General features: G+C 49.2%; 47 protein-coding genes (2 of these 47 cut by a window edge). 12 read left to right on the forward strand and 35 right to left on the reverse strand.

Translation table 11 applies throughout. From position 1 onward, the window contains the following. On the reverse strand, positions 1–157 hold the 5' end (the start) of the coding sequence (locus ADIS_RS07850) for a hypothetical protein (protein ID WP_010853881.1). The gene continues 626 nt to the left of window position 1, outside the view; only the first 157 of its 783 coding nucleotides appear in the window; its start codon is at positions 155–157; its stop codon lies off the left edge, out of view. 290 nt (positions 158–447) lie between these two features. Between ADIS_RS07850 and ADIS_RS07855 the strand changes: the two genes are divergently transcribed. Continuing rightward, positions 448–1,023 carry an outer membrane beta-barrel protein gene (locus tag ADIS_RS07855; RefSeq protein ID WP_010853883.1) on the forward strand — a complete coding sequence of 192 codons (576 nt, stop codon included), beginning with the start codon at positions 448–450 and terminating at the stop codon, positions 1,021–1,023. Between the two features lie 94 nt (positions 1,024–1,117). Here the strand turns inward: ADIS_RS07855 and ADIS_RS07860 are convergent, their stop codons facing one another. After that, positions 1,118–2,755 (reverse strand): carbon starvation CstA family protein, encoded by a 1,638-nt coding sequence (locus ADIS_RS07860; protein ID WP_010853884.1) that lies wholly within the window; start codon positions 2,753–2,755, stop codon positions 1,118–1,120. A gap of 172 nt (positions 2,756–2,927) precedes the next feature. On the opposite strand from ADIS_RS07860, the gene ADIS_RS07865 reads away from it, so the two are divergent. The 7 genes from ADIS_RS07865 (at position 2,928) to murQ (ending at position 9,534) form a co-directional block, all read left to right on the forward strand. Beyond that, positions 2,928–3,968, forward strand: coding sequence for a mechanosensitive ion channel family protein (locus tag ADIS_RS07865; protein WP_238325406.1), 1,041 nt, complete (start codon positions 2,928–2,930; stop codon positions 3,966–3,968). A gap of 94 nt (positions 3,969–4,062) precedes the next feature. Continuing rightward, on the forward strand, positions 4,063–4,905 hold the full coding sequence (gene accD, locus ADIS_RS07870) for an acetyl-CoA carboxylase, carboxyltransferase subunit beta (RefSeq protein ID WP_010853886.1): 843 nt from the start codon (positions 4,063–4,065) through the stop codon (positions 4,903–4,905). 128 nt (positions 4,906–5,033) lie between these two features. Next, a complete protein-coding gene (gene nqrF, locus ADIS_RS07875; protein ID WP_010853887.1) occupies positions 5,034–6,338 on the forward strand; it encodes an NADH:ubiquinone reductase (Na(+)-transporting) subunit F in 1,305 nt (434 codons plus the stop codon). 93 nt (positions 6,339–6,431) lie between these two features. Continuing rightward, positions 6,432–7,583, forward strand: a complete 1,152-nt coding sequence (locus ADIS_RS07880; RefSeq protein WP_010853888.1) for a formimidoylglutamase — start codon at positions 6,432–6,434, stop codon at positions 7,581–7,583. Between the two features lie 66 nt (positions 7,584–7,649). Beyond that, complete coding sequence (locus ADIS_RS07885) at positions 7,650–7,877, forward strand: cytochrome b5 domain-containing protein (RefSeq protein ID WP_010853889.1); 228 nt, start codon at positions 7,650–7,652, stop codon at positions 7,875–7,877. 2 nt (positions 7,878–7,879) lie between these two features. Continuing rightward, on the forward strand, positions 7,880–8,722 hold the full coding sequence (locus ADIS_RS07890) for a hypothetical protein (RefSeq protein ID WP_010853890.1): 843 nt from the start codon (positions 7,880–7,882) through the stop codon (positions 8,720–8,722). After that, on the forward strand, positions 8,719–9,534 hold the full coding sequence (gene murQ / locus ADIS_RS07895; protein ID WP_010853891.1) for an N-acetylmuramic acid 6-phosphate etherase: 816 nt from the start codon (positions 8,719–8,721) through the stop codon (positions 9,532–9,534). Before ADIS_RS07890 ends, murQ begins: the two co-directional genes overlap by 4 nt. Before the next feature lie 6 nt (positions 9,535–9,540). On the opposite strand, the gene ADIS_RS07900 is transcribed toward murQ, so the two are convergent. From ADIS_RS07900 to ADIS_RS07990, 19 genes are all read right to left on the reverse strand, one after another. Beyond that, entirely contained in the window at positions 9,541–10,161 is a 621-nt protein-coding gene (locus tag ADIS_RS07900) for a hypothetical protein (RefSeq protein ID WP_010853892.1), read from the reverse strand. Positions 10,162–10,261: 100 nt separating this feature from the next. Further along, complete coding sequence (locus ADIS_RS07905) at positions 10,262–10,864, reverse strand: DUF6992 family protein (RefSeq protein ID WP_010853893.1); 603 nt, start codon at positions 10,862–10,864, stop codon at positions 10,262–10,264. Between the two features lie 133 nt (positions 10,865–10,997). Next, positions 10,998–12,359, reverse strand: coding sequence for a hypothetical protein (locus tag ADIS_RS07910; protein ID WP_010853894.1), 1,362 nt, complete (start codon positions 12,357–12,359; stop codon positions 10,998–11,000). 80 nt (positions 12,360–12,439) lie between these two features. Then, the gene (locus ADIS_RS07915) at positions 12,440–13,525 is read right to left on the reverse strand and encodes a dipeptidase (RefSeq protein ID WP_010853895.1); all 1,086 of its coding nucleotides are present in this window, start codon (positions 13,523–13,525) and stop codon (positions 12,440–12,442) included. 5 nt (positions 13,526–13,530) lie between these two features. Continuing rightward, positions 13,531–13,917, reverse strand: a complete 387-nt coding sequence (locus tag ADIS_RS07920) for a RidA family protein (protein ID WP_010853896.1) — start codon at positions 13,915–13,917, stop codon at positions 13,531–13,533. Positions 13,918–13,942: 25 nt separating this feature from the next. After that, positions 13,943–14,755: an SDR family oxidoreductase gene (locus ADIS_RS07925; protein WP_010853897.1), complete on the reverse strand. Its 813-nt coding sequence runs from the start codon at positions 14,753–14,755 to the stop codon at positions 13,943–13,945. Then, a complete protein-coding gene (locus ADIS_RS07930; protein WP_010853898.1) occupies positions 14,748–15,524 on the reverse strand; it encodes an SDR family oxidoreductase in 777 nt (258 codons plus the stop codon). The genes ADIS_RS07925 and ADIS_RS07930 overlap by 8 nt, the downstream gene beginning before the upstream one ends. A 2-nt stretch (positions 15,525–15,526) precedes the next feature. Next, positions 15,527–16,450: a Gfo/Idh/MocA family protein gene (locus ADIS_RS07935; RefSeq protein WP_010853899.1), complete on the reverse strand. Its 924-nt coding sequence runs from the start codon at positions 16,448–16,450 to the stop codon at positions 15,527–15,529. Between the two features lie 15 nt (positions 16,451–16,465). Beyond that, a complete protein-coding gene (locus tag ADIS_RS07940; protein WP_238325407.1) occupies positions 16,466–17,392 on the reverse strand; it encodes an aldo/keto reductase in 927 nt (308 codons plus the stop codon). 29 nt (positions 17,393–17,421) lie between these two features. Further along, positions 17,422–18,237 carry an HpcH/HpaI aldolase family protein gene (locus ADIS_RS07945; RefSeq protein WP_010853901.1) on the reverse strand — a complete coding sequence of 272 codons (816 nt, stop codon included), beginning with the start codon at positions 18,235–18,237 and terminating at the stop codon, positions 17,422–17,424. 382 nt (positions 18,238–18,619) lie between these two features. Next, entirely contained in the window at positions 18,620–18,991 is a 372-nt protein-coding gene (locus ADIS_RS07950) for a GxxExxY protein (protein ID WP_010853902.1), read from the reverse strand. 211 nt (positions 18,992–19,202) lie between these two features. Then, entirely contained in the window at positions 19,203–20,504 is a 1,302-nt protein-coding gene (locus tag ADIS_RS07955) for a hypothetical protein (RefSeq protein ID WP_010853903.1), read from the reverse strand. A gap of 105 nt (positions 20,505–20,609) precedes the next feature. Next, positions 20,610–22,946, reverse strand: a complete 2,337-nt coding sequence (locus ADIS_RS22280) for an aminotransferase class III-fold pyridoxal phosphate-dependent enzyme (RefSeq protein WP_010853904.1) — start codon at positions 22,944–22,946, stop codon at positions 20,610–20,612. A gap of 6 nt (positions 22,947–22,952) precedes the next feature. Continuing rightward, a complete protein-coding gene (locus ADIS_RS07965) occupies positions 22,953–24,071 on the reverse strand; it encodes a sialidase family protein (RefSeq protein ID WP_010853905.1) in 1,119 nt (372 codons plus the stop codon). A gap of 10 nt (positions 24,072–24,081) precedes the next feature. Then, complete coding sequence (locus ADIS_RS07970; RefSeq protein WP_010853906.1) at positions 24,082–26,598, reverse strand: sodium:solute symporter; 2,517 nt, start codon at positions 26,596–26,598, stop codon at positions 24,082–24,084. Next, complete coding sequence (locus tag ADIS_RS07975) at positions 26,595–27,335, reverse strand: phytanoyl-CoA dioxygenase family protein (protein ID WP_010853907.1); 741 nt, start codon at positions 27,333–27,335, stop codon at positions 26,595–26,597. The genes ADIS_RS07970 and ADIS_RS07975 overlap by 4 nt, the downstream gene beginning before the upstream one ends. Before the next feature lie 45 nt (positions 27,336–27,380). Continuing rightward, positions 27,381–28,367 carry a 3-hydroxyacyl-CoA dehydrogenase family protein gene (locus tag ADIS_RS07980; protein WP_010853908.1) on the reverse strand — a complete coding sequence of 329 codons (987 nt, stop codon included), beginning with the start codon at positions 28,365–28,367 and terminating at the stop codon, positions 27,381–27,383. Further along, complete coding sequence (locus ADIS_RS07985) at positions 28,364–29,683, reverse strand: aspartate aminotransferase family protein (protein ID WP_010853909.1); 1,320 nt, start codon at positions 29,681–29,683, stop codon at positions 28,364–28,366. Before ADIS_RS07985 ends, ADIS_RS07980 begins: the two co-directional genes overlap by 4 nt. An 8-nt stretch (positions 29,684–29,691) precedes the next feature. Beyond that, entirely contained in the window at positions 29,692–30,660 is a 969-nt protein-coding gene (locus tag ADIS_RS07990; protein WP_010853910.1) for a 3-hydroxyacyl-CoA dehydrogenase family protein, read from the reverse strand. A 370-nt stretch (positions 30,661–31,030) separates the two neighbouring features. On the opposite strand from ADIS_RS07990, the gene ADIS_RS22930 reads away from it, so the two are divergent. Both ADIS_RS22930 and ADIS_RS07995 read left to right on the forward strand, forming a co-directional pair. Further along, entirely contained in the window at positions 31,031–31,186 is a 156-nt protein-coding gene (locus ADIS_RS22930; protein ID WP_155907253.1) for a hypothetical protein, read from the forward strand. Positions 31,187–31,211: 25 nt separating this feature from the next. Continuing rightward, positions 31,212–32,090: an AraC family transcriptional regulator gene (locus ADIS_RS07995; RefSeq protein WP_010853911.1), complete on the forward strand. Its 879-nt coding sequence runs from the start codon at positions 31,212–31,214 to the stop codon at positions 32,088–32,090. A gap of 55 nt (positions 32,091–32,145) precedes the next feature. On the opposite strand, the gene ADIS_RS08000 is transcribed toward ADIS_RS07995, so the two are convergent. The 11 genes from ADIS_RS08000 to ADIS_RS08050 form a co-directional block, all read right to left on the reverse strand. After that, positions 32,146–35,205, reverse strand: coding sequence for a PVC-type heme-binding CxxCH protein (locus tag ADIS_RS08000; protein ID WP_010853912.1), 3,060 nt, complete (start codon positions 35,203–35,205; stop codon positions 32,146–32,148). Continuing rightward, positions 35,205–37,478: a neutral/alkaline non-lysosomal ceramidase N-terminal domain-containing protein gene (locus tag ADIS_RS22680; RefSeq protein WP_010853913.1), complete on the reverse strand. Its 2,274-nt coding sequence runs from the start codon at positions 37,476–37,478 to the stop codon at positions 35,205–35,207. Before ADIS_RS22680 ends, ADIS_RS08000 begins: the two co-directional genes overlap by 1 nt. Before the next feature lie 79 nt (positions 37,479–37,557). Beyond that, the gene (locus ADIS_RS08010) at positions 37,558–39,006 is read right to left on the reverse strand and encodes a hypothetical protein (protein WP_010853914.1); all 1,449 of its coding nucleotides are present in this window, start codon (positions 39,004–39,006) and stop codon (positions 37,558–37,560) included. A gap of 105 nt (positions 39,007–39,111) precedes the next feature. Continuing rightward, positions 39,112–40,305, reverse strand: a complete 1,194-nt coding sequence (locus tag ADIS_RS08015) for a sialidase family protein (RefSeq protein ID WP_238325408.1) — start codon at positions 40,303–40,305, stop codon at positions 39,112–39,114. 5 nt (positions 40,306–40,310) lie between these two features. Beyond that, positions 40,311–41,324: a hypothetical protein gene (locus ADIS_RS08020; RefSeq protein ID WP_155907255.1), complete on the reverse strand. Its 1,014-nt coding sequence runs from the start codon at positions 41,322–41,324 to the stop codon at positions 40,311–40,313. A 10-nt stretch (positions 41,325–41,334) separates the two neighbouring features. After that, complete coding sequence (locus ADIS_RS08025; RefSeq protein WP_010853917.1) at positions 41,335–42,273, reverse strand: dihydrodipicolinate synthase family protein; 939 nt, start codon at positions 42,271–42,273, stop codon at positions 41,335–41,337. Beyond that, positions 42,270–43,451, reverse strand: a complete 1,182-nt coding sequence (locus ADIS_RS08030; RefSeq protein WP_010853918.1) for a sialidase family protein — start codon at positions 43,449–43,451, stop codon at positions 42,270–42,272. The genes ADIS_RS08025 and ADIS_RS08030 overlap by 4 nt, the downstream gene beginning before the upstream one ends. Positions 43,452–43,484: 33 nt before the next feature. Then, positions 43,485–44,954, reverse strand: coding sequence for a RagB/SusD family nutrient uptake outer membrane protein (locus tag ADIS_RS08035; RefSeq protein WP_010853919.1), 1,470 nt, complete (start codon positions 44,952–44,954; stop codon positions 43,485–43,487). A gap of 19 nt (positions 44,955–44,973) precedes the next feature. Beyond that, positions 44,974–48,192 (reverse strand): SusC/RagA family TonB-linked outer membrane protein, encoded by a 3,219-nt coding sequence (locus ADIS_RS08040; RefSeq protein WP_010853920.1) that lies wholly within the window; start codon positions 48,190–48,192, stop codon positions 44,974–44,976. Between the two features lie 217 nt (positions 48,193–48,409). Further along, on the reverse strand, positions 48,410–48,937 hold the full coding sequence (locus ADIS_RS08045) for an RNA polymerase sigma factor (RefSeq protein WP_010853922.1): 528 nt from the start codon (positions 48,935–48,937) through the stop codon (positions 48,410–48,412). A gap of 517 nt (positions 48,938–49,454) precedes the next feature. Further along, positions 49,455–52,076, reverse strand: coding sequence for a family 20 glycosylhydrolase (locus ADIS_RS08050; RefSeq protein WP_010853923.1), 2,622 nt, complete (start codon positions 52,074–52,076; stop codon positions 49,455–49,457). Between the two features lie 77 nt (positions 52,077–52,153). Here ADIS_RS08050 and ADIS_RS08055 point away from each other — a divergent pair, with 77 nt between their 5' ends. Together ADIS_RS08055 and ADIS_RS08060 are read left to right on the forward strand one after the other, a co-directional pair. Next, complete coding sequence (locus ADIS_RS08055; RefSeq protein WP_010853924.1) at positions 52,154–53,248, forward strand: acyltransferase family protein; 1,095 nt, start codon at positions 52,154–52,156, stop codon at positions 53,246–53,248. A gap of 11 nt (positions 53,249–53,259) precedes the next feature. Continuing rightward, complete coding sequence (locus ADIS_RS08060; RefSeq protein ID WP_010853925.1) at positions 53,260–55,128, forward strand: sialidase/neuraminidase family protein; 1,869 nt, start codon at positions 53,260–53,262, stop codon at positions 55,126–55,128. Positions 55,129–55,206: 78 nt separating this feature from the next. On the opposite strand, the gene ADIS_RS08065 is transcribed toward ADIS_RS08060, so the two are convergent. The 3 genes from ADIS_RS08065 to ADIS_RS08075 all read right to left on the reverse strand — a co-directional run. Next, positions 55,207–55,671, reverse strand: coding sequence for a hypothetical protein (locus ADIS_RS08065; protein WP_010853926.1), 465 nt, complete (start codon positions 55,669–55,671; stop codon positions 55,207–55,209). A gap of 66 nt (positions 55,672–55,737) precedes the next feature. Continuing rightward, positions 55,738–56,259, reverse strand: coding sequence for a hypothetical protein (locus tag ADIS_RS08070; protein WP_155907257.1), 522 nt, complete (start codon positions 56,257–56,259; stop codon positions 55,738–55,740). Then, positions 56,246–57,671, reverse strand: the 3' portion of a protein-coding gene (locus tag ADIS_RS08075; protein ID WP_010853928.1) for a hypothetical protein. The gene runs 50 nt beyond the window's last position; the window shows 1,426 of its 1,476 coding nt (coding positions 51–1,476); its start codon lies off the right edge, out of view; it ends in the stop codon at positions 56,246–56,248. The genes ADIS_RS08070 and ADIS_RS08075 overlap by 14 nt, the downstream gene beginning before the upstream one ends.

Raw genomic sequence — 57,671 nt, forward strand, 5'->3', positions numbered from 1 at the left:
GTAGCTGGTTGGCGAGTTGCCCGACCGCCCTCCTGGCCGCAGGCTCCCCCAAAAATGGATCCTCCGTAATCCGATCCCTGTCCACCATACAGGAGACAGCAAATAAAAGCACCGACCCCATCTGAACCCACCAAGCAAGTAATCGTATTCTCCCCATCTGCTACGTTTTGTTTATGATCCATAACGCATAAGTACTTAAAAAAATTAAACATCCCATAAACAAAATTTTGGCAATCGCCTTAAAATCCCCTGTCAGCAAAAAACTCCTCTCAATCAACCCTGCCCGATGGACAATAATAGCTAAAAAAAACGTTAATTTATCGTTTGAAAGGTCATCTTGCACCAAATGGTCAGGCCGTCAACCGAATTTCCAATCCATTTCAAATACAGACGGGACGACGGGGTCTTTCATGATCGTTACGTAACATCGATTAACCCACGAAAAATATGAAAAACTATTTCTTTGTATTGACCTTTTCGCTTCTTTCCCTAGCGTCTCAGGCGCAGGTATTTTCGGTTGGCCCCAAGTTTGGAGTTTCCCAGGGAGATGTACGGGTTTCGAATGGATTTCAGGGAGATGATTCAAAAATGGGCTATCACTTGGGTGCCTATGCGCGGATAAATCTACCTGTTATCTACCTGCAACCGGAAATACTATATACCAACACCGGAGGATCTTTTAGCGACAACACATTCAACTACGATGTAAGCTTCGACCGATTGGATATACCGTTGATGGTCGGCATAAGAATGGGTTCCGTATTCCGCATCCAGGCCGGCCCGGTGGCCTCCCACCTTCTGAACAGCAACGTGCAAAGCGATCCTGCCCAAGCAACCCTCGCTCCAAAAGCAGAGGATTTCACGTTCGGATTCCAGGCTGGGATCGGCTTCGATATAGGAAACTTCCTTATGGATTTAAAATACGAGGGAGGTGTAACCAGATCTGTCGCAAGCATATCGCAACTCCAAACTGACCAGCGTCAAAATCAACTAATTCTCTCACTCGGTTTCAGGCTGTTCTAGCCTTTTTAACGAGCACTGAGCATCTGATTTGAGAGAGCAGATCGCTACAGGAAGGTATGCTATGCCAATTGCCGGACATTGAAAGTGCCTGACGTCAACTCTTTGCCATTTCCGTGGGTTTTAGTTCCTTTGTCAAGCTTTTTTTGGCCAAAAATATCAGGGCAAAGGATAACACGAACAAAATTGCCGCTATCACCGACAGCGTATAGGATTCCTGTCTGAAGTTGTTCCAAGCAAATAGACCCAGTGAACTTAGCGTTACAGTGAACATAAAGAACATGGGAATCGTGACAAAAGTCGGATTCACTTTTTTCCGGATCAGCCATACCGAAATGGTCAGCAATGCGAGAGCCGCCAAAAGCTGATTGGCCGATCCGAAAATAGGCCACAGCGTAGAGAATCCTCCGCTTTGGAGAAGCACCACGGAAAGTACTACTACCACGAAGGTAGATAGATACCTATTTTGGGAAATTTTTTTCCCAACTGGGTGTGTCACGTCTTCGAAATACTCCTGCAATGTAAACCTCGCCAAACGGGTACACGTATCCAAGGTTGTGAGCGCAAAGGCTGAAACCGTAAGTGCCACAAAACCTACCGCAAAGGTTTGATTTACGCCCATGGCAGATATAATTGCACCCAGACCGTCGGCAAACAAGGGAACAGGCCCTTGATCGGCCAGCCTGGTCATATAATCCGAACGGGAGAGGACGATTACTGCACCCACCGAAATAATCGCCAAGAAAGACTCTATAAGCATCCCCCCATAGCCTACAAGCTTGACATCTTCCTCTCGATCTATCTGCTTTGACGTAGTACCGGAAGCAACGAGGGAATGGAATCCAGAAATCGCCCCACAAGCAATGGTGACAAACAAGACTGGAAATATAAAGCCCAAGGTTTCGCTGGACACGTGGATTTCCGTATCCATCACAATGGTAGGATTTGCGACAAACACTCCTATCACAGCAGCTAAGATCAACCCATATAACAAAAAGCTATTGAGGTAGTCCCTAGGCTGTAACAGCATGGACACCGGGGCAACAGAGGCAATGAATGCGTAGGCCAACAGCACATAGATCCAAGACTGATACTCCAAGGCAAAGGGAATCTGCATCCCAACATACACAAAAAAATACATCAGGATCACACCCATCACGGTGATGATTGCAAAGGCGGATTTTTTGTGTGCACTTCGCTTATTCACAAATCCGAACGCCACCGCCAAGAGGATAAACAAGATCGAAGCGGAAGCCACGCCCGGGTTGTTGATAAAGGTCTTGGCAATGATATCCGCAAAGACGGCAATGATCAAAATCAGCGTTGAAAAGCTAAATAGGATAAAAAGCCGCTTCCCGCTCTTTCCTATGTTGTTCTGAATGATTACACCGATTGATTTGCCATCATTCCTCAGCGACGCCACCATGCTGCCCAAATCATGCACGGCACCAAAAAATATACCCCCAAGCAGAATCCAAATTACCGCGGGAATCCATCCAAAGGTAATGGCGATAATGGGTCCTACAATCGGCCCGGCACCTGCTATCGAGGCGAAATGATGCCCCAAAACGACGATAGGCTTACTCGGAATATAATCTACCCCATCATTAAGACGATGTGACGGAGTGATATTGTCATTGGTTATTTTAAACTTTTTGAACACATACTTACCATAGGTAAAGTAGGCACCGGTCAGAATTACAGCCGATAATACAAAAAGATAGGTTAATTGCATGGTTTTTGGTAGAAGTTAGGTCGCCATAAGGCGATTTGAACACGGTCATGTAGAAAACACGACTAAAGATAGGCAGAAATACCGTTCGTAGGCCTGTCGAGAAAAAATTTCTTTCCATTCTTTTACCCCGTCCAACCAACCATTTGATATGACGCAGGAAAAACTAATCTTCATGCTAACCATCTTGGCCTCTTTACTGGCCAGCCACCTGTTACTGTATTTGTTCTTTAGACGGCTTGCCTCGTTTTTCTATAAGCCGACCACCGACAAAGGAAAAAGAGCCCTGAGAAAACTTGGGTTTTCGTTGAAATGGGGATTGTTCTTTGTGATCTTTCCCTTGGCAGAGCGTTATTTCTCCCCCGACGACATGGATTACCTTAGGCATCATCCGTTGTTTTCCGTGCTCTTTGTCGTAAACCTGACGTGGATTCTCGTGGAGCTGTCCAATGTAGTCAGGCATCGGATATTGGAAAGTTTTGATTTTGGCAAAAGCGACAACCTGAAAGAACGCCGAATGATCACCCAATTGGATTTTATCCGCAAGGTCTTTGTGATCGTGGTGGTGGTCATTGCCTCTGCGAGCATACTGATGCAATTTGAATCCGCACGGAACATCGGTGCCGGGTTGCTGACATCAGCGGGAATACTCGGTATCATCGTAGGTTTTGCAGCGCAAAAATCCATCGCAAATTTACTGGCAGGATTTCAGATTGCCTTTACCCAACCTATTCGCCTGGATGATGTGGTCGTGCTGGAGGGCGAGTGGGGCAAGATCGAAGAAATCAACCTCACCTACGTAGTGGTCAAGATTTGGGATCAGCGGAGATTGGTGCTCCCCATCACTTATTTTTTGGAAAAGCCATTTCAAAACTGGACAAGGACAACGGCAGATATATGGGGGACTGTCTTTTTATACGTAGACCATACCATTCCGATCGAGCCATTGAAACAACATCTAAAGGAACTGCTGGACTCAAGCCCCCTTTGGGATGGGAAGGTGCAGGTACTTCAAGTAACAGACATACGGGAGCGAACAGTCGAGCTCCGCTGCCTTATGAGTGCCCGCGATAGCCCTGGTGCCTTTGATCTGAGGTGCTTCGTGAGGGAAAAAATGCTTGATTTCATCCAGAGGAACTATCCAGAATCCCTTCCAAAAACAAGAATCTCATTGGAAAAGGAGCAAACCGTCTCCGGACAACTGGCACAACCCTAGAAAAATGGTTTCCTTTGTGAGAATTTTATTTAACCGATATTACGCATAAATTTGTGTTCGCTAAAAAGAGACTTCGTCCCTAAACACCCTACTAATGGCTTGGTTTAAAAGAAAAGACGCTGGCATCAAAACTTCCACTGAGGAAAAAAAAGATACCCCTGATGGGCTTTGGTATAAAACCCCAAAGGGTAACATCATCCACACCAGAGAGCTAAAAAACAACTCCTATGTGTGCCCCGATGACGAATACCATGTAAAAATCGGCTCAAAAGAATATTTTGAGATACTTTTTGATGAAAACAAGTACACAGAGCTCGATGCGGGGATGACCTCCGGAGATCCCCTTCGCTTTGTCGATACCAAGGCCTACACTACCCGAATAAAGGAAACAATCGCTAAAACAGACCTTAAAGATGCGGCACGTTCCGCTGTGGGAAAACTTAACGGCACTGAAATCGTAATCACCTGTATGGATTTCAATTTCATCGGTGGATCGATGGGTTCAGTGGTTGGGGAAAAGATCGCCAGGGCAATAGACTATGCATTAAAGCACAAGGTGCCTTTTTTGATGATCTCCAAGTCGGGTGGTGCACGGATGATGGAGGCGGGGTTTAGCCTTATGCAAATGGCAAAGACCTCTGCCAAGTTGGCTCAGCTCGATGACGCAGGCATACCCTATATTTCACTCCTCACTGACCCAACCACAGGAGGGGTAACAGCCTCCTATGCGATGTTGGGTGACTTCAACATTGCAGAACCGGGGGCTTTGATTGGCTTTGCAGGGCCCCGTGTGATCCGGGAGACGATAGGAAAAGACCTGCCCAAAGGTTTCCAAAGTTCCGAGTTTGTATTGGAACATGGTTTCCTTGACTTTATCATCGACCGACGACAGTTGAAAAACAGATTGAGCACTTTGCTAAACCTATTGAAAAATTAACAGTTTAAATCGGTAGGGATAAAGCGTCCTAAAATTTGGAATAAAGTAAAGGTGTTAAGCGATTATTGAATATATTTGCAATCGTTTAATCCGGATTTGTCGTACTGAAAAGAAAAAAACATCGTTAAATGAGTTCAGTAATCATTACCTCGATCGTAGCATTTACGTTGATTATTTTGCTACTTGTGTTCATCCTTCTTTTTGCCCAGTCCAAGCTAGTCGCCTCTGGAGATGTGAAAATCATCATCAACGGAGACGAAAAAAACCCAATCATAGCCTCGGCAGGATCCACGCTGCTGAATACCTTGGGAAACAAGAAAATATTTCTCCCTTCAGCCTGTGGCGGCGGCGGAACCTGCGCCATGTGTAAATGTACAATAGAAGATGGCGGAGGAGAGGTGCTTCCTACGGAGGTCGGTCATCTTAGTAGAGCCGAGCAGCAAAGTAAAGTTAGGCTTTCATGCCAAGTGAAAGTTAAGAACGACATGCGCATCCGTATTCCAGAAGAAATCTTTGGAATCAAAAAATGGGAGTGCGAAGTGGTATCCAACTACAACGTTTCCACTTTCATCAAAGAGTTTGTAGTAAAATTACCCGAGGGTGAAATTCTTGAGTTTGAACCGGGAGGATACATACAAATTGACGTACCGGCAATCACAGTTAATTACAAGGATATTGATATTACGCCTCACCCAGATCTTGGTCACCCACAGGAAGTGTACAAGAGCGATTGGGATAAATTCGGTCTTTGGGATTTGGTGATGAAAAATGATGAGCCGTTGTTCAGGGCTTACTCAATGGCCAATCACCCAGCTGAGGGAAATATCGTCATGCTGACCATCCGTATTGCAACGCCACCATGGGATAGGGCCAACAACAGATGGATGGATGTTAACCCAGGCGTTTGTTCTTCCTATGTGTTTGGCAGAAAACCAGGTGACAAAGTAACGATATCAGGCCCATATGGTGAATTCCACATAAATCCAACTCAACGGGAGATGGTATACATAGGTGGAGGTGCGGGCATGGCCCCATTAAGGTCTCATTTGTTCCACCTTTTCCACACTGAAAAATCCAACCGAAAAGTATCTTATTGGTACGGTGGTAGGTCAAAGAAAGAGCTCTTCTACGTAGAGCATTTCCGTGAGATTGAAAAGGACTTCCCGAACTTCAACTTCCATATTGGACTCTCAGAGCCTCTCCCCGAAGACAACTGGAAAGTAAAGGAATCCTTGGACGATAAAAATGGCGATGGTTACGTTGGATTTATCCATCAGGTATTGTATGACAACTACCTCAAATTCAAGGATGAGCCAGACGAAATCGAGTTTTATCTTTGCGGTCCTCCATTGATGAATGCCGCAGTGCTCAAGCTGTTGGATGATCTGGGTGTACCGAATGAAAATATTCGCTTCGACGACTTTGGAGGATAATACAAAAAGTCCCGCAGGTAGCGGGACTTTTTTCGTTATATCGGTTGATTTTCCCTATTTTTGATTAATAACACAGGCAACAACCCCAACAGAATGGATCTAAAGATATTTTTCGAACCACTTCCTGAAGCTTTGTACCTTCAACCTAGATCACATAATGCCTTTTTCGAGGGGATAAATTGCCACGGAGAACATTTCCCAAGTCTACAAGGAATCCAACTGGCGATAATCGGACTGGAGGAATACAGAGGCTCAGAAGGACTGCCTAACGGCCCCGAATCAGCCTACGCGGTACGAGAAAAACTGTATCGCCTGAAAAAAGGGCAAGGACTCTATAAAATAGCGGACCTGGGTACGCTCAGATCGGGAGAAACCCAAAAGGAAACCTGCCAACTTATCCGTTCCATCGGCGAGTTTCTCATCAACCAAGAGATATTGCCCATCTTTATAGGAGGCTCGCACGACCTGGATTTTGGCCAATACCTCGCCTATGAAAAAATGCGAAAGATGATAAGTGTACTAACCGTAGATGCCAAAATGGACATGGAGGACAACGGTACCGCAGCGCAAACCCATTCCCAACAAATCGTACTTCACCGTCCCAACTTTATCTTTAACTACTGCCATCTTGCCTACCAAAGCTTCCTTACCGACACCGATTTGGTAGCCACCCTCGAAAAACTGTATTTTGATCACGTTAGACTCGGCAAGCTTCGGGACAACTTCCAGGAAGTCGAGCCGTTGATTCGGAATGCAGACATGGTGAGTTTTGATTTATGTGCAGTAAAATCAACAGACGCTCCGGGAGCTATAGACGGCCAGCCCTTTGGCATGACTTCTGAAGAAGCCTGCCAAGTAAGCTGGTTTGCAGGCACCAATGAGAAACTAAGCTCGGTAGGCTTCTATGGGTATCATAGCAGCCTTGACGACGCACGCTACAGCACAGCATCCGTATTAGCTACGATGGTATGGTATTTCATCGAGGGATTTTATCAACGTAAGGACAGCCTTTCATTCAAAAGCAGCGACTATACCATGTACACTGTCTCCATGGATGCTTCGCCTTCCATGCTGCACTTCTACAAAAGCAACCGAAGCGGAAAATGGTGGATGGAAGTACCGGTGGCCGATATGGGAAAATTTGGAGATCATACGATCATACCCTGTAGCTACGAGGATTACCAGGTGGCATTGCGTGGCGAAATCCCCGAGCGATGGGTAAATGCCCAACTGAAGCTCCCTTGAGGGTGAAATTTCTGAAAACCTCCTAATCTTTTTGTAAATTATCTATCTTTGAGGGATCATCTGCCTATGAAAATCCTAACGAAAAGCCAACTATCTCTTTATAACGGACAGGATAAGCCTGAGATTTATGTTGCGTTCAATGGGCTGGTATACGATGTAAGCAAGTCCAGGCTTTGGAGAAACGGGAAACACTACGAACACTGGGCAGGTCAGGATTTGACCAATGAACTGACAGATGCCCCACACACAGCGCATGTGTTTGATAAATTTGAACCCATCGCATACCTCAAATAAATATGATTTTAATAGCTGACAGTGGTTCCAGCAAAACAGATTGGAGAGCAATCGGTAAAGGTGGTGAAATAACACAGTTTCGGACGGTTGGCTTTAATCCGTATTACCAAAACCCGGACGCCATGCTCCGTGATTTGCAGACAGAATCAATCCTTTCACTCAGGGGCGAAATCCAAGAGGTATATTTTTACGGGGCCGGATGCACCGGAGAAAAAAACAAAAAAACGGTTTCCCATCTTATTCGAACGGTATTGGGCGACGTACAGGTTTATGTTGACCATGACCTTACCGCTGCAGCGAAGGCTACCTGCGGCCACAAAGCGGGCATTGCGTGCATTTTGGGGACTGGATCAAATAGCGGTGATTATGATGGTGAATCCATAATTGCCAACCGCCCTTCTCCTGGATACCTGTTGGGAGATGAGGGAGGCGGCTCTTATATAGGGCGTCGTTTTCTTCAGGATTTTATCTACGACGACATGCCTACGGAAATCCGTGAAATGCTGTTGGAGGAGACCCCATTGACAAATTTGGAAATCCAGGAAAATGTGTACCAAAAACCTTTCCCCAACAGATACATGGCGGGCTTTTGCAAGTTTATACACGAGCACAAAAAACATCCGTACTGTTATCAGCTGTTTTACAATGGATTCCATGATTTTTTCAAACGGCATGTGATGCGCTACACCGATTTCCAACACAAACCGGTGAACTTCGTGGGCTCCATTGCATTTCACAACGGTGAAATATTACGAAAAGTCGGTACTGATCTCGGTATCCATATTGATGTTATTCTAGAGGCTCCAATTGCTGGTCTCACCCTCTATCACCAAAATAAAATATGAGCACAACAACCGAAAGCAGTTCATTCTATGACAATTTGGAGCAGATGTCCATTTCGGAGCTGCTTGCCAACATGAACAAAGAAGATCAAACGGTTCCGTTGGCTGTGGCCAAATCCCTTCCCCAAATCGAAAGGTTAGTCGCAGCCATCGTTCCGAAGATGGAGCAGGGTGGCCGGCTATTTTACATCGGAGCAGGAACCAGTGGACGGTTGGGCATATTGGATGCCTCCGAGTGTCCTCCTACCTACGGAGTGCCACACGATTTGGTAATCGGGATTATAGCCGGTGGTGATACCGCTATACGGAAGGCAGTAGAGAATGCCGAGGATGATCCGGCACAAGCCTGGGAAGATATCCAAAAATTCGGATTCAACGAAAACGATTCCGTGATTGGAATAGCAGCATCAGGCACTACACCCTACGTCATAGGGGGACTAAAGGCCGCCAACGAGGCCGGATTACTTTCCGGATGCATCACCTGCAACGCCGGCAGTCCGCTAGCTGCTGTCGCTCAGCTGCCGGTAGAGGTGGTGGTAGGCCCTGAGTTTGTTACCGGCAGCACGCGAATGAAATCCGGTACCGCACAAAAGCTGGTGCTTAATATGATTTCCACCAGTGTAATGATCAAACTGGGAAAGGTGAAGGGAAACAAGATGGTGGACATGCAGCTTTCCAACGAAAAACTGGTAAACAGGGGTACACGGATGATCATGGATGCCACCGGCTTGCCTGCGGAAAAAGCCAAAGAAATGCTCCTCGAGCACGGATCCGTAAGGGCTGCTGTGAATGCATTTGAAGCTGGCAAGAAGTAGAAAAAACTAGCGTTTCTCTACCGATGCGTGCCCTGAAATCAGGAAACGTCTGCCCGTACCTACCTCCTCACAGAGAACTCTGGTTCGTCGGCTTTCCAGTTTTTCGAACATGCGGTTTTTAAACATAAACTGCTGCCCCAGCATCAGGTCACTCAGCAAGATTTCCGATTCTCCCTTTGCCGCGGGATCGTATTTTCGAAGCTCTTTCATCAAAAACAGATCTGCTCCGGCGCTGGCTTTGGGATTAGACATATGCCTGCGCAGCGGAACGAGGACATCCATCGGAAAAACCTCCCTTACCAGCATGGGTTCCATTAGACGCTGAAACTCCCGTTTCCATTCCATGCCGTGCGGCATACGGGAACTTCCGTATTTAGCATATACCCGGTGATGTGCTACTTCGTGGATATAGGTAATCAGAAATTGATAGGAATTCAAATCGTGATTGACCGTAATTTTCTGTACCGACCGATTTTTCCGATACGTGAAATCCCCCAGCTTGGAAGATCGCGACTTGGTGACAACAAAATGAAAGGGATTTTCCTTCCAGAGCTCGTAGCAATAAGGAATGGCTTGGTCTGGCACACGGCCTGACAGAAATGCTGTCCACTCTTCCGGTTTAATCAAGGCCTCTAGGCAGTTGGTTAACGCAAATATAGCTAAAAAAGAAAGGTGTTAAAGGCCAGACTCTAATATTCAAGTTCCTCAAAACCCACCGTCCACCACGTTAAAGCATTACCTTAAAACCAATCCCGTTGGGACCTAGGGAGAGGTTTTCTACTATCTTGGGTAGGTCTTTGGCGTGGGCATTGTGATATAGAAACTTGATGACATCGAAGGACATCAAGAAGGCACCCTGTAGGATAACTGACTTGCCAAAACCCCGTATCCGGGCATTGTCTGTCCGCTTGCCCCGTTCCAGCATGTAGAGTCCGGTGGCCATGTAGGCCACATCTAAGCCCGCATTTACCAGAAGGATTTTTTCGATGCTTTGTTGCTGTTGGATGGTCTCCCAAAACTCCGAACTGGGAACTTCCGTCATCGCGGAGTAGTATCCAAAACCGGCAATCAACAGGTTGACGCCGTTCCAGTAGGCGTTCATTTGATGAAAACCCTGCAATTCTCCGCTGGTTCTTCCAGCCATCAAACCACCCCAAAGCATATTCCCCACGGCCCATGACCCCAATATCAGCATGCCATGCTTGTTGTATTGGATGCGTTCTAGGTTATATCGCTTTAGCGCGTTCGTTTCATCTTGGGCAAAAGACGGAATATGCCAAAGGAAGAGAAACAACAGAATGGGGAGCGTTTTTTGAAGGACAATAGGCATACGGCTAAGATTTTTTTGTATCGCTGGGCATTAGCTAGAATATAACCGTTTTTGAACACCAACTGTTTACGATGGTCTTAGTCCCAATACTCGGACGCAATTCACCGCCAAAAAGGTTCCACGATCCAATTAATCACACAGAATCCGCCAATCGGATCATCTCTTCACGTATCCGACGCTCCGCACCACTTTCCAGATTGCTAATGCGGCACCTCCAGGTTTCGTATCCCCCCTTTTCCAGTTCCCTGGCCGGGGGAATATAACCTAAGTTGCCATTGGCAAGGGTAATGGAAAAATAGGGACCCTTAATTGCCTCTTTCAACGCTATACCCGTGGAAGCGAAAATCTCCCCCGGAAGGGCACCAATACAAAGGGATCCCAAACGGAAACACTGAAGTGGAACCCTTGCCTCCGTAGGGTAATCCGCAAGTAGGTGCTGTTCCCGGGCATACAGCTTCCGCCAACCGGCGTAATCGGCCTGTAGGGTCTCGAAGCCCCCCTCCGCTATAAGGCGCTTAGCTGCATCCAGTTCCTCATCAGAAGGCATGCGACGCGCAACTGACAACACTTCGGTATTCGCCCGCAAATCAGGATCAGCATCCCATTGAATATCAACCATCGCCTTCGCAACCCTGGCTGCCAAATCGGCACCGATCAGTGTACTTTTCTCGAAGTCACCGGTGGGATAAAGGTTAGGGTTGTGAAAATCCCAAATGTTTACATCCCCGCTGGTGCCATTGCTCATTATACTCACAAAATCCTCACCGGCACCCAGCTCAACTTGTAACGCACGGGCAAAATATCCGAAATAGTCGGCCGATATGGTTCCGTTTTGCCAGTCACCCACATAATGTAGGCCGTAATTTGCCAAGACACTGATCCATCTCCCCGAAATTCCCTGCAACGCTACAAAATAAAGTTCGGGATCAGGCTTGCCTACGGGATGGATGATTTTATCCTCTACGCCAAAAGGATTGGTCTTGATCAAATCCACCGAGTCGGTTACCGGATTAAGTGGCTGATAGTCTTCCTCCATCTGATACCGTCTACAACGAAGGTGCTCAGGAGCCAAGACCTTACCATAGCCCATATGAGCTGGCTCCAAGCGTGCTATGGCCGTTTCAACAGCCTGAAGAATGCGGCCCGGAAGCCACTTTCGATAGGCCAAGTCTGCCTGCACGAAATGTACCTCCTCCACTGCTCCTGCTGCATGCGTATGTGTGCTGCTGATCAGTATGTTTGCTGCGCTTATGCCGGCTTTTTTCTGTATCAGGTATTTTACTTCATCCAGAAGCCCCTGCCCCATGACACAAATGTCCACCACCACAAATACCAAGCTAATACCCGCACGCCGAAGCACCAGGGCTTTCGCAAACAGTGGGTCATGGATGGAGGTAGCGTAATGTGGGACAAAGTCGCCGTTGATCACGGTTCCCAATCGGGGAGTAGTCTCCACCTGAGCCGCAGCGGCATGCAATCCTGTATTACTGTTCATCTGTTCACCGTTATTTGTTAGTAGCAAGCTATCATTCTAACCGCTTTCTGAAAGCTCCACATAGCTATCATCAGAACCTTTTAGACCGGTAAGCTTGCTCGCAGGCAGCGCAGCCAATTGCCATGAAATATCCGATCTATATCCTCTGAACTGTACCCCCTTTTATCCAACGAATCTTCGAATTTCTGGAGATCTGCTACGGAATTTAGATCCCAAGGAGATTGCTCGGTACCAAAGATCCCATCCAAATCACTGCCTATGGCTATGTGGTAGGTGTTTCCGGCCAGCTGACAGATGTGGTCCCAGTGATCGATCAGCTGCTCAAGTCGAATATCCAGTTGCCAAGGGTCTGACACGGTGTCGATGAACCGAATATCCATCGCCCAACAGTCCAGCATGCCCCCTATTACGGCACCTCGTTCCACGAGGCGTTTGATCTGAGGATCTGTCAGTTGTCGCTGATGGGGTACCAGCTTTCGCACATTGTGGTGGCTTGCCCATACGGGGCCATTGTACCTATCCAAGGCTTGGTCAAATCCCTGATCGGTAAGATGGGTGACGTCCAATATCATATTCAACCGACCCATCTCCTCCAACAGCTGCTTTCCCAAGGGGGTAATCGGGCCTTCCATTTTTGTACCGGGAGCATACCTCCCCGGCCCGAAATGCGACAACCCCAATGCCCGAACGCCATACGCATAGGCCTTATCCAGATATGAAATTTCCACCAAGGAATCTGCACCTTCCAAACTGAGAATATAGCCTATGGGCTTATCCGCATCTGGAACTGTTTGGTCTTCCCAAAGGGCTACCATTTCGTCCAAATCCCCACGGGTAAGAATCTGTCTCATTTCCCCTGCCGATTCCATTTCCCGGTACCAAGCCAGTTGGGCTTGGGTCATAGCCCAGGCCTGTTGGGGGGAATTCCAGCCTGGAAGTGCCGAATCAGGGGGGGAATACCGTGCCAATTGCGTCGCCACGACAATTCCTACCTTGCCTTTCCGAAGCTCTGGAAGCGTAACCGTCCCTTTGCCCCTGTCCGGCTTGTCCTTCATGTGCATTTCCATCTGCCGTACCTGGCTAAGCTCAAGACGCAGGTCCCTGTTCCACTCAATGGCATTCATAGCCAAATCCAAATGCCCATCGATGATCAGCCTTCTTCCCATTTCAATCAGGCGCTAGGAATTCGCACAATACAATCGATTTCCACCTTTAAACCCTCTGCCAGCACAGACTGCACCGTCGTGCGGGCGGGTTTTACGCCCGTAAAATAGGAGGCATATACCTCGTTGTACCGATCAAACTCCCGGATGTCGGCCAAATGTACGGTACATTTGACGACGTCATTCATAGTCGCCCCGGCGGCTTCCACGATCGCTTTTATGTTTTCCAGTGTTCTGACGGTTTCCTCCTCGATCGTGCCCAAGACAAAACTGGAAGTCTCGAAATCAACGGCCGCCTGTCCGGAAACAAACAGAAATCCGTCTATCAAAACTGCGTCGGAGTAGGCTCCGGTTACGAAATTTTCCTTTCTTTTTGGATGGATTATTTTTTTCATATCGATCGTGTTTATATAAATACTATTAACAAGTGGTCCACCCGCCGTCAACTACCATATTATGCCCTGTCATGAAAGATGATGCCGATGACAGCAAAAAACAAACGGCTCCTGCCACTTCATGGGCTTTCCCGACGCGTTTCAAAAGGGTTTTATCCGCCAGCCTTTGTACAAATTCCGGGTAGGAATCCTGTACTTCGGGGTTCGGAAAAGGCCCCGGAGATAAGCAATTGCATCGCACATGCTGCCTTCCATACTGCATGGCAAAATATTTGGTCAACTGAACAATACCCGCCTTCCCTACCCCATACTCTATTGGATTGGGGTTCATCGGTGCTTCGTACACAGCGGGGTCTGGAGAAACCATCCCATACATGCTGCCAAAGGTCACGTAACTACCTCCACCGGCCTGGGCCATAAGATCGCAGACCTTTCTGCCAAAAACAAAGCCAGCGGTGAGCCCTACTTGATTTACTCGGTCGAAGTCCGCCCCTGTAAGGTCGGCAAACGCCTTCCCGGAAGCCGCATAGGTCAAGTTTACCACCCCATCGGGTACTCCAAACTCCGACGAAAGCAGGGAGGCAAAAGCCTCCACCTGTTCCTCTTCGGCAATATCCAAGGACACGGGGATCACTTTTGGAAATAACCCTGCCTGACCCACAAAATCTTTGCTCTTGCTTCCCAAATCGGCACAGATCACCCGTGCCCCGGCAGAGGCCAACATCTTTACTACTGATTGCCCCAAATAGCCGGCACCACCTACCACCCAGATTAGCTTTCCATGGAGTCCAAAGGTGCTCTCGAAATCCTCCTCCCTATTCCCTACCAAATCACGCATTTAGCCCCCCGTCCATTAGGATGTTTTCACCATTTATATAGGCTCCTGCATCCGAAGCCAACAATACCGCCAACCCTTTGATGTCATCGGTATTGGCCATACGACGCATGGGCACTTTACGGCAATAGTTATCCAAAAAAGCCTGGGGTTGGTGGTTAAAAAGCCCTCCCGGACTTATGCAGTTAAACCGAATGTTTTTTCCCGCATGCATCTTGGCCATAAATCGGGTAATGTTGATCAGCCCGGCGTTGTGAAAAAAGTAGTCGGGGGGCAGGTCTCCCATCGTAGTTCCTTCGTAATTGGATAAATCCGGCCCTTTCATCCCCATCATGGAGGCGATGTTGATCACCGAACCTCCTCCGGAGTCAATGATCAGGTATGTTAGCTGCCGAAGCAGATCCATCATCCCCGTGGCGTTTACCTCCATGGATTCGGCAAATTGACTCAGGGCCCCGCGGTACCCTTTCATGGGCCGGGAGACGGCGTTGTTTACAAATACATGCAAGTGGCCAAATTCAGCCACGATCCGTTCCCGAAAAGCAACCACGGACTCTGGAATCCCTTGGTCCAACGCCATGGGAAACACCTGCAAACCCTGTGATTGAAATGCAGCAGCGGTCCTTTCGGCCGACGCCAGATCCCTGGAAGTGGTAATGACTGTTCCGCCCGCCTCGGCCAGGCCTTCTACCAGGCATTTCCCGTATTGTCCCGAGCCCCCGGTGACTACGATAACTTTTCCTTTTAGGCTCAATAATTCGTTTACATGCATAGTTATTTCTTCAATGGAACCACTATTCCTCCGTTTTCCAAACTAGTTTGAGCGCCTATCACAGTTTGAATGATGCGATAGGTCTTACCAAAATCTAGACGGCTTGCCCCCTCTTCCACTGATCGGACAAACTCGATCATATTATCGCGGAACATACTATAGGAGTTGCGGATGTCGGCCATTCGCCAGCCATCACTTCCGAAAAAAGAAAGCTGAAAGGTTCCGCAAATATCCGAAAACAGGTGAATGCTCGCTTTGATGCCTCCTTCAAACTCCATCACCACCGTATCTTTATTGGTCTCCCCGACGTGCTGCACCCAAAGCGGAACAGGATCGTCCAAGGTGCTGAAAAGTGCCTCGAGCAAATGTACGCCATATTTTTTCCAATCCTTTTTACCCACCGCGGTCACCAAGTGAATCTTTCCCAAGGCTCCCAATTCGGTTTTCACCGTACGGCACTCCTGGGAGTAGCGCATGGACGAACAGGACATGAGAAATTTCCCCGCTGCCACTTCACCGGCAAAATAATCCAAATCATCCTGATTAAATGCCAGTGGCTTATCTATAAATACCGGAATTCGGGCATCCAAGAATGGCTTGGCCATAGCCACGTGATATTCCGGATCATCCCTGGCCAAAATCACGGCATCGACTTCGCCCACCATGTCTTCCAGTTTCTCGGCCAAATGGGGTATTTTAGAAGATTTGGCAATACTTTCGCTGATCGCCAAGTCCTGCGTCCAAACGTGGGTCACCTTTGCACCGGGAATCCCCAACGTGTCGCGGTTTGCCCGAAGGTAGGCTGACACGGCCGGATAGCCGATCTCTGCGATCTCCTTTCCATCAAAAGATCCATTGATAATCGCAGACCAAGAATAAGGATGTGCATTTCCGGGACTCATGCCCACTATTCCAATACATATCATATCTTCCACATTCGATTAGGTTAACCACCCCATCTTATCCCAGTGGGGGAGGTTTATAAATGCCGGATCGGGGTAAACCAGACGCTTGGCGGTATTGAAAACCTCCTCTTCCAATTGGGATTTTCGTGCCGCTTCTGCCGCATGAAGCAAATAGCTGTCCTGATCGATCCCCACCAACACTGAGGACACCGCATCAAAAGATAGCGCAAACCGAATGGCCAAGGTGGGCAGATCCAGGCCAAGGCTGCCTGCCAGGTCTGCCAACTTTTCAATGTGGCGCTCGATCTGTTCCAAGGGTTCTGGCAGACATTTACCACGCTCACTCAGTAAACCCTTCAGCAACACCGAGCGGATGACCAACCCCACCCCACGCTCGACAGCCCCGTCAAAAACCGCAGCCTGTCGTTGATCCAACAGGTTGAAGGGCAACTGGACTACTTCCCAAACACCACTTTCAACCGCTTCGGTAGACTCGGCCAGGGTGTAGGTAGAGGCCCCTATGCTGCGAACCTTGCCCGCAAACTTCAGTGCCAAAAAAGCATCGACTACTTCTTCATGCTTTAGAATCTCCAGGTCCGCCTGATGCAACATATACAGATCTAGGTAATCTGTCCGCAAAGCCCGCAGACTTTCCTCCACCGACTGATTAATTATTTGGGCTACCTGCCCACACGCCGGCAGATTTCCCTGCTGATCACGGAAATGTCGGCATTTGGAGCTGATTAGGACCTGCTCCCTTTTTGAGGCAAAGGCGATCCCCATCAGGCGCTCCGAGTCACCATACATCCTTGCGGTGTCAAAGAAATTGATCCCCTCATCCAATGAGCGATTCAAAAGATGGACGGCCTCTTTCTCCTGCAACATATCCGCTTCAGAGCGAATACCTATCCCATAGGGCATGCCGATCTCCACCCCGCCAAATGCGATTTCCGATACACGCAAACCTGTTTTTCCTAAATCAACGTACCTCATCACGTATCCTTGGGATGGTAATACGAGTTTCCTTCGGGGCTAGAGGGGGCAGAAGGGAGATCGCTGAGGAGTTTCTGGCAGTATTGGGACAGGCCCACCACATCCGCACCGATGCTGACAAACTGGTACCCCATGGCATATAAGTCATGTAACTGGGCAACACCACCCGTGGTACCGGCAAACTTCCCATACTTAGCCGCAACCTGGGCCACACGCTTTCTGGCTTCCTGAATCTTGGGATGGCCCCACTCGCCAGGAGCACCTATGCCCTGACTGAAATCTCCGGGCCCAAAAAACAACATATCAAAGCCATCCAGCGCCGCAATTTCCTCAATTACCTCCAAGGCCTCGGGGTCTTCGATCTGAAAAATCACAAATCGCTCGGAATTGGCTTCACGGAGGTACTGCTTAAAGTCCAAGGCAGTATAGGCACCGTCGGCATTTCCCCCATCGATGGCTCGTAAGCCCACCGGGTGAAAACGAACTTGGCGAACCACCGCAGCACCCTCGCTTACATCCATTACATGGGGCACCATGATACCTGCCGCATCCAATTCCAACGGCTTCACGTAGTCGCTGTAGCTCCCTCTTGGAACCCTTACGACGACGTCTTTGCCATGGGCCTTTGCCGCCCATATCTGGGAAGCCAATATGGACCAATCCTGTCCAATATGCTCCTGATCTACCCAGAGGCAATCAAAACCGGCGATAGCGGCGATCTCAACCGATCGGGCATCGGCCAGGTTAATCTTAAAGCAGGTGACCCTTTCACCGGCCCGTAATTTTTTCAGCACAAGGCTCTTTCTCATTTCCATGGTATGCAGGTCTTTAAATCACCCGATTACCAAAGATACCGGAACCGGTATGTTATGGCTATTACTTTCTGATAGAATCCTAATACTTTTTTACGGCGGCTAAGCCAAGGGTTTTTTGGAACAAACCAGTCCCATCCGTGATCTCTGTGGTGATAACTTTCTTTGTTTACCACAGAGTACTCAGAGTTTCACAGAGTTATTCCTTCCTTTCTCTGTGTACCTCTGTGATCTCTGTGGTGATAATTTTCTTTGTTTTACCACAGAGCACGCGGACTAACACCGAGTTATTCTTACTTTTCTTTTTTTACCACAGAGTACTCAGAGTACCACAGAGTTATTCCTTATTTTCTTTGTGCGCCTCCGTGCTCTCTGTGGTGAATTCCTACATAATTATTCTTTTAATCCCTGTCTTCATTTGAAGTACATTGAAATTAATCAATAGCCCTAATTTTAGCCCTGTTAATTTCAAATACGTCATTAGTTGTGCTTTGTGAATGGGAGCGATTTCGTCCACAGACTTTAATTCCAAAATAATCTGACTATTGACCAAAAGGTCTATTCTATAGCCTGCTTCAAGTCTGATGTTATCGTAAGTTACCGGAAGTGGCTTTTGCCGTTCTACAGCCAATCCCGCTTTCAGTAATTCATACTCCAAACAAACCTCATAGGTAGACTCCAATAGACCCGGCCCCAATTCGGTATGCACCTTATATACGCATCCGATTATTTTGTATGACAATTCATTCAATTCCATACCCTGTGCCCTCTGCGGTGAATCTATTCAGAATACTTTTTAGATTTAAAATTCCTCCTCATACACAAATCCGATTCAAACGAATTTACCATTTTTCGAGAAAATCACGCTAGGCAGGTGGGTACTTATTGCCCCAAATTCCAAAATAACCCAAAACTCGAAGCGATCCTAACCTCATAAACCCAACCCAATATTTCGCCGCAGGCATATATCACACCAATTTCCCGCAGCATATATCATTTTTATTAGGGAGATTCCAACGAATGCGGGCCACAAATACGCTGCCGTCGCTGCCATATTGCTCCACGCCCTCGGGCTGCATCCACTCGGACACCGTCACCCAGGTTTCTTCGGGACTCACGGCAGTCACCCCAAAGTTACCCAACCGGGCACCACGCTCCGGAACCAGTATCCGCTCCGTTTCCCGAATGACAACCATGCGATCCGGATCTACTTGCGCGATGAAAAGGGGTGCCCGATGGCGAAACACATGATCGTTGTCCGCACCCCGACGGGTATAGACAAGAAAGAGACCTTCGCTGTGGGTCACCCAATGCTGCTGGGTGTTGTAATTTCCCAACTCCTGCCCATCGTTAAAACGCCAGGGCTGTATGGGTTCAAAATCCAACCCGTTTGCACTCCTGCTCACATACCCCTGTACATCGTTTCGGATGGTAAGGTAGTACATCCCCCCAAAGTACGTTAATGAGGGTTCGTGTAGACCGCGGCTTTGATCCGGCACGGACAGCTCGTTGCCATGTGTCAAGTAAGTAAGTTCGGAACCGTCAAAACGGCACTTGGCTACCGTCACCCGGGAATTTTCACCGGGCGGGGAAAAATAGATCGGCAATAGGATAGATCCATCGGGCAGGTCATAGCGCTGAACGCAGCCTGCCCCTGCATTCGAAAAGGACGGCGTATCCGGCATCACGAGCTTATCCCAAACCGTCCAGCTATCAGTCAAGGGGTCATATACCGAATAGGCCGTATGCCTGGGCCGAGGGGAACTCACCTTCCAGTCAGTTGTATAGACAATGGTGTGCCCGGTACCCAACAGCTTGCCTGATTTTGCATGCCAGGTAGGCCAAAAGTCACTGGCTGCGACAGGCCTCTGCTCTCCGGCGATGTGCTCCATGCGGGGTGCCAAATGTTCGGAGAGCTTCGGCTCGGACCAAGTCTCCCCCAAATCATCGCTGTACATACCATACATCCCTTTGAAGACATCGCTGCCACTGAGCTCCAGGGTGTTTAATGTCATGACAATTCGCGGCTGGCCTCCCTTTCCCGCTCTGGGCACCAGTCCTGCGCGCGGGTGAACCCAACACCGTTCTCCATCGAAAAGACGGGTGGGTACCTCCCGTTGGATCGTATAATCAAGTTCTCTCCTTTTTCCAAAAAGTCCCCCTTTACTGCACGATGTAAGTGCAACAGGAGAAAGGGCCAGCAAACCAACACTTCCTATCAGGGAATTTTTCAAAAATGAGCGGCGGTGGGAATCGGAGAACTTGTTCATAGGGGCTTATGGTAACATGCTTTTAATGTATAAAATAATCGGCTAAGCAAAAAGCAAAACGACATCTAAGCTCCGGAAGGCAAAGGCATTACTCATCAACCGCTTTCAAATAAGCCTGGCAAATCCGCTCTTGGCAATCTCTCCCTGTAACAATTGCCGGACATTTCCGGCCTCTATTGCCATGGCCATTTTCCCGAACACCTCACCCAAGGCTACCGTATAGCTATTTACTACACGGTCTGTATGTGCCAAGGTGGGGTAAAATGCCGCACCAGCCAAAAACCCCCGCTGCAGCATTTGCTGGGTGAAAATGGTCCGAAGCATCTCCCCTTCCGGGTAGTCGAAGCTCAGGGTGGCCAAACTCGGGAAGCCGCCCACCTTAACTCGCAAGCCCAATTGCTCGGCATGGCTTTGCCAAGCCTGCTGCACCTGCATCCCGACCCGGCGTACATGGCCTGGGATATCGGTTTCCCGCATGGCCTGCAATACCGCCAACGCAGCTACCGGCCCCAGACTCTCGGTCCAATAGGTGCTGCTGATAAAGGATCCGTGGGCTCCATCGATCGTCGCTCGGCTTCCAATGATGGCTCCTATGGGATATCCATTGCCCAAGGCTTTGGCAAACACCGCCATATCCGGCTCCACAGCATACCGCAGGTGAGCACCACCAAAACCCAGGCGCCAGCCTACTGTAATCTCATCGAACACCAACAGACAGCCTCTACGGCGAGTCTCCCGACGGATCTCCTCCAAAAATCCTGGACTTGGCTCCACTCCCCTACAGGGTTCCATGACTATCGCGGCCAACTCGTCCCCATGCTGATTCATCACTTTTCGAAAGCCTTCCAAATCATTGTACCGGAAAGTAAAGGCGGTGTCTCGGAGTTCATCTGGCACGCCCGCAGGTTCCAAGCCGGGAAGAAGGTGGCCCTTCAAAGCATCTTGACCGCCTAGATTCGCCGCAAGATACCAATCCTGCCATCCATGATACCCACACACCGCCACTTTGGAGCGGCCGGTAGTGGCGCGGGCAATGCGCACGGCCACGGCACAGGCCTCTCCACCTCCTCTGACAAAGCGCACCTGCTCTGCCCAAGGATGAATATCGCATAATTCCTCCGCCAAAGCGACTTCCTCGGGTGGGTTTAGGGAACACATATTGCCCCATTGCACCCTGCGCATGACCGCCTGATTGATAGCCTCGTGGGCATAGCCCAACAGGCAGGATCCTACGGCGTTTGTGGAAAAATCCTCGTACCTATTCCCGTCCAGATCCCAAACGGTACAGCCCTTGGCGCGACTAAAGTAGGGAGGCCAATGGCCCGGGGCCATGTTTTCGGGACGCTTCGAAAGAAGCTGTACGCCTCCGGGGATACGCTGCTTGGCCTTTACGTACAGGTCTTGCCCCGCATTTGTCCCCTTGGGCGCAAGCGTTAACATCCGCAGCACATTACCATAAAAAATATCCGAAATATCGGCGGCATTCAACGACATACGGCGGCATGCCTGCCGAAGTGCCCTCAACGATTCAATTCCCACCAACACGGGGCTGCCATGGGATCGGATCCAATCACAGGAATGGACATCCATCCAGAAAAACCCATCGCCTATGGTTACCGCCCTTCCCCGCAGGGAAGATACCGGAAAATCGCTTCCCCAAAAGAGCCTTTGGGAACTAAAATGTTCTATCACGGCCTCCATTGATGCTGGCTCGCACACGCCGGACATATCAAACCAGACGTTTTCCAGATCACGGATCGCCTTCATCCCAGCAGCATGCGGGGCGTGGAAGGAACGGCCGGTGTGGGCCAACACCAGCCTCATACCGGGATATTCGGTACACCTACGGCGGATCTCATCGACGTTTCCCTGATCCATTAGGGCATCGTCCTTTACGATATGCATCATGACCACCCCTTGGTGTTCGTGCGCCCAACTCCACCAATGCTCCGGAAAAAACCCGGAAATGGAACTCTGAAGGGTCGGCTTCTCCCTGCTGTAAACATGGTAAGGCTTTAAGCCAACCACCTGCGGATGGGCAAGCACGTCTTCCAAGTCTTCCGGAGTGAGGTCAGGCGTGACCAGTGCGAGTCCACGGGAAGCGGGGTGTTGATCCAACTCCCGCATCAAATACCGATTGGAAGACAAAATTTCGGCACGAGGCAGGGGAGCGGGAAAAAACAGTCCTCCTTCCAGCGTTGCGTTTGGAAACAAAGGAGAAACCTGCTCGTGCCAAGAAAGAATCGACGCCTCTTGGCCACCTCCTGTCCATAAATTGGCATCGGCGTCCGACAAGCCCAAATCCGCTACGCGGTAAATATGCGCATGAGCGTCAAACACCCTAGGAGGAAGAAAATCCAACAGACCGGCAATCGTCCGTTTATCAAGATCCGAATATTCCCATTGGTAGGGGTTGTTGCTTTTATGCATTTCTCCGTTCATCACTCGTCATTTCAACGAAACATGTACATAGTCGATTTCGGTGTGGTCGGTTTTGGTACCGGCATAGAAATAAGCCAGTACTTCCAAACCTCCCAAATGCAGTAACTGGGGATGCCCTATAGAGAACCTGGCCATTTCGGCCCAAGCTTCATTCATGGTGACGTACCGGGAATCCTGTCTGGCCAAATCAGCCTGAAAAACATCCCCCACTTTTGTAAAAGGGCTCGCTAGGTGATCCTTTATCCAGAGGCTGATCACGGGCACTACCGACCGGTCTATGCAAATAAGTACGATGCGCCCGTCATCCAGCTGAACGGGCCTCCCCGGCTGCCCATAGATGCCTGTATCCGTTGGGAAGTTCCAACTCGCCCCACTATCGCTGCTGACGGCCTCGTGCAGGTTCAGGTATTCATTTCTCTTTCCATCCAGGGTCCAAAAATAATTGATCAGCGTGCGGCCATCCTGCAACACGTTGGGTCGTTGATCCCAAAAGTACCAGTCTGGATAATTCGTTACGATTCGTACTTCCGGCCAAGTAGATCCTTCATCTACCGAACGCAGCAGGGCGGAGCGGTGAACCCATTTCCTTGGATCCCCCTTGTACTTATTGATCTCCAACTGGCAAAGCAGGCTGCCATCGCCCAATCGAATGGGTGGCCCAGTCAACGGTACGGGACCGCCCATTGTATCTGTATTTATCAATTTGGGCTCGGACCAATGCGCTCCTGAATCCTGGCTCATGCTGCAAAAAATCCGTGTATCCTTCAGGCTTTCATCTGCTGGGTCATAAAACGGGGCCTCAGGGTCGGATTCATCGACCCAATTGATTACCAATAGCACCCGGGAACCTCCAAGTGCCAAGAAGTAAAGCGAAATTGCCTGTCCTACCCTGCCGGACACCTCGGGCAACTCCACGGGTACAAACGCCGGTACCCAAGAAGCCCCCTGATCATCCGACCAGGTCATCCATACCGACTTATGGCGGGCATCGGCCTTTTTCTCCGAGGCTTTGAAACCAGCCAGCCAACGCCCTGAGGGTAAGATTTCAAAGGCTGGAAAGGTTTTGCTGTTCAAGACATCCCCTAGTGGAATACCGCCTACGGTTCCTTTGCTGATGATCTTCATGGCGGCTTGTTTAGGTGACCTTTTCCTTTAAAATGGCGGCAGCGCGCACCCTTTTTTTCATCGTTTCCGGATTGCCCAGTACACGGTGATCCACCCAGCTGAGCAGGGTGCCTACCAGGATGCCCACGAAAAGCGAAACCGGCATGATATACAAAACTTCAATGCCAAATACCTTGTAGAAAGCAACGGCTATGGCGATTGCAACACTGGCTATCCCACCCCAAAACGTACCTTTAGCAGTGGCAAAGGGAACAAATAGGGCCATAAAAAACAATACAAACAGGGGTGACACAAAGAGGTTGACCACCTTGACAATCACATCATACAGGTTGCCCTCCACCCGGCTGATACCCAAACTCAACCCCAAAGCCAACACACCTACAAAGAGGGAGAGCTTTTGTATGGACTTGAGTTGATTTTTGGGCGCCGTGTACCTCTTGGAAAAACGCTTCAATAGATCCTCCGATATGACCGAGGAGGTGGAATTGAGCCCCGAAGACAAGCTGGACATGGCCGCGGCGAGTATCCCGGCAGCAACCAGTCCGGAAATACCTACCGGTAAGCCTACCAGAATAAACTTGGGAAACAGCTGATCTGCATGGGAGGTCAGTGTCTCTCCAGGAGCCAGGTACCTGGGAAAAGCCGTGAAATAGGCCATAACCGCCAACCCAACCAAACCCAGCAGCATCTGAACCACGAACGTGGTCACCAATGACACCCCGAAGGTACGCCTAGCGGTATGAATATTTGCCGTGGCCAAAAACCGCTGTATGGACATCTGATCAGAGCCCGAGGAAGCGAGGTACCAAACGAAGGTCGTCAACAGGGCATTTCCAATGGTGAGCCGCTCCCGGGCATCAAAGCCCCATTTGAACTCACCCCAATAGGGAAGCCATTCCGTTGGAATCCAAGCGCTAATGGAACCAAAATGCCAGCTTACCACTGCCAGCGTAAGCAAGGCTCCTCCGACCAATACGCCTGACTGAATAACATCTGTAAATACCACCGCCTTTAGGCCGCCCATCGTCGTATATCCGACCGTTACACCCATCAACAACACACTGATTACCAGAGTATAAGATGGATCAAACCCAAAAATCGACAAAATTGCCGTATTGACGGTGATAAAGATGATCGTCCCCATCCACAAAAACCTGAGGGACAAAAAAAAGAAAGTCGCCAAAAGCCGTATGCTCACGCCTAGATTTATTTCCAAAATCTCGTACGCACTGGTAACACGCAGCCTCATAAACTTAGGGATCAGAAACCAGCCCACCACATAATACACCAAAGGGAAAACCAGCACACCGGAAAAAATGACGGGGCCGTATTTGATCATCTCTCCGGGATAGGACAGATAACTAAGTGAACTGAGCAGGGTGGCAAACAACGAAAGGCCGACGGCTATCGGGTTCATCTTCCCACCGCCCAAGTAATAGTCTTTGGCGTTTTTGTTTCGGCGGGAAAAAAAATAACCTATACCAAGCATACCCGATAGGTAAAAGACGATCACCATCCAATCGCCAACTGCAAGGGCGTAGGACTGCCTCCTATCTAGCTGAAGGATGGCATAAGCTGCCGTGGCACGTACATCCATGTTATCCGAAGAATTCACCGACGCCTCCTTGGTTTCGCCTGGTATCAAAATTGGGTTTTCTCCATCAAACAGACGCTTCATGAGGGGAAGATCCTCCTCACTGCCGGCCATGGACAACGCCATCAATAATTCCATCCGCTCCCCTTTTCGAGGTGAATGCTCAAGCTCCAATAGGGATTTTTTGATTTGGGAGAAAAGCGGGGCTTCCCGGTACGAATCGGGTGCATTGACATAGGCCGCTGAAAGGAGGTACACCCGGGAAAGCTCCCCATTCCGCGCTTCCACTGCCGAGGAAGCCAATGACTCCCATTGGTCTGGGGGGATATTTCGCTCATTTCTCAGTGCAAAGGCAGCCTGCATCCTCGGCAAGTCTTCTACGGTCCTATCCAGTACAAGATCCAATAAAGACGGCTTGTCGACGGGTTGCCCGGATCCTTGGAAGGTACTCCACAAGGTATATACGTAGAGGGAATTGATGGATCCTGCCAACACTTGTTCTGTTTCCACCGGAGCGAGGTCACCTAAGGAAAGGCCTAACTTGGCGGCTGTTTCCGCTGCGTGAATGCGATCGTCCCCAGAAGGATCCCGAAAGGCCTCTACGATCTTTTGGGAGTAAAAATCCCGTTGCTCGGGAATAGCCTGAGCCAATACACGCCAGATGCCCACCCGGTATTGGGACAATTCCTCGTAGCGATCCTTTTCAGCCAAATAGGTCTCCCGAACACCTTCCCTGTAGCCTGACCATATCTTGTACTCGGCTGCATGTACCTTTACCCATGATTCCTGTTCCTGCATCACGTTGTCCAGCAGTTGAACGGCCTCCTGCCGCAAGGCCTCAGATACGATAGGGTCGTGGTGAGAGCCACATGCCCCCAGCAAAACGATCAACACCAAACCAAGCCATGTGCCGGATGCAGGGAAATAGCTCATGGTCCGGTCTGGTTCAACGCCTTCACATAAGCCTCCTTTGCAGCCACGTCTTCGGCAGCAGAGGCTCCAAAATAGATGAGACCGAGGGCCTTTCGGGTTCGCTCTTCACTGGTGTTTGGACTCGCACGGTGTATGGTCAGCGCATGATGTACCAACAAGTCCCCTGGCTTAGTCTTGAAAAACACTTCCTTCTCCGTATCGGCAGGAATGCCAAAATCCGGAATTCCTTGGGAAAACCCCAGGGTGTTGGTAAAGGCGTGATGCCGCATTCCCAGCTTGTGCGAGCCTTTTACGTAACTTACCCAGCCATTCTCCGCATCTACGTCCTCCAAGGCCATCCACATGGTGACGGCACTCATTGGCTTCAGCATAAAATAGTAGCCATCTTGGTGGGGAGGGGTGGCTTTGCCCACCTTGGGGGGCTTGTTGAAATACTCCACCGTCTTGCCTATGACCTCCTCCTCCAAGAGATCCTCCGCTAATTTGGAAAAGGTACTGTTGAACAGCACATCGGCAAAAAACGGATCGTATACGTGAAGATCCTGTAGCATCTTGAGGGTAGTGCCGTCCCCCTTCACTTCAAATTTGATGTGTTCGGGAGGAAGGGATGCAGACCTCTCAGCGATAAACCGTTTCAATCGCTCGCTGACTTCAGTAACCTGGGCTGCACTCAGGAAGCCCGGCAGGTAGACAAATCCATCCCGATCAAATGTGGATTTTAAGGCTTTTGTATCCATGTCGTTAAATAAGCTATTCGAATCTAAATTTCGGGACTAGCCAGATCAGAGGCTTCTATTTTTATGCGTGAATGGCATACTATCTTTCACGGTCGGTGTCTCCTCGGACTGCTTGCCTCTCGGAAAGGGAAACCTATCCATCAATGCCCTTATTTTGTGTGCAAATACCAGCAGATTCTTTTCCTCTATCTCCCCAGATCCCTCCTGATAGCTGTAAAAGCCTTTACCGGATTCCATGCCAGGATTAGGGTTCCCATGGAAAATCTCCTGAAAGAAGGGAGGAAGTGATTTTCCAGTGGCCAATTCCTTGTTGAGATCCTCCATGACAAGCCCGTATACGTTCGTAGCCATGAGATCCATATAGCGCAGGTTTCCTGCGAAGGGCATGTAATACCCAGCATCGTTTCGGCAGGCGCGGTCGATATCTTCCGCACCTACATAGCCCTGCTCGACTAAGAAAAACGCCTCCCTAATCATCGCTGCCAATAACCTGGATCGAATGCTCCTCCCACCATAAACCACATAGGGATCCTTTTGCCAATGGTTTTCCAACAAATACATCAATGGCCCCAATAGATAGGCCGGTGTGTCCGAAGTAGCGATTATTTCCGCAAACAGGGTTACATGGGCCGGCCTTACCCAATTCAATCCAATAATCCGGGCAGGGCCGGTGCAGTCAGCCCGCAGCTCTTCCAGTGCAAAACTCTCAGTGTTCACCGCCAAAACAGCATCTTCCGCCACTATTTGGCTGATTGTCTGTAAAGACTCCCGTTTGGCTTGCAAGTCTTCCGGGGTGACCAAAATAACAAGATCTACCGGAGCGAGTTCTCCTAGGTCTTCGGATACTACCAGATGACCGAGAAGCTCATCTACTGCCTCCACAGCATCTGTAGGGCCTAGTAATTCAGCCAGATCGATCTTGGAGGATCCCAAAACTCGTACCTGATGCCCGGCCTGTAGGAGGCAACATACGATTTCATGAACCAAGCGGCCAGTTCCGATGACAGCCACGGAGTGATAGGGCAGCTTCATAAATTTCCTTGCGTTAACCGAAGCAAAACTTCCCTAGATTTAGCAAGTGCTTCATCAATGTGTTCAGGTTCATGTGCACTGCTTATGTACCAAAGCCCCCTCCCTATCACCCGTATTCCCGCATCGTGCAGGCCGGAAACAAACAGCTTTAATTTAGCCCCATCATACTGTAGTACCTCCCGGAATTCCGACACATTATCCCGGTCAATAAAGCCGGTATGGATCACTGGTCCGAGGCCCTGGACCAGCAGATTGATCCCCATTTCCTCAGCCAGTTGCCTGAGCCCTGCCCGCAACTTTTCCCCTAACGCAAACATTTTTGGATAAGGATTGTCTCTTTCCAAAATGCGAACCGTTGCCAGCGCGGCAGCAACCGTAGGGTTGCAGGAATTCATGGTACCGGCATGGATTACCCGGCCGGATGCGATCTCCTCCATCCAGACCTGTTTACCTACAATCGCGCTGATAGGGTAGCCACTACCGAGTGCTTTGGCAAAAATCGCCATATCCGGCGTCACCTGAAATAGTCCTTGGGCTCCAGACAAGCCCAAACGAAAGCCGGTAATGACCTCGTCAAAAATCAATGCAATGCCATATTGATCGCAAAGGGATCTTAACCCTTGCAGAAATCCAGGCTTGGGCGGAATACAACCGCTATTGCACATCATGGGCTCGGTGATAATGGCCGCCACCTCCTGATGGCGATCCTTTAAGGTGGCTTTCACCAGTTCTAGGTCATTCCAAGGAAGCGTCAAAAACTCGTCTTGGGCATGCGGAGGCAACCCCTTACTCCAAGGATAGACCGCAGGATGGCCCCTTTCGCCCAACGCATCAGGCGAAGGTGCCGATATGCCCCAGGCAACGTTATCTAGCCAACCATGATAGTGACCTTCAAATCGGATAAACTTGACCTTACCGGTTTTGGCACGTGCTACCCGGATCGCTGTTTGCACCGCTTCAGATCCATCCAGACAAAACCGCATCAACTCGGCGGAAGGGATGACCCGATGCATCCACTCGGCAAGCTCGATCTCCTGCTGATGCTGACCGGCAAATAGCTGTCCGCGGGCGGAATAGTCATTCACGGCATCCAATACCTCCTGATTGGAATGGCCTAAAATAAGGGGCCCTTGGCTAAGGGTAAAATCCAAGTATTCGTTGTCGTCCACATCCCAGAGGTAAACGCCTTTCCCATGCGTGTAGAACAAGGCGTGGGGATGGTTGTATTTTCGAAATTCCGATGAAACTCCGGAGGCTAGGACCTTCTTGGCCCGATCCAGCCAACTTCCGGATTCCTTGTACCGATTATTTATCATAAACCTAACTATTTGGTGCCCGCAGAAAGATGCTCTGCAGCCAGTTTATATATTTCCTTATTGAAAGCAGCGAAAGCTTTTTCCCATTCTTCCGCCTCTTGCTTTGTATACGTGTACAAGCCGCGGGCATTTTGAATACCGCGGGCCTCTCGCTCCACCATTTGCCGCATGAGTTCCGGAACTTCGGCAGAATTGCTGAGTGCTGGAAATAGGCGGTTTAGCGCTACCCGGAAATCCGCCAATCCCAATAAATCCATGCGTTTCATCAGTCCCATAGCTGTGATCCAAGACCCGGCATCGTAGCGGAAGGATTTATCCACGTCCTCTACCGTTGCCTCCTTTGTCTCGATCAGGTGAAACGCCTCCCGATACACCGCATACATAAGCCGGTTTGTCACAAACCCCCTGATGTCCTTTTGCAGGAAAGTGGGCTCCTTGTCCCAGAAATGGGCCAATTCAAACACCCACTGCGCGGGCTCCTCCGCCGTCTTCGCTCCTTTGGTAATTTCCAAAAAGCGGGTCAGGTAGGCTGGCTCGGCCCAGTGTATGCCCAGGAATCGTGCCGGATCGGGCGCACGTTCCTGAAGCACGCTGATCGGAATGGCCGAAGTATTACTGGAAATAATCGCCTTGCCCTCCGAGGCTTCCGCAATTTTCCGGTACATAAGCCCTTTTATTTCCGCCCGTTCGACTACACACTCCTGAACCAGCTTACAGTCCCTCAATATACCAAAGTCCTCGGACAGCATCAAACGAGAAACATAATGGGCAATAGGTTGATTTAACAAGCCGCTTTCCTCGGCGTGCTTCAATTGCTTAATGATCCGGAGTTCCGCATCGACCATGTCCGAAGAAATAGGTGCCACGCCGCGCACGGGATGCCCTGCAATCAATAACGCCACCACAATACTACTCCCCATCAATCCAAGGCCAACTACTCCCAGTTCAATTTCTGCAAGCTCATTCGGTTTTACCATTCCCAGTTCTATAAAAATCGGCTGTCGACACAGTATGGAGCCAACGGATAAGTTTTACCAATACCAAAAGTATCTGCTAACCCTCAGAGATACTATTCATATTCTTTACAATAGTGATACTATTTTTCATGTGTCTATAATTGTTTTTCAAAGGTCACATGGAATCTCGCATGGCGGATAGTCATCCCAGTGTGTGTCGCTTGCGTCATGCTCGATTTCAGCAAAAAATACCGCTCATCAGAGAAGCTGTTTTCTCCCGTCCTCTTCTGTTATTATTATTTACATTTATGATACTATTTTTCAGGTAATCCCAAAAAGCTTTTACATTACAGAGATTTAACCTATATTAAGCTAACAAAACCAATACATTATGAAATTTAGCCTACCAAAGAGGGATAGGTATGGCGTAGTGGTCAAACACACCGGCATGATCATCATCTACGAGGCCTGTCTGCGGCAAGCACGGAGCCTCGCTCCTGCTGGAGTCAACGGGGCGTGTCTCCCGACAAACCGGGAAATGTTCTGACCATTGAAAAAACTTAGTATAAAAAATGAAATCGATAGAAGTCAGACTACCGCAGGATTTTGATAAGTCCTTTATCGTGTTCAAAGAGGAGGGGCTCTACTTCCCTTGCCCCTGGCACTATCATCCCGAATATGAATTGGTTTTGGTGCTGAAAAGTACCGGACGCCGCATGGTGGGCGACCATATCGGCTACTTCCAGCAAGGGGATCTCGTATGCATGGGGCCCTATTTGCCACACGTATGGGTCAATGACTCGGCCTATATGAACGGTCAGGCAGAAGGCCCGGCAGAAGCCATCGTAATCCACTTTCAGGAACACTTTCTCGGCGAGGATTTCCTAAATATACCTGAGATGGAGCCCCTAAAGAATTTCCTGAAACTGACCAAAAGGGGCCTGGCACTAAGCGGCAATACCAAGGAGCAGGTGAGGGCACTGATGACAGGTATGGTCCATATGAATGGCATCCAACGACTTTCCAGCCTGCTTTCCATCTTCGACATTCTGTCTAAAACCCGCGAATATGAACTCCTAGCCAGTCCAGGCTATTTGGACCAAGTGGATCCTCAAGGATCTGACCGCCTCTCCAAAATCAAGGAATACATCTTCAAAAATTTTGACCAAGAAATCACGCTACCAGAAGTAGCAGCACTCGCCAACATGGCCGTTACCACGTTTTGCAATTTTTTCAAAGAACAGTATCGCATCACTTTTGTCGAATACCTCAACACGGTCCGCATAGGCCATGCATGCAAGCTGCTCTCTGAAACCGATATGAATATCGTGGAAGTGGCCTTTGGATGCGGCTTCAACAACCTGGCTAATTTCAACCGCCAATTTAAGAAGCACAAGAAAATGACCCCCTCCGAGTTTAGGAAAGTGGTCAATATGCAGGATGTCGCGTAGCGTTGACTTTGCTTGATACTGATGGCTCCGCGGACGAAATTCCACGAAAGTATTCCTAGGAACCAACACCCCCCGACTTCAAATAAGCAATGAGGTGGGCCACCTCGTCCTTGGTCATGGTTTGCTCCAGTCCATCCGGCATAAGGGATAGCCCTGAATGTTGCACCGAAACAATCGTAGATCTCAACACGGCTTCGTCGGTTCCATAGGCTGTCCGAAGCGTTATACTTTGGTCTGTTTCCGCAGCTACCCATCCCGCCAACGTTCTGCCATCCCTGGTCTGCACCGAAACCGCCTGATAAGCAGGCAATACTTCGTAGTTTGGAACAAGGGTATGCAGCAGCAGAGCGTCTCCCGGCTGGTTTCGGACGCCTGTCAGATCCGGCCCCACCTGCCCGCCTTGTCCGGCGTAGGTATGGCAGGAGGAGCAGCTTTTTTCAAACACTTCCTTTCCCAAAACGGGATCAGCAGGATGTTCTAATACATGCAGATATGCCTCGTAAACTGCCATGCGTCCACCGCCTTCCAGGTCATGAAAAAGGGCGGCGGCCTGTTCCCGGATGGTAGGTAGCGCGTCTCCCATCAATCGCTGCCGCACCATCGAGGGTATCTCGGCCGGTGCCACCACCTGATCCGCTATGGCACGTAGCAACTGCTGCACGCTGCCGCTTCTGGAGACCAACTCGGAAATCACCGCAGACTTGACCCGGGGCGTAAAAGCAACCCAAGCGTCAGCGGTGAGCAACAAGGCAGCACCACGCGGATCGCCTGTCCTGGCAGTCGATTTTACGGCTGCGAGCTGTACCTCTGCCGGGTTAATAGGCTTCAGTAATTGGCCGAGTTCCCTTTCCACCCAATCAAAAGGAACATAACCCAACAGGGATGCGGCAGCAGTTCGCGCCGACAAGGCCTCCGACTCATCCAATCCAAGCTGGGCCACCTGTGCGACAAATCTTTTCCTTAAAGCCAACTCCGGTTCAGAAAGCGACGCATTATCCAATGCATGAGCCAAGCCAAGATCTGACGGGGCAATCTTTCTTCCTTCCAACCCCCCAAGCAATCCCAGCACAGTAGCCATCCGCCAGCGGATATTCCCCTCAGAATCCAACATATCCTGTAGTAGCTCACGGCAATCCCGCAGAGACGCCGATCGGCCTACCAAGGCACCTATTTCTTGCATCATGGGTGGAAAGGCAGGACGGTCGGGCGATTCATACGTTCGGAAAGCCTGCAAAAACTCAGACACTTGACCATCTATCCCGCTTAGCACCGCATTTCGCACCCAGAGATTCTCCCCGTCAACCGCTGCCAACCGGGCAAGTACGCCAATGACCTCCTCATCCTTCTTCGCCCCCAACTCCAACGATGCCAGGTACCTCACCCGCATCTCCTTGTCTTCGACAGCTGCGGTCACCGCTTGTTTTAATTCCGGATGCTTATCAAGCAGAGGCCCCGCCAAGATTACCGCTTGCTCCCTTACGCCCGAATTCGTATCGCCAAAGGCTGCTTTCAAAAGGTCTACGTCCAAAGCCCCCAAGGACTGTAGAACCCATAGTGCCCTTGCCCTGCTTTCGGGCTGTTCGCTGTAATAAAAAAGGTCGCTTATCCGCGAAGAAAGCCGCGAATCCGAGGTCTCCAGTAGTAAGCGATGGGCTATAGACCGTTCCCACTCCTCCGAAGACCCAAGTAAGGACACCGGATCCCATATTGGCGACTCCAAAATCCGGTGCTGATCACCGGCTAGCTTAGCCTGGCTGAAATCCTTGCTTACGATACGGTACATACGCCCCCGATCCTTTCCGCTTTCAAAATCCAAGCCTCCCCTTGCCGATTCAGGAACGTAGGAAGGGTGATCGATCACTTTTCGGTACATGTCTGCCAAGTAAAGCGCTCCTTCCGGCCCATGCGCCAAAAAAACTGGGTTGAACCAACTATCAGTTGAAGCCAAAAACTCACGGTTTTCATAAGCCCGCTGTGCACGAAAAGAAACTTCCTCTTGCGTCAAAATTTGCCGCTGCACCAGGTTCTGGGCGGGCTCGCAGATAAATGCATTGCCCATATGCTCCGACTTCATGGCCGTCCCGTAGTAAAGGACCGGCCCACATGCTGAGGTAAAAGTTCCTTTATGGGATAAACCGATCAGCTTGGGGATAAAATCCGCCGTAGTGACCGCGTTGCTGATTGGGTAGACCGTAGCCTCTGCCTCCGGCTTGGCTACATTGTGAACGGATTGGTTGAATACCAGATTTAGGTTTCGGGCCAGATGCCATGGCTCCATCACCACATGCTGCAACGGATGCCGGTTGGAAGTACCAAAGCGCCGACCAAACGGGTCGAAGGCCAGGCCAAACTGGCTTCTACCACCGGTTGTCTGAAACTCAAAAGTATCTGGATGAAAACGGCCATCCGAAGAAGAAAAGGGAACTGCTGCACGGGTTGGATGCTCCGGAGACGTCACTGAACCTCCGTTTAACCCCCCTGTCAGATAAACCCACCCGTCGAGGCCCAGCGTAGGGTGGCTAGCTCTGATTTGCGCGGTCTTATCCGCATTGAAGCCGGTCAGTACCACTTTTTTGACATCCGCCACACCGTCCCCATTGGTATCTTTAAAGTAATAGATGTCCGGGGCACAGGTCACAAACACGCCGCCTCGCCAAAGCATGATCCCATTGGGGTAGGTAAGCCCGGTAACAAACTCGGTTCGGTGGTCGTACTTACCGTCCCCGTCTCTATCTTCCAGCCGGGCTATCCTTCCGAGCCGGGTGGGCGTACCCCCTTCTGCCGGATCCGGATAACCCCTGTTTTCAGCCACATACAGCACGCGGTTTTCGTCAAAGGCAAATGCCACCGGGTCGATTACCAGAGGTTCTGCAGCAATCAACTCAATCCGCAGCCCCGGCTCCAACTGGAAACTGGCCAAGGCAGCTTTCAGTGAAAGCGAATCGGCGTAGCTGTACAGGGGAGAATTGACCGGTGAATCCTGCAATTCGAAAATGACTTCATCGCTACCACCTGTATCGGCGCGTTCGTTGTCGCAGCCCCATAATCCAACGATCCAAACGATCAACAAAAGAAAAAAACTACTCCGGTGCCCCTGATACCGCATACCAACCATCACAAAATGGGATAAAGATCTACCTTTCGCACCAACATTTCGGCAGCTTCGGACTGTATTTGGATCCTTCCGCTTTTTGGCTTTGAATCCAAGGCCCTGTTCACCAACACCCCGTTCAGGTACACTGTAATTTCTCCATCCAACACATGGCACTCAAGGGTGTTCCATTCCCCTACCGGTTTTTCCACGTCCTGGGTTCCTCGGAAATCCAACACATCCTTCCATTCCGGATCCCGACCAAACCAGTTAACCCTTCCACCATGTAGGGTCACGGGATCCCCGTCCGGCTGGTAAACATGGGCACCTCCCACTTTTTGGGATGCTACCGGGCTGGTAACGGCAAACTGATCCGTCCCGTTCCCGACCACAATGAAATCCCCGGTGCCTCCCTCGATGATCTGCACCTCTATGGAGTGCATCCAGGTACCGGAATAACCCCCATCCATCCCTTGGGAATGCAACAGGATTCCACTATCCCGGGATTTGTCCAGCCGTGGTTCGTGGGTGCCGCCTCCCCATTTAAATTCCACCACCAGCTTGTAGTTATCGTAGGGCTCCTCGGTGGTGATGCAGCCCCACTCTTCTCCGGAGATATGAATCATGCCCTCTTTGACGGTGAATACTTCCTTGGGGTCATTGTTCTTCCCCCTGTCTTTCAAAAAGGTATACCAACCCGCCAGGCTTTTGCCGTCAAATAAGGCGATCTTGTCGCCAAGCTTCCGGTTATTGGCATTCAGGGGATCGGTATATCGGGAAGTGGCGGGCATTGCTTTCAACTCGTCCAAAAGCGTAAACACCTGATCGGTGATCTTTCGCGAAGCATTGACTTCCAAGTAGCTGGACCTGGCGCGCCAAGTCTCATACCCTCCCAGCTCGTGTTGTTCGGGCGTAGGCAAGTATCCGTGATAGCCATTGGCCAGAGAAACCGTAAACGTCTGATCAAAAGGACTCTTGGCTTTGATTTCCAGGCCTATCTCTACAAAAACTTCACAGGGTATGGCCGTGATCGCCAAGCTCCCCAATCTCATGGCCTGCAACAGAATGCGCTCGCTGTTTGGAAAGTCTTTCATCAATACCGTTTCCCTAGCGTAGATTTCCTCCATGGAAACCATGTTGGGGCCCTTAGCCTTGGAGAGGATTGCCTCAGCCCTTACAAGCTCTTGGGTATTGGGCTTTCTGACATCCAGGACAATTTCCTTCTGAACCACCGCCAAGGGCACCCATTCTTGGTATTCAATATGTTGGTAGGCCTTAAAGGCTTCCGCTGCCACCGTGTTGGCTACAGTTTCCATCTTGGCATAGGCCGGCAGCCGCTCGGGCGCAGGTCCCGCAAAATTGATATTGTTGATATCTCCGCTGCTGCCATTGGACATCATGGCCACAAAAGCCGGGGACTGCTGGTCGGCCCCGATGAGCTGGGCAAATTTGTTCGCAAACATGCCAAAATAATCGGCAGAAACCTCTCCGCTGCCCGTTCCTCCGACGTAGTGCAGGGAATAATTTGCCATCAGGGCGATGGGTTTGCCATCCCTTGATTTCACGGCTACGATCGGAATCTCCGGATCGGTGGGACCAGCGGGCTCCAGCAAGTGCGGGTTGCCAATTCCCGGGTTCATTTTTACCCGGTCCACACCGCCAAAGGGATTGGTCAAAACAGCACCGGGCCTCATCTTCCACCTGCGGTTAAACACCTGACCGGGTTCATGCCCTACACCCCAGCCTATTTTTGCGGGCTCCAGGTTATTGTTTGCGCGTATGATGGCGTCTGCGGCACGCTCCACCAAAAAATCCAGGTATGCCGGATCGGGATCACTTTGAAATACCGAGCAGGCCGTTCCACCTGAATGGGTATGGGTGGAGGAAATCAGCATATTCTCCACCGGGATTGCCGTAAACGCATGGGCACGTTGCTTGGCCTTGTCGAGGGTTTCCCGATAGGCCATGCACAGATCGAGGGTAACAATCGCCAACTTGGTGGCACCATCATCCAGCACCAGGCTCCTTGCATGGGTATCGTCGTGTACATGCTTCACCTGGACATCCTGCATGTTGCCATTGATGGAAGTCCCTATCTTGGGCGTGATCACGCTCGTTGCCGCACCGGCACGGAATACCTTTACCCTTGGCTCGGCGGGAGATTGCTGCGCAAGGGCGTGCATATGAACCCAAAAAAGGACGGCAATGAATACAGCAATCTTTTTCGCCGGCGGGTGAGCCCAGAAAAGTACCAACAAGCGTTCACTATTTTTTGGGGTTTGTTGTCTATTGATCATATGCAAGCTGATTAAATAGCAATTTAAATTACATCGCTTACCGATAACACCAGAAAAAGACTACTCCCAAAGGAGGGGATCAGTGAAAACGGAAGGAATAAAGATTTGCATCCTTTAAATATACCCGCATTCTGACTGGTTTTCCTGCCAACGGTGTAATATCCGTACTTTTATTCCAATACACCAGCCTGGAAATCTCGTTTCCGATCAGTGGTTGAGTCTCCTTCATGGAAAAACCAGGCAAACTATTTCCCTCTGCATCCAATAATTCTATCCGTATCTCCCCTGCCGCCGACGTAGAATAATTGACCTCCAACTTTTCACCTGAAAAAACAAAGGGTTTGGTGAGCATTTCACCCCCCGCATACCCTGCAGAGAGGGAGGCAAAGCCATCCAACCGCATGGAATAGCGACGCAGGTGGGCACTGGGCTGGGCATAATCCTGGTTCACATAAAGGGACATTTCCTCCGCACCGGTCTGAACCACATTCAATGCGGGATAATTGGATCGTGAGACCCAATTCTGCAATCCAATTCCAGGTCGGATAAACGATTCCATAAACTGCCGCTCATAGGCATTGCTTCCACGAGAGCTCATCAGCACCACATCAGAGCAGTCGTTGTAATACTTGGGATCCACGCCCAGTAGTTTGGCCTCTTCGTCTCCGATTACCTTTCTGTTTGGCATAAACCGGGCACCGATTGCCAGGTATATGTGCGGCGCCCGGAAGTACGGACTGGTCTGCTGGGTATAGAGGTGTTCATAGGGTGTATCGCCAAAAACCATCGCTTCAGGCTCACTCCAGTGGATGAAATCGGGGGAGGTGGTCCTGCTGACTGATCGGTAGCCGCTATACCCACCTCCGGTCCAGGTTCGAAAATAGCAAACATACTGCCTTTCGGATTCAGACCAGAAGGCGACATTCTGAGAGTCAAATACCCCTTCTGTAAAAACAGGATCTCCCTGTAGGCGCTGCCAGTGGATACCGTCCTCGGACACAAAGGCTACCAATCCGCTGGACGAAGTACCCCCCAAGGCCTTATACCGTTGCTGTCTTGGCGCATCTGGATTGGTATCAATAAACGGGCTGAAGTTGTGGGTCACTGGAGCCGCATTGGCCAATATCACATTATTAGCCCTACTTCCGGCCATTTCGTGAATTCCGAGGTTCGGTTTTTCCCAACGAACCCCATCGAGAGATTCCGCATAGCAGGTGACCTCCGAGTCGTTGCCGTCTTTGCCGGCAGTAGGCACTCCCCGGTAATAGGCCCGGTACAGATCTCCATCCTTCAGAATGGTCACGTAAGCCGAGAAAGCTCCCTCCCAAGGCTCATCGAAGGCTAAAACTTTGCCTTGGTCCACCGGCTCGTGCAATATAACCTGCGCACCATCTAAGGATTCAATCAGCTTCCGATCCACAAATAGCTCCCTATCCGATCCGATGGTAAGGGGAGCTTGGGCTAAAACGGTGGTAATTCCGGTAAGGAAACTTAGGACAAAGTATGAAAACGAAAACCGGTTAATCATAATTGGAATGGTAAGACGGGATGATCCCTAAATATACGACAAAACCCCACGGAAAAAGCACCATTTGCCATTACCGCGGGGCTGATGTCGCTAAGATGACAGCTATCAGAATCGGATGATACTGCCAGCAATATGCCTGGTTTGATTTTCCTTGTTAAAGTAATAGGTTACCAACGCATGCTTTTCGTCCAATACAACTGCCCAAGGATAGCCTATGTCGGTACTGCCTCCGTCCTCGCGCAGAACGATCTCCTGGGCGGTTTCGAAATCGGTGCATTCCGCATTCAAAATCCTGGCCCTGATCCCGTAAGGCTGATGCCTATAACCGTACACAAGCAGCACCCGATTGTCGGGCAGGCGCAGTGCCTGCAAGGGATGGCCTTTAAACCCCATGGATTTCCAGGGGCCAAAACTCTTGCCTCCATCGGTGGATCGGGCAATCACCGCCTGATCGTCGTATTTTCCGGTGCGGATAAAGGCCACCACATCCCCCTTGGGTGTTTCATAGACCGAGGCCTCGTTAAACACCACCTCATCGTCCACTGCCACCGGAGCCGAATACTGCCAAGTGAGCCCCTTGTCCTGCGAGATCAATAAATGATTGGAGGTTTTGCTGGGAGACTGCTGGTCGTGGGAAGCAACTACCCAAAAAACCCGACCATCTTTTCCTTCATACAAGGCTCCCCGATTATAAGCGGGAACCGGATCCCCTGTGGGAGTCACATTGATCTCCGGCTTTATATGAGGCGGGTAAAAGGGCCCTTTCCAAGACTTGCCTCCATCCGAAGACCTGACTACGTATCCTCCCAAAAAAACATAACCGGCCCCTGCAACTACATGGGGTGTTGGAAGGTTTTTGCGGTCTGCTTCACTGATCTGTGTCCAGCCATAGCTTGTACATAGCAGGGTACCGTCGGACAACTGTAGCAAACAGGGATCTTGGGATCCTCCAAAATCATGGGCATACAGCAGCTCGGGCTCTCCGGACCAATTGATCCCATCCCTAGAGGTCATTTGCACCAAGTAGCTGTTTGGATCGGTGTGACTATAGCCTTTGGAGCCGAAATTCCGTCTGTCGGGCGAACGCCGAAAGGAAAGCAAAAACTCCCCATCCGGCTTGCGAACAATGGAAGGAAAGGCAGCATAATACCGCTCATCGTGATAAATCACAATATCCTTAACCTTTTCGGCCACCTGAAGCATGCTGTCGGGGGGATATACCAATACTTCTGCCTCCGCCATCGAGATCAAAAAAAAGGCGAAAATAACTACCGAACTATACATACTGAATAATCTCATAGCGTTTAGGGTTTTAGTTGCTTAATGGGAATTTGAGTGAGGTATATGTTTGATTTTCCTTCATGTGAGGAATAATACATCACCCAAAGATGTCTCTTATGAAATATCATTCCGGGATAGCTGGTATCACCTCCACTAGGCAACACCATAGGTGATAGAAAATTTCCATCCAGATCCGAGGTGAAAATAGCTGTCTTTGGACCTCCCGGCTGATGATACCTGGAGCCTATCACCAATTGGTCTTTGTTTAAAAACAAAAAGTTTGGACCGCCCAGCCGAATGTTCAACCGGCTGAATTCCCAGTCTTTGTAAGGAAATTCTGCGGAGGCAATCATTCCCATTTGGTCGTCGGCTTCACGCCGTACCAACACGTACATCTTCCCCTTCCTATCAAATCGTATGGTGGCTTCATTGGGGTTTCCACCGGTATCGATTTGTGACACCCATTCAAAGTGCTTGCCATCCACCGTTTTCAGTAAGTGGGTTTCCCAGCCTCCCTCTTTGATTTGATAGATAACTCCATACCCAACATTTTTATGCCAGGTCAAACTCCAGATCCAATCCAAGGAAGAAGATAGATCCATGGTAGTTCGCGTCAAATCGGAAAAGTTCAACCCCGATTTGTCGGAGAAGGAAACCATCGGGAACAACTCTTGATACCCTTTGTCATAAACGCCTACTGCGGTCAAAACCATAATCCTTCCTTCGGGAGTGACCGAAAGCCTAGCCTCCCGCACATCATAATTCGCCAGGTCCAGTAGGCCTACGTCTTCCCAATCCTCACCGTCCTTTGACCGCAACAGCCTTACTTGACCACTCTTGTCGGGCATGTGATTATTTCCCTCACGGATGGCGGCATAAAAATGGTTTTTAAAGCGGATCAAATCCGGGAAAGCATTGTGGGGAGCCTTGTCCCATACAGTATGGATTTTGGTTGCATTCTCTTGGCTCCAGGCCGATTCGACTATACCAGCCATCAACACCAAAAGAACCATTAGCCTTTTCGTTTTTAAATACATTGTATCTTAGTTAATTGTCCGTTGTAATAAATTCAGGAATCCATTTTGCCCCAAGATCCCGAATTCTGGGTATCTCATTTATGGGAATACTATGGTACGGCCATCGAACCCGAGTACCGATGGCAGCCCAGCCTCCCACCGCAGTCAGCAATTTATCCACCGCGGTGTTAGAATACCCGTGAATGTTGATAAATGGCAATATCGCCTCCTCAAAGAAACCCTGCACCCGTTTTTCAATGGCAATGGCTTTCTGTATATCTTTCTGCATCAATTGATACCAGTCTACCGCAGCACGGGGATTCAGACACGCAACATTGGAATAGGAACCATGAGCTCCCTGGAAGATGCCTGTTGCCAAACGATGCCCCGGCACAAATACCGACATTCGTTCCAGCACCGGTTGCATATCCTCATACCATAGGGTGTCGCCCCCAGCCACCTTGCTGCCAACCAACGGTATCCCGGTAGCAAGGAGCTCCTGCCACTGCTTGGGAGTCAGCACTTGTTTGGCATGGGGTGGATTATACAACACCAACCCGATGGGGGCAGCCGCAGCGGCCATTTTCTCCAAATAACTGCACATCTCTGCAAATGTCAGCGACATCCAGTCAGGCAGTATTACCTGAATAGCCGAGGGCTTCAATGAAACTACTCTTTGGAGTCGCTCTAAGGAAATAACCGGGCTCATTTGGCTGCATCCCAACTGGAACGGCAGGGAATGACGCTCGCATGTTTCGGCAGTAAGATGGCTGATACGGTCAAACTCGCTTTCGGTCTGATTATAGAACTCACCGGCTGTACCGTTGGTGTAGACACCATCTACGCCCGAGCTGGCCAAATAGTTGAGTTGGTCCTCAAAAAGAGAATAGTCTATGTCGCCATTTGCCGAAATCGGCAATAACAGAGTTGCCCATACGCCCCGAATTTGATCGGCTGACAAAGGCCTCATCGAATTTGCCCCAGTGGAAGTTTCCAGATCACCGTCCCCATATGGTATCGCCGATGGGTTTCAATGCCTCTGGAATAGTAGAGCGTCATAATACTTCCATCATCCAGCTGAACGCTTGCCGGATAACCGCAATCCTGGCCAAAATCCAAGTCGTCAATGACAATCATTTCGTCACTCCATGTTTGTCCATTATCTAGGCTGGTTTTTACAGCTACCCCCTTTTCGCCTACCTTTCGGTTGCCATAGGTTAAGAGAAGCCTGCCGTCCTTTAGCGCGGTCATGTGTCCGGGATGTTGATTGTCATCGGTCAGGTTGCCGATCATTTCCCAGCTTTTGCCGTCGTCATTGCTTTCGAACAGGTCCATGGCCTGACCGGACCTCCATCGGCGGGCAGCGGCGATCCAATGCCCATTTCCTGTATGGTAAAACGCAGTCTCATTATGCCCACCGGCAAAAGCTGTGGAACCTGACGCATCACTGATAAATGACAGCCATTGCCAAGACTTTCCATCGTCCGTACTTTTAAACATAGAGACCTTATTGACGGTCTTGTCCAAAGACTGGGCATAAGCCAGCACCCTAAGCGAGCCATCACTACCTGAAAGTACATCGCCGAAAGGTATAAACTCAGTCATCCCTTCCTGTGCCGTAGGGAATCCCGTTTTATTGATATCCCAAGTCTCGCCACCATCTTTGGAAATCGATACCCATGGACGAAGTACCGCAACCAGATCCATCTGACCGGACTGCGAAGCGGACGGTGTCAATGACCACCCTGAGGCAACTACCACCAAATTTCCTGACGTATTTGTGCCTGCGGCTACGTTCATGCGGTTGGTCTGTGGATCGTTTGGTGTTGGTTTCCCCCTCAACTCCCAAAACCTACCATTATCGGAAGAAGCATAGCACGCGACTTGCCCTTCCATTCGGGCATGGCTGGGATGGTTGAAGATTGTGGCTACGTATGTACCATCCCCCAACGCGGTTAAATTGGGCCATGCGCACACATTATCCACCGAAATAAATCGCTCTAGCACCTGTACCCGTTTTGATGGCAATTCTAGGGGCACTCTTTCAACAGCCACCGAATCCGGGGGATGCGTGGCAGCGACGGCTGGCACCTGCAAAAGCACCATGCCAACCGCCCCTGCCATTAAAAACATTATCTTTAGGTTCATCGCTATAATTGATTTTTCAATACTATTATCTAATTAATAACCAGGGTTTTGGCTCACCAATGGCTCTTGGCTAAGAACGGTATTGGCAATGGGAAAGAGCAGTAGGTGGTTTTGCCCCATCCGATTTTGTAGAGCCGGCACCATCTCAAACGCTTTGTCAAATCTAACTAAATCCCACCACCTCTTTCCTTCAAGGACAAGCTCTAACAACCTCTCCCGGAGTATAGCTGAATCGTTTTGCTCTTGGCTTCCTCTGACAAATCTATACGCATCGAAGTTATGTCTAAAAGCTCGTTGACGGACAAGGTTGATTTCCACGGATGGATCTTGCCCAAGCGCATTCTTCGCTTCTGCTTTCATCAGGAGTACATCAGCGTAGCGGTACAAAATCGGATCGCTTAAAAAGACCCGGTTGCCCCCTATAATGGTGCCAGGAAACTTTTGTTGTATGTTCGTTAGATAGGTTCTTTTACCCTCGTTGTCTATTGTTTCGATATTGAAAAAAGTGGCATCCCTCCTTGTGTCATCTGCTGCAAACTGACTCCTCACTCTTTCGTGCATTACCATTAAACCCTGGCCACCACCAATAGGAAAAATCCTGTCTCTGGTTTGCTGATCGATATTACTGGGTGCCGCAGCACCAATGATCCACATGAACCAGAGGTAATTACCTGGCTCCAAATCTTGGTGTCGAATAGCCATGAGAATTTCCCGGTTACCTTTATTTTCAAATTTGAAAACGTCCGCAAAGTGATCTAAAAGGCCCACATCTGCTTGATCTACTTCGTTCAATGCAGCCAGTGCCGTATTTAAGTCGGCATTACCTCCTCCAAAACGTTTCGCAGTCCATAAATATACATCGCCTTTTAGGGCATTGGTGGCTGCTTTTGACCATACAGCTCTTCCATTGGAAAAGCGATTGTCAGGAAAAAGTTGAAGTGCCCTATCTATATCCTGCTTTATAAGGGAAAATACGGCACTCTGCGGTTCACGTTCCCTCAAGGTTACATTCGCTCCGAAGCCCTCGGTTGGTTCGGTCCGTATGATCAGATCACCCCAGGTCTTGGCCATCGTAAAATAAAGGTAGGCACGCATTGCATAGGCCTGTGCCAATACACTGTTCTTTCTGGCTTCAGACGCAAATGAAATATTGGGAGCGTTTTTGAGAATCAGATTGGCGGTGTTGATCGCACGGTAAAAGCCACTCCAGTCAGGGTGGCCGGGCGTGTCGGCATTCATTTCGTTACGGTGGAGGATAAAAACCCCTTCGCCAAACAATCCCGGAGTCATCACCTCGCTACGGTGCTCTCCGAGCTGGTGTAGTCCCTGTGATAAATTTCGCAGCTCCACGTACATGCCCATAAGTGCACCATTGGCATCGTTTTCCGTGCGCCAAAAATTATTCGTTGTTATGACGCTTGTGGGATCTACGTTCAGCGTCTCGGTACAAGCGCATATAACCCAAAGCAAAGTTGAAATGGCTAATATTTTTATAGTCTTCATGGCTTCGTTTCGTTAGAAATTAGAATGTCACATTTACCCCAAAATTGTAGTTTTTGGGAATCGGATACCTTCCGTCATCTACACCACCATCTTCGGGATTCAACCCTTTATAAGCAGTAAAATAGTGAAGATTATTTCCCGTGAAATTCAACCGGATTCCATTCAACCGGAGCTTGCTGACAATGGACGCAGGAACGGAGTAACTTAAAGTCAATTCCCGTACACAAAGGAAATCCCCTGATTCAAAGTATACTGAGTTTCCAGAAGTGGTGGTTCCATTGAAATTGTTTCGCTGAACCCTTTCCCCTCCCCAATAAAACCGCGAATACTGCGCTATGTCACCCTGCTCCTTCCATGAATTCTCGTATTTATCCAAGGTCATGTTGTTATCTCCAAATAAGTTGGTGTCCACAAACATTTTCGCCCAGTTAAAAATAGTATGGCCTGTGGTATAGTCCATACGCACATATAAGTTGAAGTTTTTGAACGAGATACTATTGGAAATGCCACCGGTCCAAACTGGAAACTGCTGCCCCATGTACACCTGATCACGGCTGTCTATGATCCCGTTACCATCTAAATCCAGCCATTCTGTATCCCCTCCATATTTTGTCCGATCTGAGGAAACGATCCACATATCCGTCGGAGCGTTAGCTGCGGCTTCGTCAGTCGGGTAGATGCCAATTTGCTTTCTACTATACATCTCACCCAACTGGCCGCCCTCTTGGAGCCCTCCTTTCCATACATAGTCCTGTACAGCAGCGTCCCATACCAATACCCCTCCAACACGATTTCGCTCTACTCCATTGGGAGGAAGACGAAGAATTTTATTCCTTACTTTCGAAGTGTTGAACCCCAGAGTCCATTGAACAAGAGAGTTTCTGGGCAAGACCTGTGCAGAAACCTCGAGTTCAAATCCACGATTCTCCAAGCTTCCCAGGTTGGTCTGTACGCTCGCAAAGCCCGTGGATTGGGGTAATGGCAAACTGGTAATGAGATTATCGGTCACTCTACGGTAAACATCTACAATGAAACTAAGCCTATTGTCGAAGAGGCTAAAATCCGTTCCCAAGTTTACGGTCCTAGATTGCTCCCACTGTAAATCCGGGTTGGGAATAATCGTATTCTGTATCGCAGGTAATCCCGCATACCTAGCTCCTACACCATATGCCCCCTGTGCAGCAAAATCACCCAATCCCCCAATGTTTCCGTTTTCGCCGTAACTGGCACGCACCTTCATCCGAAGCAGGTTTTCCGGAAAAACATTTTGCCAAAACTCCTCTCTGTGAAGGTTCCAACCGGCTGAAATTCCCGGAAAAAAACCCCATTTATTTGCTGCCCCTAAATTGGACGCGCCATCATAGCGCATGTTAAGTGAAAACAGGTACTTCTGATCAAAATCATAATTTACCCTTCCAAAATATCCTAAAATAACTTGATCCGTAATGGAGCTGTTTACCGAGGTAGGCTCACTGGAAGCATTGAGAGTGGGTATCAAATCTGTAGATGCTCCCCTTCCAGACGCACTCATGGAATTTATATTTCGGTCAAAATAGGCAAAGCCCAACTTGGCATCCAGGTTATGGGATTGCCCAAAGGTTTTACCGTACGACAATATCAGATCTGCCTGCCGCTGACGCCATTGATAGTTCGACGCATTGGCCACTCGGGTATCTACGAAATTTAACGGTCCATTTAAAAAACCCGGCTGGAAACTGTAGGAATTGTTATTGATATTGTACATTGAGATTTGAGGGTCAAAGGATAGACCTGGTAGAATATCCCATTTTGCGCCTACGGTGTAGGTGGATTTCTCTCCGGTACTCTCTGCCACCCGATTGTTAAGGAAATACATCGGATTACCAATGCTGGAAGAAGTTCCCGGCGCAAGCGTACCATCCTCAAAAAATATTTTTGTGGTAGGCGCTAATGCCGCTGATCTATAGAACGTTACCGCGGTCGACTGACCGGTTGTGTTGGTAGTATTGTACGTATACAATACCCTTCCATATACACTCAGGTTATCTTTGACTTTTATATCGCCATTGAGATTAAACGTCAATCGATCGTATTGGGTCGTGATAACCGTTCCTTCATTACTCATGTAACCAAGGCCCGCATTAAACGTTGCCTTCTCAGTTCCACCCTGCACAGTCACATGATGATTTTGAGAGACTCCCGTTTGGTATATTAAGGATTGGATATCATTATCCTGAAAAATAAGCGTTCGACTAGGATCCACCGGATCTGGCATACTTTCCCAACCTTCATTTAGCTTATGTTGATTTTCCAGAGTGAGGTACTGAGTGGTAAATGCCGTATTATTGGTCAAATCATTTCCTGTACCAAAACCATTCGGAAGTGTCAATCGGACTGTCTCATCAGGAAATTTATCCGGACGAATATGCCCGAGGCGAAATGCCGTCAAGTACTGCCTTGCATTGGCCATTTCATACAGCTTGCCCGGCTCAGAGAAAGTCAGATCGTACCTATAGTTTACACGTGTCACACCGGCCTTACCTGATTTAGTAGTAATAATCACCACACCATTAGATGCCCTTGCTCCATAGATAGAAGTAGCGGCAGCATCCTTTAGCACCTGCATGTTTTCTATGTCATCTGCCGATATATCGTTCATATCCGGTCGGATAACCCCATCAATGATAAAAAGCGGCGCAGCGCCATTTGGATTGTTAATGGACGTACCTCCTCTTACGATCACCCTAGGAGCCGCTCCAGGCTGCCCTGAAACACTTTGCACCCGCACTCCGGACACGGTTCCCTGCAGTGCAGAAGCGGCATTTGCAAAGGGAACCGATTCCAATACCTTGCTGTCAACTTTCGTGATTGCCGTCGTCAACACCTCTCTTGACTGCTCACCAAACCCGATTACCACCACTTCCTCCATTTCCGATAGAACGGACTCCAGGCGAACATTTATTAGGCTGCGACCACCGATGGCTTCCTCTACAGTACGATAACCAATAAACGAAAAAACCAACGTGCCTCCCCCTTGGGGTACATTGATCGAATAGCTTCCGTCAATGTCCGTGATCGTACCAACCGAGGTGCCTTTTACCAAAACATTCACGCCGGGAACTGACTCCCCTCCACCATCGGTGACGGTACCTCGGACAATGCTTCCTGTCTGAGCATACCCCACCTGGAGGAGCAAAACCCAGCCTATCAGCAGTATGCATTTCTCCAAAAACTTTGGAAAGTGTACAGATTTTTTCATAGGAAAATGATTTTATTTGGACTTTTCATTTATCCTATCAAAGATATTGCAGCACAGCCCCAAAGGCTTCTACTTTATTTTATTTTACCAATACAATCTTACCGCATAGATCAGTATGCCATCCGAACCTGCTCATCCTACCAAAAACAAAAAAAACCGGACTAGCCGGTTTAGTGTAGAAATATAGCTCATTCAAAAAAAGTGAGTGACGCCACCTTTACTCCATTTCCTTACGAAGGATAAATTTTGCCTTCACCAATTGATTCTTGACGGTATTTTTCGAGATCATCAGAATATCGGCAATCTCATTATAGGACTTCTTTTCGAAATAATTCATCTCCAATATTTGTCTTCGCTTTGGAGACAGGTTCTTGATGATGCCTTCGAGTTTGGTCAGGTTATCCTCCTTCGTCTGTTCACATTCGTGCTGTTCCTGCTGCAATCGCTCCCAGAATCGCTCCTTTAGGCAATTGTTTCGGTTCAACGCTTTTAGGTAATCAAAAATCTCGTTTTTGACCGCCGTAAATATGTAGGAGTTGAAATTCAGTTCCGGATTAATGTTCTTTCTCCGCTTGAGGATCTTCATAAATACCTCGTGGTAGATATTTTCCGCCTCCTGTTCATCCTTAATAATGGAGATACTAAACCGTATCACAGGGATCCGGTAGTATTGATATATCTTTTCGAACGCAGAATTGCTGCCCATTCGAAAATCCTCCAATAATGCTTTGTCAGGTTGTTCCATACGCTAAATATTTACTCGAATACCCACTTACAAGATCTCATCAGCCTTCCCCTCAAAAGGTTTTTTGCTTAATTATTGCATGAATATCCCATTTTCCGCAAAAAGAATCTGCGCAAATCACGAATATTAATCTTCATTTCGCGAAACAGTACCAAATACTATGTATTGAAAATGAATAGCTTACAAAATATTGATCCGAAAACTTCATGATTTCTTAAATATACGTGCAAAAAATAAACACATCTTTACATTATTGTTAATAAAAGCCACCTATTTTTGACAAAAAACAAAAATAAACGTTTGTGTTGTTTTTTTGTTAACAGCTAAAAGCCAACCATTTTAAGGTTTCACGTTAAAAAAATTCATATTTCAAATGAATTCCGAAATATTTTTTGAAATAAACCAAAGATATTCTGAGCAACCGATTGCAGGTATCCCAAAACCAAATAAAAAGTATTTATGTATCCCATAAAAAAAACCGAAGATCGGGATGCTTCGGTTTTTTGTTTTTCACTTGCTACTTGGGTGGATTCAATGACACTTCATCGGCAACCATTATTACCAACGGACTCGACTTGCCTGATTTATCAAAGGCTTTCAGCCTAACCTCATTGGCTAAGGCTATCGGCCCATCGTACCTAGGCGAATCCACCGTGGGATCTGTCCCGTTTGTAGTGTAGCGGATGTCAAGACCGGGAAATTCCACATTGGCAAACAACATCCCGTTTTCAAGCTTTGCACCTGGAGGGGCGATCCGATAATTATAGCCCTTGTTCCATGCCGCCAACTTGGGGTACTCCCTCCGGGCAATGGTATTGGCAAAAACGTTCCATCCGGAAGCAATCGACGCATTTCGGACGCCGACCGTCTCTATGGTTTCCCAAGTCCGTTCTTTCGCCCAGGCACTCTCTGCATAGCCTATAATCTTAGGCACCGTATAATACTCTATCATATCCCTCCCCTTGATGGTCTCACTCCACAGCTGGGCTTCCACGCCAATAATATTCTTCCGTGCTTCGGATTTAATTTTGACCATACCTTGTGAGGCTTTCTCCATGTCCAGTTTTTCTCCAAACGAGGTCTGCATGGTCGTTTTGAACCAATCGAAGGGGGCAAAGGTCCACGCATTTCTGGTATTTACAAATCCGGCCCAATAAAGTCCGGGTTCTTTGGGATCGTTGGAATAGGCCAGGTCAAAATAGAAATTCGACACGTTGCACAAAACCACCTCATAGCCTGCATTCGCCAGCTGATAGCCCATGTCGGGATAGTCAAACATATTGTTCCATATATAAGGTATCACCCGCTTGCCTACAAACTCCGGATTGGGGACATAGTTGCCATCGGGCATTTTCTTCAGTGCCATTTCCTCCCATACGTGTACCTCCACATCCAATTTCTCCAGGCGCTTTAGCAACTCCCTAAAGAAGTACCCCTGAAGGTTTTTCGGATCGTCAATATCCGGAAGCTGGTTGAGCAATTCGGCTGCCAGCGGCGACTGCGTCCAAGCACCTTCGGGCACCTCATCCCCGCCTGCATGGATCTTGGTCAGTTTAAGGCCGGCCTGATCGTACATGCGGGCAATTTCATCCATCACCTTTTCGTAAAAACGATAGGTGGACTCACGGGCTACCGACACCGTATTATCTTTAAAGGCTTGTGCGGATAGGTATACCGAACGATCCTCTGGGTCAATCAACCGATACTCATTGGCAGCTGCCTCATCCCCTTGTGCCATGTACTTGTGATACCTCGCCTCCATGGATTTGATAGCCGCCCTCGCATGCCCGGGAAAATTCAATTCGGGAATGATGGTGATATGCCTTTCTTTGGCATACTTCAGGATTTCTATAAAATCCGCCTTTGAATAATATCCACTGCCATGCTTGCCTTCCGAGTAGGCAAATGGTCCTGAACCGTACGCAGGATGTAGGGCGGGATCGTCCTTGCTGGACACGTGTTGCCGTTGGGCACCTACCTCCGTCAACTCAGGTAGCCCATCGATCTCCAATCGCCATCCCTCGTCCTCGGTAGTGTAAAAGAGAAAATGATTCAGCTTATAGTGCGCCATCAGATCCAACATCCGCATAACGGTCTCTTTGGTCTGAAAATTTCGGCTCACATCCATGTGAAGGCTTCTAAAATGAAACCTGGGGGCGTCCTCTATATGCACCAAGCCCACGTCGAGGGGCAGCTTTGCACCCAAAAACACTTCCGGACCCAACCATGCCAATAAACTCTGTATGCCGTAAAAAGCTCCCGCTGGGTCTGAACCAACAATCTTCACCTGCCCGGCTGAAATGTCCAACTCATAGGCCTCCTCCCTTCGACCGTCGACGGAAATATTGCCAAGTCCAATTTGAATATGACCGCCTGAACCATTCCCATGCCGAATTTCCAATGTGACCCCAGTCAACTCGGCCAACTTACTCCTTAGATATTTTGCCTCGGACTCCAGCCCGGCATCAAAAAAAATGGGCGTTTCCGTCGATAAGGAAAATACACCGTTCCGTTTTGAAAGAAGAAACGGAGTCGGAACAATCGGATGCAACAATCCCTCATCCACCACGGAAAGGGATTCGTTCTCCGCATACCTACGCTCGGGAGAGGATGGCAGCTCTCTATCCATATCTCCCCGTAGCAACTGTTCCGTACGCTCAAAACTAACAACAGTCAAATTATCAAAGAGAAGGACTTCCGTTTCGTCGCCGTCTTTGTCATAAAACACAAAATACAACCCCATGGGAGCATCTGACTCCTTGATCACTCCTTCCACGCCCCGGTAGGTAAACGAGACACTACCTCCCGCAGGAAGTGTAAACTCCCGCCCCGGGCTGATCTCGTACCAGTCTCCATTGATATGGGTGATTTTGGCTATACCCTCATCGGCGTAAGGTAGTATCATGCGGGGGGACATATTAAAGAACAGCTTCCATCCGGTACTCCCCAAATCCCGCGTACCTTCGTTGTGAAAGACGAATTTCGCCTCAAATTGCCCACTTTCATCCAAAAAATTGCTCACCAGCTCCCATTCGATCCGAATATCCTGCAAATCCTCCTCCCAGGATGGGTTTCCCCCGCAAGCGTACGAAATAACCAAGACTAGTAATAAAAGGAAAAGGCTGTGAAATTTATGCATAAATCGGTATGTTTAAATAGCCTTAATAATACGATACCTAGTATTAAAACGACTACCCAAACTCAAGAAATTATCCTATGACAACACCACATGCCCGCCTGATTTCCCTCGATGCCATGAGGGGATTCACCATAGCGGCAATGATTTTGGTCAACTACCCAGGCACCTGGGATCACGTGTATGGCCCCTTGCTTCATGCTTCGTGGAATGGCATCACCGTGACTGATTTTATTTTTCCCTTTTTCCTCTTTATTGTCGGAGTCTCCATAGCGTTTGCCTACACAAAGCGGGTGCGCTCAGGCGCTCCCAAGGGAGATCTGTATCGCAAAATTGTCATCCGAGCCATCAAGATCTTCGTGGTGGGATTATTTTTAAACCTAATCCCATACTTCGATTTTTCAGACATACGGGTTGCGGGCGTACTGCAACGGATTGCCGTCGTGTTCCTAGCCTGTGCATTATTGTTTCTAAATACGGGTTGGAAAACCCAGGCCTATCTGGGAGCAGGAATCCTGGTTTTCTATTGGCTGGCCATGACGCTGATACCCACACCTGGATTTGATAAAGCCATGTTGGAGCCTGGCATAAACCTCGCTGCTTGGATGGATACCTATATCCTACCCGGCAAAATGTGGGAGGGGACCTGGGATCCGGAGGGCTTCTTCAGTACCCTACCGGCCCTCGTGACGGGAATTCTCGGAATGCTCGCTGGTCACTTATTGCTAAGCTCCAAAACTCCTCAGGAAAAAGCGAACTACCTCATGGCTATCGGAGTGCCCATTGTCTTGCTTGGTCTGCTTTGGGCGCAGGTATTCCCCATCAACAAACACCTTTGGACCAGTCCCTTTACCCTGGTGACAGGCGGAGCGGCCTTCATCGTCCTAGGAGCCACCTACTTTCTAGTTGATATACTAGGCAAAAAACGCGGTACGTCCGTGGGAATTATTTTTGGTGCCAACGCCATCACCGTATATGTGTTGGCAGATGTGCTTTCCCTTATTTTTTACAACGACCAAATTCTGGGTGGCCTGAACAACCAATTCCTACTGGCCGCGACGGGAATAGGCCTGTCCATTAATCTGGCCAGTATGCTGTACGCTATCTTCTATGTAAGCATCAACTTCATCCCCGCCTACCTGCTGTTCAAACGAAACATCTTCATTAAGCTGTAACCTACCATACCATGACCAACTCCTTCCACGCTATCCTAAAAACCGTGCTGTTCGCTCTCATTTTTGGAACGCCACTCTTGGTCTTTTCGCAGACGGGAAGCATCCACGAACCCGTACGGTACGTCGGTGGTGTCACCATCGATCCTGCCGTGCACGAAGGCAGGTTACGGTATGCAGTGGGTGTGGAAAGCAGGCAGACGCTACGGGTAAACCGTACAAAACCCGAGTTGGCAGATGACTATGGCTGGACCTACAACCACGCCTCCAGTTTGGCGTATTGGAATGGCACATTTTTCCAGCAGTACCTCAGCAACCCTGTGGATGAACACATCGCTCCGGGACAAACCCTACTGGTCAGTTCTCCCGACGGCAGGAACTGGAATAAGCCAAAGGTGATTTTCCCTCCCTACAAAGCACCGGACGGTGTGGAAGTACCCGATGGGTATGAAGGCTACATGATGCATCAACGAATGGGTTTTTACGTTGCGCCTAATGGCAGACTTCTAACATTGGCATTTTACGCCCATGCCGAAGACCCCTTTCTGGAAGGGGGCATAGGAAGGGTGGTCCGGGAAATACACAAAGACGGGAGCTTAGGCCCCATCTATTTCATCCGCTACAGCACCCATACCCCGTGGAACGAAAGCAATACCAGCTATCCGTTTTATACCCGTTCTACGGACAAGGGCTTTATAGAAGCATGCGAGGCACTGCTAAATGACCGCCTGATCACCCTGCAATGGCGGGATGAAGACAGGGGGCTGGATGGTTTCTACGATGGAGACGAGTACGGTGGATCGGCGTTTTCCTTTTTTGAGCGAAAAGACGGAAATATCGTTGGGCTCTGGAAGCGGTCGCATACCGCTCTTTCCTTTGACGGGGGAAAAACATTTTCCAAATCGATAAAAGTACCGACCCTTACCATGGCAGGCGGTAAGGTATGGGGACAAAAAACAGCCGATAGCCGCTACGCAATGGTCTATAATCCAATCGATCTGGATGAATACAGGTATCCACTTATCACCATTTCATCAGACGACGGGATCGTCTTTGATGACATGGTGCTTGTGCAGGGAGAGGTACCTCCCAGGCGCTATTTTGGCAGATGGAAGGATTTTGGCCCCTGCTACGTGCGGGGCATCGTGCCGGGCAACGGAAACCCTCCCGGTGACGACATGTGGCTGACCTACTCCATGAATAAAGAGGACATGTGGGTAAGCCGGGTACCGGTGCCGATCCGGCATACCGTGGAGGGCAGTGTTTCGGACAATTTTGACCAGCATGTCCTAGGAGGTGCTGTACCGGAATGGAACATCTATGCACCCCTGTGGGCACCGGTAAATTTGGTCCAAAGCCCTTTAAAAAACGGCCTTTCCCTGGAACTGAGGGATGAAGACCCCTATGACTATGCAAGAGCCATACGCATCTTCGAAGAAAGCACCACCGCCGAAATTCGGTTTCAGGTGTTCGCCCCGGTAGAAAACCAGGGCATGCTGGAGATAGACGTGGTAGATCAATTTGGCAACCGACCGGTGAGAATAGGCATGAGTGAAGCGGGTAAATGGACCGCTGTGGACGGGTCCTCCGAGAAGACCCTGAAAAACTACCAAAAAGGAAAATGGAATGACGTTCGAATTAGCGTAAATGCAGGCTTCTTTGGCAGCTACAGCCTGGAAATAGACGGTGAGATGGTGGTAGAAAACGCTCAATTGGCCGAGGGTGTTAAGTCTGTCGAGCGGCTTTCTTTCCGAACAGGACCGTACAGGGATCTTCCCAACCGAAAAACACCCAACGAGGATCCGGAACCGCCCCTACCAGGTGCCGACGACAAAGAAGCATTGGGTGTCTTTTTGATCGATGAGGTTACCATCAAGAAGTAACGTACCTAGCTGCTGAAAAGGACTGATTTTCCGCCTGATAAAACGGAGACGGGCATAGGACGGGAAAGAGGGAATCGTTTATTTGACTTCCTGCAAGGTCACCTTACGGCCCCGGAAATCAACGCTGTCTCCTGCTTTCATCCCCCAAAGTGCTTCCACCAAAGGAGAATCTTTGGAGACCAACTGGTAAACATCGCCACCAAATTCGACTTTGCCCACTGGCACCGAAACCCATATATTGCCTATGGGCAATTTGAGCAAAGCTCCGTCCTGCACAGTGGCAACCGGTTGCACTGGTACTTCTTTTAGCTGGCGCTGCATCTGGGTAAGGCTGGCGTACTGCTTGTCCAATAGTGTCTGGCTTTGGTGAATGGACTCCCTACCGGACTCGTATTTGTCGCCCGCAGGGTTTTTTTCCTCCCCATCGGAGGCTTCCCTCAGTTCACCCAATTGTTTCAAAATATCATTAAGGGTATCCGTGAGTTGCGCCAATGCATGGTTACGCAATTGGGTTTTGATATCCAAAGGTGCTTCTTTATACATAGTTGCAAAGTTGCACATTTAAACTGCAAAACAGCAATCAGGGTTGGGGCTATCTGGATTTATTTTTCACTTGAGGTCTCGGGCTTGCAGCTCTTCTGGCATTCCCTGTGGAAACCGGGCAAATTTCCGAAAGACAGGCCAACCATCTTCGGGAAAATCCACATAATTGTCCCGTTTGGACTCCGTTCCGGTTACTACCGCTCCGGTAATAAGATTGAGGGGTGCGGTGATCAATAAAAAATACCCGTTGGTTACCGTTGCGAGAGACGAAAGGGCAGTCCATAAACCAAATTTGGCGGTCTCGGTGTTGTAGATCACTACCCTAGCACGATCAATCGTATGTTGCTCGTAGCGAAATAGGCCACCACCTGTCAATAGGACAATCTCATCATCAGAAACCGATAGAAGTTCCCCCGTCACCTCCAGGCTTTCTTCTGCCAAGTGCATGATAATCCAGCCCCCACGCCCATCTTGTTCTATGTCCTTTAGTCTTGGCACTTTGCTCTTGGGGGCTTGAACAGCCGTGCAGGCCATCATCAAGAAGCAAACCAAAAACATTGACCCCGGCAACCAGCTAGTTTTCCACATACCTGCTTTTCCAAAAGGTTTCCTCCATAGTAGGCTCGGCTTCCTTGTAAGCCTTGGCTACCCGCTTCAAATAACGCTCCGGTGAATTCACCATCTGTGCCAAACGGCGGAAATTCTGCTCTTTCATCCAGTCCGCCCGCATCCATTCCAAATAATACCCCTTTGCATCCAAGAATAGCTCGGCATGCTCATGGGGAATACGATAGTGAAGCCAAAGTTCATCCCCCGGCAATGTCACCAGGTATTCTCCATCTGTCTGCAACCTTCCCAAAGGATCCGGCTCCTTCGTTCTGGTCGAAATGACCTGATGAGGTGCCACCACTTCAGGAAAAACCTCTTCTTCTACGTTTGCAAAGGCGGCATAATCCAGACGCCAAAGCCCTTTGTTCAGGATCAATTTCAGGTTAACCTGTTCCTGCTGCAAAAAGGATTCGGGGATTTCGATAATGTTCAGGTCAACGGCAATCGGTCCGGTTTCACCTATTTCATCAATAAAAACCCAATCACCGGAAGGGGATTCGGCATAAACTTTTATCTTTCCCAACCGATCAAAAACCGCTGGACTCAACTCGTTCTCTCTCCTTTCCTGATGCGCCAATAGATAACCTGCTCCTTTTCCCATGTAAGCGAGTCCTTGGTAAAGCAGATAGGTGGTCATCATCGTCTGGCGCTTGCCAATAATTAGCCCATGCTTATTTCCTTTACCTGCCGCAAAGGTCAACCGGATTTCCTCTTTAGAATCCAGCCCCTTGGCATCACTGGGCGAAAAATACTCCACGCCATCCACAGCGAACACCTGCGACCGGCAATCACCCGCTTCTGAAAAGCAGTTCGAAGGTGTCCGTATATCCTTTGTCCGAAAAAATCTCCCATCCGGATCCGCAAAAACTCGCTCATGATTGTTCTTTGGAAAAACCAAGAGATTGGCGTAGTTGATTGAATGGGTCTCCAACGCTTCGTTGGTAAGTTTTAGGGAAAAATCCGGCGTATATTTGGCACTATACAGCATATCAATATCACGCTTTTCCAGCGAAGGAAGCACACTTGTGGAAAAGGCCTCTGCTACCATGCGCAGGGAATCCCCAGTATAAGCATAAAACGTAGGGCAGGATCCAAAACAAGCCTTCGGGTTGGTAATACAAATAATCGTTACCAAGGCTGTAACCCCGGTGACAATTGCCAATGCCGGCATCAGTGAATTGCCTTTGTCGTTGGTTTCAAGCAACGCTACCTCCTCAGGATTGATTACAAAGGGCCTCAGTGCGTCCTCCGGAAACGACCGACGCTCAACCACCTTTCTATTTACCCCCATCAATACACCTGACCCAACTATGTTTCCTTCGGTATCCCCGTGCCAATTCTCCAGTACATATAAGGTCCCATCCTTTTTGTGGACTTTTAGATACCGGTTT

The sequence above is a fragment of the Lunatimonas lonarensis genome, from assembly GCF_000390185.1.
Classification (GTDB): Bacteria; Bacteroidota; Bacteroidia; order Cytophagales; family Cyclobacteriaceae; genus Lunatimonas; species Lunatimonas lonarensis.

Coding starts and splice junctions, on each gene's coding strand:
- ADIS_RS22930 (WP_155907253.1), top strand. CDS start 31,031: ATGAAATTTAGCCTACCAAAGAGGGATAGGTATGGCGTAGTGGTCAAA.
- nqrF (WP_010853887.1), top strand. CDS start 5,034: ATGAGTTCAGTAATCATTACCTCGATCGTAGCATTTACGTTGATTATT.
- ADIS_RS07965 (WP_010853905.1), bottom strand. CDS start 24,071: ATGAAGATCATCAGCAAAGGAACCGTAGGCGGTATTCCACTAGGGGAT.
- ADIS_RS07915 (WP_010853895.1), bottom strand. CDS start 13,525: ATGGGAAGAAGGCTGATCATCGATGGGCATTTGGATTTGGCTATGAAT.
- ADIS_RS08055 (WP_010853924.1), top strand. CDS start 52,154: ATGACAACACCACATGCCCGCCTGATTTCCCTCGATGCCATGAGGGGA.
- ADIS_RS08015 (WP_238325408.1), bottom strand. CDS start 40,305: ATGAGATTATTCAGTATGTATAGTTCGGTAGTTATTTTCGCCTTTTTT.
- ADIS_RS07865 (WP_238325406.1), top strand. CDS start 2,928: ATGCTAACCATCTTGGCCTCTTTACTGGCCAGCCACCTGTTACTGTAT.
- ADIS_RS08050 (WP_010853923.1), bottom strand. CDS start 52,076: ATGCATAAATTTCACAGCCTTTTCCTTTTATTACTAGTCTTGGTTATT.
- ADIS_RS08000 (WP_010853912.1), bottom strand. CDS start 35,205: ATGGTTGGTATGCGGTATCAGGGGCACCGGAGTAGTTTTTTTCTTTTG.
- ADIS_RS08010 (WP_010853914.1), bottom strand. CDS start 39,006: ATGATTAACCGGTTTTCGTTTTCATACTTTGTCCTAAGTTTCCTTACC.
- ADIS_RS07920 (WP_010853896.1), bottom strand. CDS start 13,917: ATGAAAAAAATAATCCATCCAAAAAGAAAGGAAAATTTCGTAACCGGA.
- accD (WP_010853886.1), top strand. CDS start 4,063: ATGGCTTGGTTTAAAAGAAAAGACGCTGGCATCAAAACTTCCACTGAG.
- ADIS_RS07955 (WP_010853903.1), bottom strand. CDS start 20,504: ATGAACAAGTTCTCCGATTCCCACCGCCGCTCATTTTTGAAAAATTCC.
- ADIS_RS07975 (WP_010853907.1), bottom strand. CDS start 27,335: ATGGATACAAAAGCCTTAAAATCCACATTTGATCGGGATGGATTTGTC.
- ADIS_RS07860 (WP_010853884.1), bottom strand. CDS start 2,755: ATGCAATTAACCTATCTTTTTGTATTATCGGCTGTAATTCTGACCGGT.
- ADIS_RS07995 (WP_010853911.1), top strand. CDS start 31,212: ATGAAATCGATAGAAGTCAGACTACCGCAGGATTTTGATAAGTCCTTT.
- ADIS_RS07950 (WP_010853902.1), bottom strand. CDS start 18,991: ATGGAATTGAATGAATTGTCATACAAAATAATCGGATGCGTATATAAG.
- ADIS_RS07925 (WP_010853897.1), bottom strand. CDS start 14,755: ATGCGTGATTTGGTAGGGAATAGGGAGGAGGATTTCGAGAGCACCTTT.
- ADIS_RS08035 (WP_010853919.1), bottom strand. CDS start 44,954: ATGAAGACTATAAAAATATTAGCCATTTCAACTTTGCTTTGGGTTATA.
- ADIS_RS07945 (WP_010853901.1), bottom strand. CDS start 18,237: ATGGAAATGAGAAAGAGCCTTGTGCTGAAAAAATTACGGGCCGGTGAA.
- ADIS_RS08045 (WP_010853922.1), bottom strand. CDS start 48,937: ATGGAACAACCTGACAAAGCATTATTGGAGGATTTTCGAATGGGCAGC.
- ADIS_RS07905 (WP_010853893.1), bottom strand. CDS start 10,864: ATGCCTATTGTCCTTCAAAAAACGCTCCCCATTCTGTTGTTTCTCTTC.
- ADIS_RS07910 (WP_010853894.1), bottom strand. CDS start 12,359: ATGAACAGTAATACAGGATTGCATGCCGCTGCGGCTCAGGTGGAGACT.
- ADIS_RS07880 (WP_010853888.1), top strand. CDS start 6,432: ATGGATCTAAAGATATTTTTCGAACCACTTCCTGAAGCTTTGTACCTT.
- ADIS_RS07980 (WP_010853908.1), bottom strand. CDS start 28,367: ATGAAGCTGCCCTATCACTCCGTGGCTGTCATCGGAACTGGCCGCTTG.
- ADIS_RS08025 (WP_010853917.1), bottom strand. CDS start 42,273: ATGAGGCCTTTGTCAGCCGATCAAATTCGGGGCGTATGGGCAACTCTG.
- ADIS_RS07990 (WP_010853910.1), bottom strand. CDS start 30,660: ATGGTAAAACCGAATGAGCTTGCAGAAATTGAACTGGGAGTAGTTGGC.
- ADIS_RS07930 (WP_010853898.1), bottom strand. CDS start 15,524: ATGCATGTAAACGAATTATTGAGCCTAAAAGGAAAAGTTATCGTAGTC.
- ADIS_RS07985 (WP_010853909.1), bottom strand. CDS start 29,683: ATGATAAATAATCGGTACAAGGAATCCGGAAGTTGGCTGGATCGGGCC.
- ADIS_RS08030 (WP_010853918.1), bottom strand. CDS start 43,451: ATGAACCTAAAGATAATGTTTTTAATGGCAGGGGCGGTTGGCATGGTG.
- ADIS_RS08060 (WP_010853925.1), top strand. CDS start 53,260: ATGACCAACTCCTTCCACGCTATCCTAAAAACCGTGCTGTTCGCTCTC.
- ADIS_RS07970 (WP_010853906.1), bottom strand. CDS start 26,598: ATGAGCTATTTCCCTGCATCCGGCACATGGCTTGGTTTGGTGTTGATC.
- ADIS_RS07890 (WP_010853890.1), top strand. CDS start 7,880: ATGATTTTAATAGCTGACAGTGGTTCCAGCAAAACAGATTGGAGAGCA.
- ADIS_RS22680 (WP_010853913.1), bottom strand. CDS start 37,478: ATGATCAATAGACAACAAACCCCAAAAAATAGTGAACGCTTGTTGGTA.
- murQ (WP_010853891.1), top strand. CDS start 8,719: ATGAGCACAACAACCGAAAGCAGTTCATTCTATGACAATTTGGAGCAG.
- ADIS_RS07885 (WP_010853889.1), top strand. CDS start 7,650: ATGAAAATCCTAACGAAAAGCCAACTATCTCTTTATAACGGACAGGAT.
- ADIS_RS08070 (WP_155907257.1), bottom strand. CDS start 56,259: ATGTGGAAAACTAGCTGGTTGCCGGGGTCAATGTTTTTGGTTTGCTTC.
- ADIS_RS08065 (WP_010853926.1), bottom strand. CDS start 55,671: ATGTATAAAGAAGCACCTTTGGATATCAAAACCCAATTGCGTAACCAT.
- ADIS_RS22280 (WP_010853904.1), bottom strand. CDS start 22,946: ATGAACGGAGAAATGCATAAAAGCAACAACCCCTACCAATGGGAATAT.
- ADIS_RS07935 (WP_010853899.1), bottom strand. CDS start 16,450: ATGATATGTATTGGAATAGTGGGCATGAGTCCCGGAAATGCACATCCT.
- ADIS_RS08020 (WP_155907255.1), bottom strand. CDS start 41,324: ATGTATTTAAAAACGAAAAGGCTAATGGTTCTTTTGGTGTTGATGGCT.
- ADIS_RS07855 (WP_010853883.1), top strand. CDS start 448: ATGAAAAACTATTTCTTTGTATTGACCTTTTCGCTTCTTTCCCTAGCG.
- ADIS_RS08040 (WP_010853920.1), bottom strand. CDS start 48,192: ATGAAAAAATCTGTACACTTTCCAAAGTTTTTGGAGAAATGCATACTG.